Annotated in this window: 38 protein-coding genes and 2 tRNA genes (1 of these 40 running past the window's edge); 14 read left to right on the top strand and 26 right to left on the bottom strand. The window is 31.0% G+C overall.

The window, feature by feature from the left end; translation table 11 throughout:
- Both CLAVI_RS04410 and CLAVI_RS04405 read right to left on the bottom strand, forming a co-directional pair.
- Window positions 1–437, bottom strand: partial view of a DUF1186 domain-containing protein gene (locus CLAVI_RS04410; RefSeq protein ID WP_194844386.1) — the 5' portion only. Its footprint begins 310 nt before the window's first position; 437 of the gene's 747 nt are visible here — the first part of the coding sequence; the start codon lies at window positions 435–437; its stop codon lies off the left edge, out of view.
- Between the two features lie 150 nt (window positions 438–587).
- Window positions 588–2,207 (bottom strand): peptide ABC transporter substrate-binding protein, encoded by a 1,620-nt coding sequence (locus CLAVI_RS04405; RefSeq protein WP_194844385.1) that lies wholly within the window; start codon window positions 2,205–2,207, stop codon window positions 588–590.
- 435 nt (window positions 2,208–2,642) lie between these two features.
- Between CLAVI_RS04405 and CLAVI_RS04400 the strand changes: the two genes are divergently transcribed.
- A complete protein-coding gene (locus CLAVI_RS04400) occupies window positions 2,643–3,017 on the top strand; it encodes a hypothetical protein (protein ID WP_194844384.1) in 375 nt (124 codons plus the stop codon).
- 32 nt (window positions 3,018–3,049) lie between these two features.
- On the opposite strand, the gene CLAVI_RS04395 is transcribed toward CLAVI_RS04400, so the two are convergent.
- From CLAVI_RS04395 to CLAVI_RS04360, 8 genes are all read right to left on the bottom strand, one after another.
- Complete coding sequence (locus tag CLAVI_RS04395; RefSeq protein WP_194844383.1) at window positions 3,050–4,711, bottom strand: peptide ABC transporter substrate-binding protein; 1,662 nt, start codon at window positions 4,709–4,711, stop codon at window positions 3,050–3,052.
- A gap of 179 nt (window positions 4,712–4,890) precedes the next feature.
- Complete coding sequence (locus tag CLAVI_RS04390; RefSeq protein WP_194844382.1) at window positions 4,891–5,046, bottom strand: hypothetical protein; 156 nt, start codon at window positions 5,044–5,046, stop codon at window positions 4,891–4,893.
- 188 nt (window positions 5,047–5,234) lie between these two features.
- Window positions 5,235–5,555, bottom strand: a complete 321-nt coding sequence (locus CLAVI_RS04385) for a hypothetical protein (RefSeq protein ID WP_194844381.1) — start codon at window positions 5,553–5,555, stop codon at window positions 5,235–5,237.
- Window positions 5,556–5,560: 5 nt separating this feature from the next.
- Entirely contained in the window at window positions 5,561–5,854 is a 294-nt protein-coding gene (locus tag CLAVI_RS04380; RefSeq protein WP_194844444.1) for an ABC transporter substrate-binding protein, read from the bottom strand.
- Between the two features lie 446 nt (window positions 5,855–6,300).
- Window positions 6,301–7,335, bottom strand: a complete 1,035-nt coding sequence (gene tsaD, locus CLAVI_RS04375; RefSeq protein WP_194844380.1) for a tRNA (adenosine(37)-N6)-threonylcarbamoyltransferase complex transferase subunit TsaD — start codon at window positions 7,333–7,335, stop codon at window positions 6,301–6,303.
- A gap of 62 nt (window positions 7,336–7,397) precedes the next feature.
- Window positions 7,398–9,044 (bottom strand): ABC transporter ATP-binding protein, encoded by a 1,647-nt coding sequence (locus CLAVI_RS04370; protein WP_194844379.1) that lies wholly within the window; start codon window positions 9,042–9,044, stop codon window positions 7,398–7,400.
- Between the two features lie 2 nt (window positions 9,045–9,046).
- Complete coding sequence (locus CLAVI_RS04365; protein WP_194844378.1) at window positions 9,047–9,889, bottom strand: ABC transporter permease; 843 nt, start codon at window positions 9,887–9,889, stop codon at window positions 9,047–9,049.
- Window positions 9,886–10,806: an ABC transporter permease gene (locus CLAVI_RS04360; RefSeq protein ID WP_228547642.1), complete on the bottom strand. Its 921-nt coding sequence runs from the start codon at window positions 10,804–10,806 to the stop codon at window positions 9,886–9,888. The genes CLAVI_RS04365 and CLAVI_RS04360 overlap by 4 nt, the downstream gene beginning before the upstream one ends.
- 176 nt (window positions 10,807–10,982) lie before the next feature.
- Here CLAVI_RS04360 and CLAVI_RS04355 point away from each other — a divergent pair, with 176 nt between their 5' ends.
- Window positions 10,983–11,753 (top strand): transporter substrate-binding domain-containing protein, encoded by a 771-nt coding sequence (locus CLAVI_RS04355; RefSeq protein WP_194844376.1) that lies wholly within the window; start codon window positions 10,983–10,985, stop codon window positions 11,751–11,753.
- Window positions 11,726–12,388, top strand: a complete 663-nt coding sequence (locus tag CLAVI_RS04350) for an amino acid ABC transporter permease (RefSeq protein ID WP_194844375.1) — start codon at window positions 11,726–11,728, stop codon at window positions 12,386–12,388. The genes CLAVI_RS04355 and CLAVI_RS04350 overlap by 28 nt, the downstream gene beginning before the upstream one ends.
- A gap of 63 nt (window positions 12,389–12,451) precedes the next feature.
- Here CLAVI_RS04350 and CLAVI_RS04345 read toward each other — a convergent pair whose 3' ends face one another.
- Together CLAVI_RS04345 and CLAVI_RS04340 are read right to left on the bottom strand one after the other, a co-directional pair.
- Window positions 12,452–24,898 carry a hypothetical protein gene (locus tag CLAVI_RS04345; protein WP_194844374.1) on the bottom strand — a complete coding sequence of 4,149 codons (12,447 nt, stop codon included), beginning with the start codon at window positions 24,896–24,898 and terminating at the stop codon, window positions 12,452–12,454.
- A 321-nt stretch (window positions 24,899–25,219) separates the two neighbouring features.
- Entirely contained in the window at window positions 25,220–28,660 is a 3,441-nt protein-coding gene (locus CLAVI_RS04340; protein WP_194844373.1) for a hypothetical protein, read from the bottom strand.
- 328 nt (window positions 28,661–28,988) lie between these two features.
- On the opposite strand from CLAVI_RS04340, the gene rpe reads away from it, so the two are divergent.
- Genes rpe through accC form a run of 4 tightly spaced genes read left to right on the top strand, consistent with a single transcriptional unit; the run spans window position 28,989 to window position 32,100 of the window.
- Window positions 28,989–29,699 (top strand): ribulose-phosphate 3-epimerase, encoded by a 711-nt coding sequence (gene rpe / locus CLAVI_RS04335; RefSeq protein WP_194844372.1) that lies wholly within the window; start codon window positions 28,989–28,991, stop codon window positions 29,697–29,699.
- Window positions 29,689–30,246, top strand: coding sequence for an elongation factor P (locus CLAVI_RS04330; RefSeq protein ID WP_194844371.1), 558 nt, complete (start codon window positions 29,689–29,691; stop codon window positions 30,244–30,246). Before rpe ends, CLAVI_RS04330 begins: the two co-directional genes overlap by 11 nt.
- 22 nt (window positions 30,247–30,268) lie before the next feature.
- On the top strand, window positions 30,269–30,745 hold the full coding sequence (gene accB, locus CLAVI_RS04325; RefSeq protein ID WP_194844370.1) for an acetyl-CoA carboxylase biotin carboxyl carrier protein: 477 nt from the start codon (window positions 30,269–30,271) through the stop codon (window positions 30,743–30,745).
- Window positions 30,745–32,100: an acetyl-CoA carboxylase biotin carboxylase subunit gene (accC, locus tag CLAVI_RS04320; RefSeq protein WP_194844369.1), complete on the top strand. Its 1,356-nt coding sequence runs from the start codon at window positions 30,745–30,747 to the stop codon at window positions 32,098–32,100. Before accB ends, accC begins: the two co-directional genes overlap by 1 nt.
- A 24-nt stretch (window positions 32,101–32,124) precedes the next feature.
- Here the strand turns inward: accC and CLAVI_RS04315 are convergent, their stop codons facing one another.
- The 13 genes from CLAVI_RS04315 to CLAVI_RS04255 form a co-directional block, all read right to left on the bottom strand.
- Window positions 32,125–33,030 carry a YitT family protein gene (locus CLAVI_RS04315; RefSeq protein ID WP_194844368.1) on the bottom strand — a complete coding sequence of 302 codons (906 nt, stop codon included), beginning with the start codon at window positions 33,028–33,030 and terminating at the stop codon, window positions 32,125–32,127.
- Between the two features lie 47 nt (window positions 33,031–33,077).
- Window positions 33,078–33,151: transfer RNA gene (locus tag CLAVI_RS04310), tRNA-Asp, on the bottom strand.
- 18 nt (window positions 33,152–33,169) lie between these two features.
- Window positions 33,170–33,242 (bottom strand) — tRNA-Val (locus CLAVI_RS04305).
- Between the two features lie 56 nt (window positions 33,243–33,298).
- On the bottom strand, window positions 33,299–34,141 hold the full coding sequence (gene surE, locus CLAVI_RS04300) for a 5'/3'-nucleotidase SurE (RefSeq protein ID WP_194844367.1): 843 nt from the start codon (window positions 34,139–34,141) through the stop codon (window positions 33,299–33,301).
- A 297-nt stretch (window positions 34,142–34,438) separates the two neighbouring features.
- Window positions 34,439–38,248 (bottom strand): hypothetical protein, encoded by a 3,810-nt coding sequence (locus CLAVI_RS04295; protein WP_194844366.1) that lies wholly within the window; start codon window positions 38,246–38,248, stop codon window positions 34,439–34,441.
- A 108-nt stretch (window positions 38,249–38,356) separates the two neighbouring features.
- The gene (locus CLAVI_RS04290; RefSeq protein ID WP_194844365.1) at window positions 38,357–41,407 is read right to left on the bottom strand and encodes a hypothetical protein; all 3,051 of its coding nucleotides are present in this window, start codon (window positions 41,405–41,407) and stop codon (window positions 38,357–38,359) included.
- Window positions 41,408–41,978: 571 nt separating this feature from the next.
- Window positions 41,979–42,437, bottom strand: a complete 459-nt coding sequence (locus tag CLAVI_RS04285; protein WP_194844364.1) for a hypothetical protein — start codon at window positions 42,435–42,437, stop codon at window positions 41,979–41,981.
- Between the two features lie 185 nt (window positions 42,438–42,622).
- Window positions 42,623–43,006, bottom strand: coding sequence for a hypothetical protein (locus CLAVI_RS04280; protein WP_194844363.1), 384 nt, complete (start codon window positions 43,004–43,006; stop codon window positions 42,623–42,625).
- 82 nt (window positions 43,007–43,088) lie between these two features.
- Window positions 43,089–43,511 carry a hypothetical protein gene (locus CLAVI_RS04275; protein ID WP_194844362.1) on the bottom strand — a complete coding sequence of 141 codons (423 nt, stop codon included), beginning with the start codon at window positions 43,509–43,511 and terminating at the stop codon, window positions 43,089–43,091.
- A gap of 184 nt (window positions 43,512–43,695) precedes the next feature.
- Window positions 43,696–44,085, bottom strand: coding sequence for a hypothetical protein (locus tag CLAVI_RS04270; RefSeq protein ID WP_194844361.1), 390 nt, complete (start codon window positions 44,083–44,085; stop codon window positions 43,696–43,698).
- A gap of 15 nt (window positions 44,086–44,100) precedes the next feature.
- Window positions 44,101–44,520, bottom strand: coding sequence for a hypothetical protein (locus CLAVI_RS04265; RefSeq protein ID WP_194844360.1), 420 nt, complete (start codon window positions 44,518–44,520; stop codon window positions 44,101–44,103).
- A gap of 96 nt (window positions 44,521–44,616) precedes the next feature.
- Window positions 44,617–45,303, bottom strand: coding sequence for a hypothetical protein (locus tag CLAVI_RS04260; RefSeq protein ID WP_194844359.1), 687 nt, complete (start codon window positions 45,301–45,303; stop codon window positions 44,617–44,619).
- Complete coding sequence (locus CLAVI_RS04255) at window positions 45,300–45,692, bottom strand: hypothetical protein (protein WP_194844358.1); 393 nt, start codon at window positions 45,690–45,692, stop codon at window positions 45,300–45,302. Before CLAVI_RS04255 ends, CLAVI_RS04260 begins: the two co-directional genes overlap by 4 nt.
- Before the next feature lie 481 nt (window positions 45,693–46,173).
- Between CLAVI_RS04255 and CLAVI_RS04250 the strand changes: the two genes are divergently transcribed.
- Together CLAVI_RS04250 and CLAVI_RS04245 are read left to right on the top strand one after the other, a co-directional pair.
- Window positions 46,174–47,823: a diphosphate--fructose-6-phosphate 1-phosphotransferase gene (locus tag CLAVI_RS04250; protein WP_194844357.1), complete on the top strand. Its 1,650-nt coding sequence runs from the start codon at window positions 46,174–46,176 to the stop codon at window positions 47,821–47,823.
- Window positions 47,820–49,409 (top strand): diphosphate--fructose-6-phosphate 1-phosphotransferase, encoded by a 1,590-nt coding sequence (locus tag CLAVI_RS04245; RefSeq protein ID WP_194844356.1) that lies wholly within the window; start codon window positions 47,820–47,822, stop codon window positions 49,407–49,409. The genes CLAVI_RS04250 and CLAVI_RS04245 overlap by 4 nt, the downstream gene beginning before the upstream one ends.
- A 22-nt stretch (window positions 49,410–49,431) precedes the next feature.
- On the opposite strand, the gene CLAVI_RS04240 is transcribed toward CLAVI_RS04245, so the two are convergent.
- Window positions 49,432–52,323, bottom strand: coding sequence for a hypothetical protein (locus CLAVI_RS04240; protein WP_194844355.1), 2,892 nt, complete (start codon window positions 52,321–52,323; stop codon window positions 49,432–49,434).
- Between the two features lie 270 nt (window positions 52,324–52,593).
- On the opposite strand from CLAVI_RS04240, the gene CLAVI_RS04235 reads away from it, so the two are divergent.
- The 5 genes from CLAVI_RS04235 to CLAVI_RS04215 form a co-directional block, all read left to right on the top strand.
- Window positions 52,594–52,842, top strand: a complete 249-nt coding sequence (locus tag CLAVI_RS04235) for a hypothetical protein (RefSeq protein WP_194844354.1) — start codon at window positions 52,594–52,596, stop codon at window positions 52,840–52,842.
- A 5-nt stretch (window positions 52,843–52,847) separates the two neighbouring features.
- Window positions 52,848–53,087 (top strand): hypothetical protein, encoded by a 240-nt coding sequence (locus CLAVI_RS04230; protein ID WP_194844353.1) that lies wholly within the window; start codon window positions 52,848–52,850, stop codon window positions 53,085–53,087.
- Between the two features lie 515 nt (window positions 53,088–53,602).
- A complete protein-coding gene (locus CLAVI_RS04225; protein ID WP_194844352.1) occupies window positions 53,603–53,977 on the top strand; it encodes a hypothetical protein in 375 nt (124 codons plus the stop codon).
- A 349-nt stretch (window positions 53,978–54,326) separates the two neighbouring features.
- Window positions 54,327–56,267, top strand: coding sequence for a hypothetical protein (locus tag CLAVI_RS04220; RefSeq protein ID WP_194844351.1), 1,941 nt, complete (start codon window positions 54,327–54,329; stop codon window positions 56,265–56,267).
- Window positions 56,268–56,347: 80 nt separating this feature from the next.
- Window positions 56,348–57,671 (top strand): hypothetical protein (locus CLAVI_RS04215; RefSeq protein WP_194844350.1); only part of this gene is annotated, 1,324 nt, incomplete at its 3' end.

The following is a 57,671-nucleotide window of genomic DNA, read 5'->3' as shown; positions in this document are numbered from 1 at the left end:
TTATAGCCAGCACCAACTAAAACAACAAGGCTGGCTTGAGCTGCAGCACGAACATATTCATTGAGGCCATGATTTTCTATAAGATCATGAGTCATGTGTATATCAGAAGGGCTTACAGCAGCTATAATACGAGAAAGATCTTCAGTTAATACATCTCCCGCTACTGCATATGGAATTTCTCCAGGGAAAGACATCATCTTTAAAACTAAAGGATAAGCAGCAATTTCGCGAAATTGAGCTAATAAATACATGGCATAGAGGTGACCTTGGTAATTATCATCTTCTATAATCTCATCTATTCGTTCCACTGCATCAGCTAAAATTTGAAGAAGACAAGGTGTGATTCTTTCTTTTTTAACTACAGCAGCTTCAATAGCTTCTCGAGGAATAGACCCATTATCGTAAGCTAAATCTTCTAAAATATGCGCAATGTCCATAACAGCAAAAATATTACCAGTTTTGATTTTTGCAAAGAAATCCTTTTTTTTTTACAATAGAGACTACTCCTCTTTATAAAAAGAGTGTAATTCTTTGTTTATGAAAAAACTTTGCAATAAACTGTATTAGTAATTTAATTATTTTCATCCTTAGTTAGATTTAATAGTAACGCCAGTAAAATCTACTAATCCATTAGAAGATACAACAATATTTTCGACAGCTTTGTTAGAAGCATATTCAACAGCAGCATTATAAAGAGGGATGACAGGCATATCATTTAAAAGGCATTCTTCAGCTTTTATTAATAGCTGAGAACGTGTTGTTGAGGTTGTTGTCAAAGTTGCTTGATCTAGTAAAGAATTAAATAAAGGATTTTTCCAGCGTGAGTAATGTGTTGATTCTAAATTTCCAGGTAAATTTTGTGATTTAAAAATTTCTAAAAATGGTAACCCATCTTGGAAATCAGCGCACCAATTTCCTAATAACATATCATAGTTACCTTTTTCTCTTTTGGATAAAAAATATCGATATTCGCAAGGATCTAACTTAATATGAATGCCTAAATGTGTTTTCCAGTGAGCGTATATTAATTCAGCAATTTTAGAAGATGATGCACTAGATCCAATATAAGAAAGAGAAATATTCGAAAAGTTTTCTGCTTGTAAATGATTCTCTACAAGCGCTTCTGAAAATAAAGTAACAGCTAAACAAGGATTTGTAGTAGCTGGATTTGAAATTGGGCCAGTTGCTAAAGAAGGTGGTAAAATACGGAATGTTATTTGTTGGCCACCTTTCATTATTTGATCTATAAGCTCATTACGATTAACTGCCATAGATAAAGCTTTGCGTATTTTTACAGAAGATAAAGAAGGAGATTTTGTATTACAAGATATCCATGTTGTTCCAGGAATAGGTGACTGATGTAATTCACCTTGTATGATTAATTTATTTATAGCTTCAGGAGAAATACTTTCATTCCAAGGAGCTCCAATCCAATCAAGTTGCCCTTTTTGGAAAAGTAAGTGAGCAGTCACTGAATTTTTTATAATAGGCATTTGGATTTGATGGAGAGAAACAGCCTTATTATTATAATAATAAGGGTTTTTTTCTAACAATAAACTGGTTTCTGGTTTCCATTTTTTTAATACAAAAGCACCATTACAAATAAGATTTTTACAACTAATAATACCATTTATTCTTTGATTTTTATGAATAGGAAAGGCTACAGGAAAGGCTAAAAGCTCTAATAAATATGGAACAGGGGAATTTAAATGAATTACTAAAGATTGATCAGAAATAGCTTGAATGCCTAATTCAGATATAGGTAGAGAGCCTTGATGAACTGCTTGAGCATTTTTTATTATATAGAATAACGAAGAGTAAATAGAAGGAAAATCTGGAGATAATATTTGTTTCCATGAATCTATAAAATCATGCGCAGTTAATGGCGTAGAGTCACTCCAAAAGCTATCTTTTAAGTGAAAAGTATACGTTAATTTATCCTCAGAGATATCTATTTTATCAGCAATACTTGGAACAAAATTTCCTAAAGAATCTCTTCTATAAAGTCCTTCAAAAAGATGTTGCATGAGGGAAAGATCTCGTAAATATGAGACTCTTCTAGGATCAAAAGAAGCAGGGTCTTGAGATAGGGGTATTCTAAGAATAGGATGAGCAGAAAAAGAAGACTTTTGTTTTTTTTCATGAACTTGGCATCCAGATAGGAATAAAGATATCAATACAAAAAAAAATAATAAGACTTTGGTCATGATTTGTCCTTTCTGTAACATAAAAAAAAAGATAATCTTACTCATAAGGTTCTTTAAGTAAGACTCATTTTTTAAAATGCGATTTTTTCCCATTCATGATTTATTGAAATATACAATAATAATGTTTAGGAAAACAGAGCTTTCACTATTTTATAAAACCTTTTTGTAGGTTCTATAATCTCATGAAATTAGGAAAATATAATATTAAGGGGGTTAAAAATTAGATGAAAGCAGTAGTAGATCAAGCTATTGATAATGCTTAGTTGAGCGTTCACAATCTATTAAAACATTTATTAACGTACAGCAATAGTATAATACTTTTATTGCTAAATATGATTTAAATTTATAAAAAAACATTGTATTTCACAAAAAAAAAGAAAAACGTATAAATCATAATTATGATGCAATAATTTTTAATAAAAGTATTTTTTGAATATGGTTTATTTTACAATAGCTTTGATGGCAAATGGTATGTACTTTAAAGTCCAAGCTCAAGAAATAATACAAACACCAGCAGTAATATTAGAAACAGTATCTTATATTGATGAAATCATTAAAACACATACTCCTTGTGGATATGTATCAAGTGCTTTTTATGAAAAACACGGATCTTTTAGTAATACATTAACTTATTTGCAACATGTATTAAAAAATATAATGACATCTGTTCATCCACATTCTTTTAGCGTGGAAGAACAAGAAAAAATTAAAGAAATAGCAAATAAATTAATAAAAACTTTAAAAAATAAAGAAAAGGCTAAAGAGTATCATCAAGCTATAGCTATAAGGCTTCCATCTCCAGGCACATAAAACAATATTATGTTTTATATAGTACTTATTTACTAATTTTCATTATATGTTGCATGCGTTAAATCAACTCCACCAGCAACAGATAGGTTAAAATTTTGTAATTTAGGACTAACTGCATACTCCATGATATGATAATAAATGGGTAAAACAGGTAATTCTTTCATAAGAATATTTTCTGCTTCTAAAAGGAATCCTTTTTTTAAGCTACTTTTACTAGCAAAGATAGCTTGGTTAAGAAGGGCATCATAGGCTTTATTTTTAAATTTAGTATAATGAATAGCACTGTAACTTTTACCACTACCTTGTCCTTGAAAAATTTCTAAAAAAGGTAAGGCATCATCAAAGTCAGCAACCCATTTACATATCATGAGATCATAAGCTTGAGAACTTCTTTTTTCTAAAAATAATTTAGCTTCACAAGGCTCTATGTTGATATGAATGCCAAGGATTTCCTTCCATTGTTTTTGAATAAGTTCTGAAATTTTACTATCAGTAATGTATGAAGAAATATAATTAAGCGTGATGGAGGAAAAATCTTCAACAGACAAGCCATGATTAATTAGAGCTTTTTTAAATAATTTTAAGGCTTCATCTTTGTTTGTTAAAGAAGGAGTAGAAATATCTCCATGAGCTAAAGAAGGAGGCAATATGCGATGGGCAGGTAATTGGGAACTTCTTAATGCTTGTTTGATAATCTCTTTTCTATCTATCGCCATAGATAGGGCATGTCGAATATCAGGATACTTAAGATATTTATGATCTAAGTTAACTGCAAGCCAGCTAGTGCCAAGTAAAGGAGCATGATTGAGTTTTCCATTTTTTCTTAATTGATCCATTGCTTCAGGAAGTACTGCTTCATACCATGGTGGGCCAATCCAATCTAATTGACCACGTTGAAACATTAAAGCAGCTGTAGAAGAGTTTTTAATAATTTTAATTTTTATTTGGTTAATACTGACATTTTCATGATCCCAGTAAAGAGGATGCTTGTTTAGGCTTATGCCTTCCTGGGGTTCCCATTGTTGTAATGAGAATGGACCATTAGATATAATTTGTTTAAGTGGAAGCATTCCAGCTGCTCTTTGCTTATGATGTACTGGAAACGTTGTTGGAAATGCCATTAATTCCTCAAAATATGAAACAGGATATTCTAAATGAATTACTAACTGATCATGTGAGGGAGTTTCAACACCTAATTGTGATGCATCCATTCCCTCTTCTTTAATTTTTTTAGCATTTTTTATTGGATAAAAAATGGAAGAATAAACAGATGAAAAATTGGGAGATAATACTTGTGCCCAAGATTCTTTAAAATCATAAGAGGTAACAGGTGTGTTATCAGACCAAAAATTTTCTTTTAATGAAATGATGTAAGTCTGTCTATCTTTAGAAATTTCTACAGTTTTTACCATGCTAGGAACGATGTTTTTACCATCTTCTACACGCCATAATCCCGTAAAAAGATGTCGCAGAACAGAGAAATCTCTAATGTAAGTAATGCGTCTAGGATCAAAAGAAATAGGATCTTCAAGAGAAGGAATCGTTAATATTTTTTGTGAAGAAGGGGTTATAGTTTTTTTTTCTTTTCCACAGCCAGATAATATAGATCCTAACAAAGCAAAGATGGCAAATAATAAAGATGCCTTAGTATTAACGTATTTTAATAACATATTGAACTCACAATCTAAATCCATCCATCTTATTTGCATAAAACAGGCTTAATATGGATTAGTTAAAAATGCCTTTTTATCATTGGACCAAAAGCATAAATAAAGATGTCGTTAAAATCTATTTATAAGAATAGCTAAAAGATGTAACAAAAGAGATTTTTTTTGAAATTATCAAGAGTTCTGAGAGAGAAATGGCTAAATTATTAAGATGAAAATAAATGATTAATAATTTTTTTTTCAAAAGTTGCGTAGGTAAAATTACATCCTCCAGTAATAGCTAGGTATATATTATGCAAGGATGGATTAACTAGATATTCAAGAATTGGATGATAAAGAGGTATAACTGGCAGTTCCTTCATTAAAATATGTTCAGCTTTGAAGAGAAGTTTTTTTTTAAAGTTTCATTTTTATTAATGGTTACTTGTTGTGATAAAGAACTAAACAATGAGTTATTAAATCCTGAATAATGTGAGGATATGCATGTATGAGAGTTTCCTTGGCTTTGAAAATGTTCAAGAAATAATAAAGGATCATTAAAATCAGCAGTTCAACTGCTAATTAATAAATCATAATTCATAGAAGCTCTTTTATCTAAAAATAGTTTAGCCTCGCAAGCCTCTATTTGGATTTCAATTCCTAAAACATTTCTCCATTGTTCTTGAAGTAAGAGAGCAATTATATGGTATATAGCATTAGAAGCTACATAACAAAGCTTAATGGAAGAAAAATTTCCATAGCTTTTTCTTTGTTTGTTAAGGCGTGTTTTTTTGATAAATTCAGATGATAGCGAAGGAGGTAATATAGAGATAGCAGGAGTGTGGTCATTTTTAAAAATTTGTTTAATTAATTCTTGACGATCTATATCCAATCTAATTAACCGCGTTGAAACATTAATGCTGCAGTAGCTGAGTTTTTAATGATTTTTATTTCAATTTCATTATAAGTTATGAATTTATAATTCCAATATAAAGGATTTTTTTCTAAAACAACGCATTGCTGTGGTTCCCATTTTTTTAGTAGAAAAGGTCCATTAAAAATAAGTTTTTTTAATATTAATGCTTGGGTTTTACGCTGTGTATGATGAATTGGAAATGCCATTAATTTTTTAAAACAAGGGAATGGATGTTCTAAATGAATTATTAGTACATCCTCACATGGAGTTTCAATACCTAATTCTCATAAAAACATGCCTTCTTCTTTTATTTTTTTGTGCATTTTTATCGGGTAAAGTGTATAGGCTAATGGGCATGCAAATTTTGGAAAGAGTACTTGTTGCTATGATTCCTTAAAATCATAGGATGTTACAAGGGTATTATCTGACCAATAACTTTTTTTATCGTTTAGATACTTTTCTTGTAGAAGCTAAATTTTCAACAATTTTATCATATTGACCAATATGTATAATCCAGAGAAAACATGCCTGGCAAATTGAAAATCTAATACAAAAGCGACTCTTCTAGGATCAAAAGATGTTGGATCTTCTAAAATAGGAAGAGTTATTTTTTCTTTTTTAATTGATAGTTTTTTTTAAGCAGTACATCCAGATACAGAAATACTAAACATAAGAAAAAACAAAAAATACATGTTTTTTTGATAAGCATATAATAGTCTATTTATAAAAAATCATACTTTTTCCATGCAGATTGTGATGAAATAGTAATATTTTTACTAATAATACCCTGTGCTAAATAAGAGCTATAACCATAACCAGCAATCATAACTGCGTTATCTGTGCATAGATTTTTAGGAGGCAAGAAAGAGGGGATATTGATTTTTTTTTCAATCAACGATCTAAAATAAGAATTAGAAGCAACGCCGCCTCCAATAATTAAAGCCTTACAAGAAAAATGGTTAATTGCAAGTAAACATTTATCAATAATTTTAGAAAAAGCAGCATGTTGAAATGAAGCTGCCACATTTTGGCGATCTTGATCTGTGTGAAGAATTGATATTGCTGAAGATTTATTGCCTTGTCCTTTTACTGCATAAAGAATTGCTGTTTTTAGCCCACTAAACGAAAAATCATAAGGGCGACCTTTTATTTCACCAGCTTTAAAAGAAAAAGCTAAAACATCTCCATGAGTAGCTAATTTTTCAATAGAAGGACCTCCTGGATAGGGAAGGTCTAATATTCTAGCAGCTTTATCAAAAGCTTCTCCAATAGCATCATCTACAGTCATGCCAATAACTTCATAATCTATATGCGATTTCATCAAAAACATCACAGTATGGCCTCCAGAAAGAACTATTCCTAAAGAAGGAAACATTGGTAAGGTTTCTGCTGACATAATGGCTGCATATAGATGAGCTTCTACATGATTTACACCTATTAATTTTTTTTTTGTTCCAATTGAAAGACCTCTAGCAAAGTTAACACCCGTACTTAGAGCACCAATTAATCCTGGGGATGATGCAACTGTTATTAAGTCTATATCTGCTAAAGAGACATTAGCAATTTTTAATGCTTTTTGTAATAAATCAGGAAAAACACGAGCATGTTCCCGAGCTGCAATTTCAGGAACAACTCCTCCATAAGGAGCATGTAAAGATTCTTGAGATGCTATACAATTTGATAAAATCTCTTTTCCATCTTTAATTACTGCACATGCTGTTTCATCACAAGTGCTTTCCAAGCCTAGTATTAACATTTGATTATCTATCCTTAAAAATAGAAAAAAAAGATTATATTAAAAATTTGATAAATTTTTCTTTAGCTATATTTTTTATAAAAAGAAGGAATAGTCGCTAATAATGATTGTGTATAGGCATCTTTTGCTTCTTCAAAAAATCGATAACTAGGAAGATTTTCAACAATTTTTCCCTGATTCATTACCATAATTTTATCTGTGAAGAATTTAACAGTAGGAAGATCATGACTAATAAATAATAATGTAGTACCTAGAGATTTTTTAATATTTAAAAAAAGATCTAACATTATTTTTTGATTAAATGAGTCTAAAGAGGAAAGAGGTTCATCACAAATAACACACTCTGGTTGAGAAACAAGAGCTCTAGCTATGCATATACGTTGCTGTTGTCCACCACTAAGTTCTGATGGAAATCGTATTAAAAATTGAGGGCTGAGTCCAACAGAATCTAATGCTTTATGTACTTTTTCTTTTTGATCGTTCAAAGAAAATTGTTTAAGTAAAGCCAATGGTTCTCGAATGATTTCCATAACAGTCATTTTAGGATTTAAGGCACCTTCACTATCTTGAAAAATTAGTCGAATTTTTCCAGAGCGTAGTAAAGATCGTGAAGAAGACCAAGGCTGGTTGTTTAATAAAATAGACCCAGAAGAAGGTGTAGCTAATCCAGATAAGATACTGGCTAAGGTAGACTTCCCAGAGCCACTTGCACCCACTAATCCAATACATTCTCCTTTGAAGATATCTAAAGATAAATTTTTTAAAATAAAATCTTGAGTACTTGTTGGCCTATAAAACAAGTTTCGAATGCTAATTAAAGGAGTGTTTATTTTTTTAACAAAAACAGGAGAATGTAAAGAAGTTGTCACGCGTTGATCAGATTTTTGAATTTTTTGATTCAAGTGATGATCAAGAAGCTGGATACCAGGAACATTTTTAATTAAAGAGATAGTTTTTTCATGTTTAGGATTATTTAAGACTGTGGAAATTTTTCCTTCTTCAACAATTTTTCCTTTATTAAAGACTAGCATTCTATCACAAAAGTCTTCTAGCAATGCCATATTATGGGTAATTAATAGCAAGCCAGACCCAAGGTCTACTGTTAAGTCTCTTAATAAAGTTAATAAATGAAATTGCGAAATACAATCCAAAGCAGTAGTGGGCTCATCAGCAATGATTAAATCAGGAGAACAGGCTAATGCCATGACAACAGCAGCGCGTTGTTTCATTCCACCACTAATTTCAAAGGGAAATAATTTTATAAAATGATGAGGATTTTTGATTTTTACTTTTTCTAATAAAAACAATATTTTTTCAATACGCTCTTTTTTTGTCAGGAGGGTATGTTTACGCAATCCTTCTGTTAGTTGAATGCCCATTCTTATTAAAGGATGTAAAGCAGAAGCTGGATTTTGAAAAACCATACCAATTTTATTGCCACGTAAAGTTTTCATATGGGCGTCAGTCATAGTGCCTAAATTTTTACTATTAAAAGAAATATTGCCTGAATGCAGGATAATATTTTTAGGAAGTAAACCAATTAAAGCTTTGCCTATTAAACTTTTTCCTGCTCCAGATGGCCCTACTATAGCCAAAGATTCTTTAGCATGAAGTTGGAATGAAATATCACTAAGAAGGTTAGTATCTTCACCAGGCTTAATAAGGCGTAGGTAAAGATTTTTTACATTTAAAATTTCTTGATTATGCATGGTTAAAAATTTTCGAATGATTTTTTAAGCCCTTCGGCTAAAAAGATAAATATTAAAAAAATGAAAAAAAGTATTAAAGCAGGAAAAAAAAATTGCCAAGGATAGTAATTTAATGAGTTACCTCCTTCGCGTACTAAATATCCTAAACTTACATGAGGGGGTTGTAATCCAACTCCCATAAAGCTTAAAACAGATTCTGCAAGTAAAGATTGTTGAAACGCTAAAGAAACAACAGGAATGATTGGGGAACGAATATTTGGCAGTAAATGTTTAAAAAAAATATGAAATGGAGAGGCTCCTAAAGATTGTGCAGCTATTACAAAACCAGTGAGTTGTAATCTTTGGAAGTGCCCTCTAATGATCTTTCCTAACACAATCCAACCAGTCATTACCATTCCTAAAATTAATGCAAAAGGATTATTTCCAAGAACAACAACAATAAGTATAATCACTAGTATATTGGGTAGAGAAAGAAGAATATCAGCAAAATTAACTAAAATAATATCCCATTTTTTCCCACCTAAAGCAGCAGTAGCTCCCCAAATAAAGCCTATTATCACTTTAAAGATAGTTGCTAAACCAGCTATAGCTAAAGATAAATGAGCAGATAAAGCTATACGAACCGCCATATCTCGCCCAAACATATCTGTACCAAAAAAATGAGAAGTAGATGGTGCTAGATTAGCTTCTTCAAAGACCATTTTTTGATGAAAATAAACTGAACAAAATGGATAAACAAACAGATAAAAAAGAACAGGGATAGATATAACAAAAGAAACAAAAAGAAAAGTTGATGAACTTTTCTTTTTGTTCAAAAAAGTAAACAGAGATTGTATTTTTTTCATATAGACCGCCTTAATCGAGGATCAATTAGACAATAAATTACATCAGCAAGTAAAGATAAAGACACCAGTAAAGTACCATAAAAAATTGTTAAGCCCATAATTAAAGGGTAATCTCTATTGCCAACAGCATTGACAAACCAACACCCAATTCCAGGAATGCCAAACATTGTTTCTACTATAAAACTACCAGTTAGTAGTCCAGTAAATAAGACACTTGAATAACTTATAACAGGTAGTATGGCGAAAGGAAAAATATGACGATGCATAATTGTGAAGGAAGATAATCCTTTTGCGTAAGCAGCAGATATAAAAGTTTCTTGCATAACATCTTTGGTTGCTACTTGAGTAAATCTTGCTATTAGTGTGCATGGGAAAAAGGCTAATGTGATTACTGGAAGAATCATATGAGATAAATTACCCCATCCAGATAAGGGTAGGAATGAGTATTTAAAGGCAAAAATATATTGTAAAATTGCTGCTAAAGTAAAATATGGAACAGCGCTAGCTATGCAAAAACCTATTAAAAAATAGAGAATTTTTTTTCTTGATGTTTGCATTCCACTATAAATGCCAATTGGTAGGCCAATAAAAAGAGCTAATGTTAAAGCAGCTAATCCTAATTTCATAGAAACTGGAAATGCGCTAAAGATAATTTGTCCTGTAGTACGATTAGGGTATGTTAAGGAGGAGCCATAATTCCAAGTAAAAAAATTTTTCAAACATTGTCCATATTGAAACATCATTGAGCGGTCTAAATGATAATGTTTTTTTAATATGAGAATTGCTTGAGGTGATATATGCATTTCATCAGAAAAAGGATCACCAGGAACAATTTTTGTCAAAATAAACGTTAAGGTTAAAATTATCCAAAGATTAAAAAAATTAGCCAAGAATCTTTTAAGAAGAAATTTTTTCATTATATTTATAATTTGTTTTATATAACGTGAGTTTAAAAATAATTTATAGAAAAATCATTCTATCTTATTACTTTTAATTTTTCTTATAAAATTTTCATTTTTTAGAGAGAAAATAAATTTATTCCACTATATGATATAATTTCAATTAGGCAATTTATAAAAAAAATCCTTTAAACATGAAAATATTTATCATTGTTCTCTTGGTTAGTTTAACAATAGGGTGTACTGCTTGTTCTCAGAATAATAAAAAGGACAAAAGCGCTTTTTTGCTAGTTGGTACAGATCCTACATTCCCTCCTTTTGAATCAATCAATTCTAAAGGACATACGATAGGATTTGATATTGATATAGCAGAAAAAATTGCAACGAAGCTTAATAAAAAACTTGTTGTACGACACCTCGATTTTGATGCATTATTTTTTAGTTTAATGCAATCAAAGATAGATTTGGTGATCAGCGCGATATCTATAACTGAAGAAAGAGCTAAACAAGTTAATTTTATTCCTTATCAAGGTGAAGGTATTGATCATTTATCATTAGTATTTTGGAAGCAACAGCCTGAAAGATTTGAAGAATTTAAAGGTATCGTAGCGGTGCAAACAGGGACATTTCATGAAAAATTTCTTCGAGCAGTTGCTACGAAAGATATGCGTATTAAATCTTTTTCAAGTGTCCAGGAGCTTATTTTAGAGTTAAAATTTGGTAAATCTAATGCAGCTATTTTAGAGCCTTCAGTGTTAAAATTAATGATGTTAAGATTTCCTGAATTAACTGCATCGCCTATACTTTTAGGTGATGAGTATCGAGTTCATGGTTATGGAATTGCTATCAATAAAAATAATCAAAAACTGTCCCATGAAATTGAAGAGGTCATTAATGATCTAAAAGCAGATGGCAGCATACAAATTCTTGAAAAAAAATGGCTATATTCTCCTTGCGTGGGCTAGATAATATTTATTGTCTTTTACAAGGCGCTGCACTAACCATCATGATTAGTGCCACCTCTATTATTATAGGACTAATTTTGGGTTGTTTAATAGGCATTATTCGTTGTAATCAAGTAAAAAAAAAATGGATAGATCTTGTTTTTGCTTCTTATGTAACTCTTATCAGAGGAACTCCTTTGTTCATTCAAATATTAATCATTTATTTTGGGTTACCAGTGCTTATTGGATATGATATTTCTCCATTAATAGCTGGAATTGGCGCATTAAGCATTAATTCTTCTGCATATTTAGCTGAGATTATCCGTGGAGGCATTGATGATATTTCTTTAGGCCAATGGGAAGCAGCTCAATTATTAGGGTATTCTTTAAAAGAATCTCTTATGTTTATTATTCTTCCCCAAACGTTTAAGAAAATACTTCCTTCTTTAGGAAATGAGTTAATTGCTTTGATTAAAGAAAGCAGTATTCTTATGGTGCTTGGAGTGCCTGAATTAACGAAAACAAGTAAAGATATTGTTGCTCGTGAATTTCGTCCTTTTGAAATTTATACGATGACAGCTTTTCTTTATTTATTTATTACATCCATATTAGCGAAAGGGACTTCTTTTTTTGAAAAAAGAAAACCAAGTAGATAAAAAAATGCCATCAATATTTTCATATTGATGGCATTTTTTATGTATATTTTTTCAATTTATTTATTAAGAAAATGGCATCCATAAAACGCTTACGTTCATATCTAATACATTTAGTGTAGATCCTTCAGTATGCTTAGTGTAGGTGTTTTGTAAAGAAAAGCTAATAGAAGAATAATTTGGAGGTAGCATAAAGGTATTTCTACTGCCAGCAGCAGTACTTGTACCCATGAATACTTCATAACTAATTGAACCAATTCGTTTAGCTCCAACATCAGCTAATTTTAAAGGTATAGTAATAGGTCTCATCAATGTAGCAACAGAATTACTCCATGATGCAGATGATAAGCGTACTGTAAGAGTTAATGATTGATCACCACGATTACGATCATCGTCACTTAAACCAAGAACCATACAAGAGAAGGTGTAAATACCTGGTTTTGTACCTATAATATGGGGTTTTGCGCCACTGGGGATAATAAATGACTCAGTATTTGGATTTGTTTGTTGAAAAGAAAAATTATCCCAAGGTGCATGACCTGCATTTCTACCTGCTTCCAACGGCCATAACCATCCTGTATAACCAGCGTTAGATACATCATGGGATAAATTACGTCCTTTAGGAATGCTTATAAAGCTAGAGTAAAGTAGGTTATTAATTTTTCTATGGCTCAGCTCTGTGTTTAAATATTCTAGATTAACAACATCAGATATATTAACAGGACTAGCAACACCAGTAACAGAATGATTACCCATATTTAAAGAACCAGTCATATTGCCTCCAAAAATAGGCATATAATTGTTCTGTAAATAATTTAAATTTACAGCATCGTGTGATTGCACTGGATTTTGTAAATTAATAATAGTGTTACCATTCATATTTAAATCAGCATTCATGGCAGTGTCACCATTAAGGCTTAATACACCCAAAACTTTGGCATCTAATGCATTTAAACGTGCATTAAGAGTAGCTAAATTTACTGCATCTTGATCATGTTGGGGGTTAGCTAATCCTTGGATAATATACATGCCACCCATATTAATATTGCCTGTCATAGTTCCACCTGTAAAAGGTAGGTATGAAGACATAATAAAGGTCACATTTTTTTGTAAAATACTAATCATTCCTTCTGCATTAGTAAGTCCAGAAGTTAAATGTGTAATAGTTTTTTCATCTTCTATTAACTGTTTTTTTACAATATTTAAGGCTGCTTGTAATTGCTCAGAACTTTCATGTAATGCTTTAAGATCTTGCTTCATTTCAATAATATTTTTATTAATAGCAAGGTCGCTGATGTTTAAAGAATTTGTGTTTATGGTTAATTCATCAATAGCATTGGATAATTGATGATCACTATGTTGTAGTGCTGTAATGTCAATTCTTTCTTGATTAGTTAGTTCATGTAAAGCAATTGTTGTTTTTTCTAAAAGAGCAGATGTTTTCGTTGTTTCTTTTGCTGTACTGGCAACAATCACCTCTATTTCAGATACAGTTGATTGTAGGGTGCTTAATGAATTTGCTGTAGTAATATTTTGGCTTTGAAGGGAAGAAAAATTTTGCTGTTCAGTCGCATTAAGATTTTGTAGAAAACTCCAGAATAGATTCTTATCCATTTGTGTAGTTTGCTGTAGTTGGTTCAGAGTTGTACTATTAGTAGAAACTACATTACTTAAAGATTCCACAGATACTGTTAAAGCATTCTGATGATTAGTCAAAGCTATAATCTCACTATTATAATGAGAAACGTCAGTATTTATCTGCGTCATAGATTTTTCTAATGTATTTAAAGAGATACTGGTCTTTTCATGATCTTTTTGAAGAGATAAGAAATCTATATTCTCTTTATTACTTAAGGCATTTAATGCATTGGTTAAATCGATGCTTTTTTGTGATAAATCTCCAATAATTAACCCTTGGTCAGCAACAGTATTTTTTACTTCAAAAAGAGTCTGACATGTAAATACTATTGATGTGGAAAGATTTTCATCAGCAGATTTAAGATCCTCTAATGCAATTAATTGAGAGACGGAAAATTCTTGAAAGTTACTTGCTAGTTTATTTGCACTTATTTTTTCTTCTGCTAATAACGCATCTAAAGAGGTTGTTTTGCTTGTAAGTGTATCGATGCTAGCTATCATATTCATAGATAAAGAAGTATATTTTTCTAATATATTTGCAGCATCTTGATCCTCTTTGTTCTTTAAGGCCTCTATATCTGCTTTTAAACTGGATATATCTACAGATTCTTGATTAGTTAAATACTCAATATTTTGAAAAATTTCTGTAATTTGATTATTGATAGTAACAAAAGTATCACCTGTGTGAGTTGCAGATAATTTTAAAAGATCTACTTCAGCAGACAGGTCCCGTAAATTTTTTGTTAAAATCATATCGTTAGCTTTGATGCTATTCAAAGCTATTTGGAAGTTATCAATTTTTGTATTAGTAACATTTTGGTTAACTGTAATTTGAGCAGAGATATTCTTTATAAGGTATTTAAGTTCTCCTTGCTCATTGAATAATGTGGTGATTTGTCCCTTGATATGATCAATAGAAGCAGCATCTGCAGCTTCTGCAGCAGTTAAGGTGGCAATATTGGTTGTATTCATGGAAATTTCATTATGTAATACAGATATAGAGGTAGTGTAGTTATTAAGAGCACTACTCCAATCAGCAGTATTTTCTAAAGAATTAGCAACCAAAGCCGTAATGATTTCGTAATGGCTTTTACACTCTAATACATTACTTTCCATACTAGAAATACTAGTATTAAGAGTTTCAAATTGAGAGCTTACTCCTTTTTTTAAACTAATAATTTCAATGGTGTGTTCATCAACTTGCTGGGTAAGTTGAATGATTTCACGAGTATGGTCTTGACTTATTGTTGACAGGTTTTCTTCTAAGGTATGTATGTTGACTACATCTGCTAAGATAGTATTCACGGTAACAGTCAATGAGTCTGTTTCATCATTTAAAGCATCGATTTCTGTGCTTGTTTTTAGATTTAAATTATTTAAATCTTGTTTTTGTTGAGTAGTTAAAATTTGTAATGCTAAAGATTCTTTTTCTAAAATAACAACTCGTCCTGTTAAATCATTAACAGAAGAGTTTATTTTAGCTGCTCCTTGTTGAATAAGGCCTATATCACTAGCTTCTTTTTGTATTAAAGCATTTATAGAACTATCTAAAGCTTGAACAGTTGTAACAGTTTGAGAAAGTTCTTCAGCAAGATTAGCTGCTTCTGAATTCAAGTCATTAATCTGTTGCGTATTATTGTTAACTGTACTGGTTACAATAGATAAATCTTCGCCTAATACAGCAACATTAATTTTTATATGATCAGTTACAGATGTTAGGGTAGCTAAACCATTAGTAGTGCTTTGAACAAGCTTATTAAGGGTGTCTTTTTCTTCTACGAATTCTTTTTGAAGAACGGCGACATTATGATCTGATTCATCTTGTCTTATTTTGAATTGAGATACAGTTGCTTCAACAATATTAAAGGTGGTGCTTAATACACTTATATTATCTTCAGCTTTAGCAAGAGAAGAATTAACCTGAGTGTTTGCTACTTGTAGTTCTAAAATATTATTTTCTTCTTTCTTAACAGATATAGTAAGAGCAGCAATTTCATTAGAAACTTGTTCTTGTAAATTTCCATAAGTTATTTGAAGTGCATTTGTTGTATTAACTAATGAAGACACTGATTGGGAAAGTGTGTACTCACTTGTTTGTAAATTATCAATGATAGATGTGTGTTGAGCAAGTGTTTGGGTGTGTATTTCTGAATTAGTGGATAAATTAGAAACATCTTTTTTTAAACTATTAAGATCTTCTGATATACCTAAAACTGTAATGTCTAAGTTGCTTACAGTTGTATTTAATGTAATATGAGCTTTTTCTAAACTATCTACATCTTGTTGTTCCTTAATAATTAAGTCGTTTAAAGTTACTGTGTTATTATTTGTAATAGTAGAAATTGCTACCAAGTTGTTGCTAAAAGTCGTTAACTCATTGGAAAAATCATAAACTTGACTGGATAAGCTATCCTCTACTGCAGCTATACCAGCCATTTGATCTAACACATTAGACATGCTCAAAGTCAGTAAATTTTCTGATTCTTTAAGAGCGTCTACACTAGAATTAATGGATTGTACTGAAGCACTAAGTTCTGTAGTAATAGTATTTAAGCTATTAACTTCATGATTTAAAGCTTTTGCAGCTGATTTTATAGTAAGTATATCAAAAGAATTTTCAGCGATAGTTTCTGTGGATTTATCTACTATATCTGTTAAAGCGTGTAATGAAGAAGTGTTTAAGATGTTATCTGTCATAACTATGGCAATTTGAGAAGCTAGCTGTGTGACATTATTTTGTAATGTATTTTCTAAGCTTGTTAATGCGCTAATTTCTCGAACAGCTGTGCTGAGCAATTTGGTATTTTCTGTTGTATATTTTTTAGTTATTTTTAGATCTTGAGCAAAAGTAGTTAATTCATTTTCTAAATTACTTACACCAACGTTAAGGGTATTAACAGAATCTGTTAATTGCTGATCTTTCTGAGATAATAAATGCATATGAGCAGATTCAACTGCAGATAGATCTTCTATAGATTGCATTGTTGCTTCAGTTTTATGAGCTATACTAGTAATACTTTGCTGTGCATCTGCAATTGCAGATGAAACTGTAGATACTTTTGCTTTTAGTAGGGAAATATCATGATTTTGTTCATTGTCAGAAGCAGATAAGCTAGCTATTGATGTTGTAAAGGTGCTTATTGCTGTTGAGTTAGATCCTACCTGAAGTTCTAAATCAATAACAGATTGAGATGTAGCAGCAGTATCCCCAATAACTTGATTTAAACTTAAAGATATTTGAGAAAGAGATTGAGCAGTACTACTAGTTAATGCTTCTACAGCGATCATATTTTGAGAAATATCTGTAATATGAGTTTCAGCACTAATCATTCTATCAGATAAATCTTCAACACCTTGCTGTAGAGCAGTAATATCATGAGCATTAGATGCTAGAGTTTCTTCTAACACTGCCTCATTTTGTGATAAGATTTGTTGAGCTTCATTTAAGGATTGAATTTGTCCTGATTGAGTAAGTAATTTATTGTTATTAGCATGAACATTATCATTTAATATAGAGTAATCTTGAAGAACATTTTCTACACTCATACTTATATTATTATAGCCATTTTTTAAAATAGCTATATTAGCTTCATCAGTACTTATGCTAGTAACGAGGCCAGATACTGTTTGTAATGTATGATCTAATGAAGCATTCATGCCTGTTACTTGGCTAATAAGATCACTAACAGCTTGTTGATTTGATACATCATATTTTTGTAATTCTGAAATCTCATTGGAAATAACACCTATAGTTTGGAACATGCTAGATGTATTGCTTTGGAGAGTTGTTGCGATAGAAGTAAGAGAAGTAACATTTTGAATAGTAGCTTCTGATGATGCTTCTAAAAGACTTACAGCATCACTAAGATCAGCTGTTTTTATATTCAATGTAGTAATGGCAGTTGTTGCTGTTGCAATATTACCAGTAATAATAGATTCACGAGAAACAATGTGAGTTATTTCTGCTTCAATATTTTCAATATGATCACTATGAAGACTAGTGGTAACAATTACTTCAGCTAATTTTTGTGTTGTTGAAGAAGTTGCTGCTTCTAATTGAGTAATCTCTTCTGATATTGAGGCTACCCTATCTGTAATATACATATCATAATTTTTCAGCCCTTGAATATCTTGTTCAACATAATTTACTGTACTAGATAATAGAGCATCTTTTTCTGATAATTTATTTAATGTTGCTGCAGTTAAATTTTCAAATTTTTGAGAGTTAATTACATCGTTTTGTAATTGTGCTACATTGCCTTGAGTAAGTGCATAATCTGTTTGCAAAGCTTCAATGCTTTGCCCTTGAGAGCTAATACTCTGTGTTTGTTGCCCTAGAGAGTCAGATAGACTATGTATATCTTGATTATGATCGCTAATTACACTTTGCATACGATCTATATTGTCATGAACATCTTTTAATGAATTATTAATACTTAAACCATTATTAGTTAGTGCGACTATGGATGCTCTTAGATTATTAAAGTTTCCTTGGCATGTAGAAGATGAATCTTTTAAGGCTTGGATATCATCAGCTTGTGATGTATTTCCTTGTTGCAGGCCAATAATTTGATCTGAAATAGCTGAAATAGAACTAACTAATGTATCACTGGATTGTTGTAAAATACTTACGCTTTGATTTAAGTTTTTTACATTTTTTATATTTACTGTGAGAGAGGTATTCATGTTAATGATATTTTGCTTCGCTGTAGATACATCTGTTTGAACAGAAGTCAAAGCTGTTGTCAATGAAGCTAAATTAATAGCGTTAGAATGGACTGTTTGTGAAAGAGAATCAGAATTACTTTGAAGAGCTGCAAGAGTTCCAGTAACAATAGACATATCATTTGTTAATTGTGTCATTCCTTGAGTAAAGGTAGCAATTTGATGAGCATCTGGACCACTGTATAATCCTGAAACAGACATTAATAAATCATAATCTGTTTTGCAGGTATTAATGGTATTTGTTATGTGAGAAATATCATTATTAATGCCACTAATCGAAGAACTAATTGTAGAAGTTGTTGAATATAAGGATAAAATATCGCTGGTGTTAGTAGATACTTGTTGTCCTACATTAGCAAGGCTTTGGATAGTATTATTTAAATTGCTTTCTAAGTTAGCTGTATGGTGTGAAATATCTGTAAATATTTGTTGGGTGCTTGTTTCAAAGGCATTGAAATGAGTGATATCCTTCTCTATTTGTTGTATTTGGTACGCATTGTTATTATTTTCTGATTGTAAATTGATAAGATCAGTATGAACTACTTGTAAAGATGATGAAATTCCCAATAAAGATGTTTGCGCTTGACTATCAGATGTTTTTAGTAATTCAATTTCACTTGAATAATTATTAAGAGTTTTTTCTACTATAGTATTTTTTTCATGAATATCATTTATATTTGATGAAAGAATAGTTGATTTATTTTTTATCTCTATAATTTCATTTGTATGCTCTTTAGTTAAGCTATTTAATTCAATAGTATTTGTTTGTATATCTGTGATATTTGATTGCATATGCTGAATTGTTTGGCTTTGAGCTCCAGTTTGATTATTTAAATCACCAATATTTATAGTTACAGCATCTAATACAGTATTAATAAGTGTTACTTCTTGAGTCAATTTAACTGTGATACCAGCAGCGATGCTTTGATCATGAGCCACTTGTTCTAAAAGTATGCTTTGGGATTGAAGTCTTTCGATATTTCCCCCAGTAATTACCTGTAAATTAGCAATATGTGCTGCATCATCTACTTCAGCTTGACCAATATGTGCTATTTGCAATGAAAGATCTTTACTAAAGGTATTAATAGTAGATACATCTGAGATTATGGTTGCTACAGTAGATTCAGTTTGAGCTACTGCTTGTTCCATAGAATCAGATTTTATTTCTAAGCTAGTGATACGTCTTTCATGGTCTTGTACTGTATGAGAAACATTTTTTAGAGAAAATGTTAATCCAACAATGCTGCTTGAAAGTCCTGATTCTACAAATTTCATTTGAGTAATATCTAATTGGGAAGCGTTGATTTGATCTATATTTGCTCCTGTTTGAGCAGTTAAAAGATCAATTTGATGAGATTGAGCAGTAGAATTTTGGCCAAGGAGCGTGACTGTATCAGAAAGAGAGTTGAAAGAATTATGAAGAGATGCATCAGCATCTTGTAAAGTGGCGACATTTGTGGCTAGTTGAAGAGATAATTGTGTTGTAGCTTGAATATTGCTTAAGACTTTATTTTCAGTATTAGTGAGATTATTTTGTACTGTTTTTATAGAAGCTGATAATCCTTTTACTGATGAAGAAATAACTTGAACATTTTGTGAAATAGTTTGATCTACAACACTTAAAGCAGCAATATCTTGGGTGGCAACATCTAAGTGATTATTATTATTTTGTACTTGTGAATACAAATCATTAATTGAATTCATATTGCCAGCTGTCGTTCCAGCTAATGTGGAGACTTCTCCTGCAAGAACACTTAATGAATTAGAAAATCCAGCTTGTGATACTTGCACAGCAGATAACTTACTCATAGTTTGATTTACATTGCTGGTATTCGTTGTTGTTTGAGTAGCTAAGGTTTTTAAATTAGCTTCTTCTGCTGCTACATGAGCTGATAGGCTGTTTATGTTTGTTGTTATATTTGATAAAGAATTTGTTAATGCTGCATCTGAAGATTCTAATGCACTTAATCTAACATTTGCTCCACTTAGTCCATTTGTAACAGTGTTCATACTCGACTGTAAATTATTAACAGTCTGACTAGTTTGTTGTACTGTTGTTCCCATTACTCCAATAGTGTTAGATAACTGAGTTACATTTTCTGTAATGATTTGGGAAGTGGTATTTAAATAAGATATATCAAGTTTTTCTTTTTCAGCTAAAGCTGCTAAATCTATTTTAATATGAGTATTTGCTTCATTGATCGTGTAAATATTATGATTTAATTGAGCTGTTTTTGTAGTAACAGCATCAACTTTTTCTGTTAAATCTTGAGTAGTGGTATTTAATGTATTAGTTAATGTTGATAATGAAGCTAAGTATTGATGAGCTGTCATTATATCTTGAGAGTTAGTTTGGACTGTTTGAGTAAGTGTTGATACAGAGTTAGATGTTGACAGCGTAAGAGCAGACAAGGCTGTAACAGTTGAGTTTAGGGTGTTTAAGGATCCATTGAATGTAGTAATTGTATTTTGAGCTGTTTTTAAGATGTTATTTGTATGATCTAAGTTTTTTTCATCAATAGTTAAACGAGTACCTAAATCAGAAATCGTATCTTTATAAGTGCTAGATTGAGCAACAAGATCATTAACTTTAGTTGTTAAATTTTGAAAATTTACAATTAATTGATTTTCAGAATTAGTCAAACCAGCAAAATTTTTCACACAACGAGTATCTAAATCATTTAACATGATTAAAGTAGATTGTAAGTTATTGCTTAGATTAGAAAGAGTACTATTTGTGGTATTAAGATCTTTTTTTACAGCATCTGTAGCTTTTGATAAACTATCTGTATCAGCAGCTTCTTTTTTTTCTAAATTAGCAATTAAATCTGAAAGTAAAATAACATCAGAGGTTTCCTTATTTGTAATAGATGTAATTGCAGCAGCATTATTTTGAGTGGCAATCTGTAGTTGATGAATAAGGTTAGATAAATCAGCATCTGCATTTTGTAAATTCAATATTGTTTGATTTATTCCAAACAGATTATTTCCTTCTAGTGTTGTAATAGCTTTTGTATTAGCTGCTACTGTAGCATTGATGTTTATAAGATCTGTAGATAAATGGGTGAGTGTTTGAGATAATTGATTATCAGATGCTAATAGCCCTGAAATATTATTGTGAACATCTGTCATATCAGACTTTATAACACTGACAGAAGAACTAAGGGCTTTAAAAGCTTTTTCTAATTCACCTAAAGATACACCAATTTGTAAACAATCTTTTTTATCACTAGTTTGGTGTGTTTGTAAATCACCTATATTTGTAATACATTGATCTAATTTTGCTCTTAACAAGTCTTCTTTTGAAATAATTTCAGTTACTTGTATGGATACATGCTGGCTAAGATCTGTAAATGAGTTATTAATAGTTGAAAGATCTTGGTAAATGATTTGAATATCAGAGCTCTGTTGTTGAATATCATCTTTTTGATTGAGTACTTGAGCACTTAGAGAGCTAATAGAACCACTAACAACATCTACTTCATTGGATAGATCATTTACAGATTGTTCAATTTTTAAAATTTCATTCCCAAGCCCTGTCTCTGAAACTTGTTGCAATGTTTGTAAATCTATAGCAAAAGCATCGAACTCACTTTGTAAATGAATAATATCAGAAGTAGATTGATTCATATGCTGCTTCACTAAAAATAAGTCACTTTGTATTTCATTGATATTATTAGCTTGTGATTGAGCGTTTGTGTTTAAAAAATTTGTTAAAGATTGGAGAGTAGTAACATTTTGGGTAGTTTGTTGTAATTTGCTAAGAATATCACCCATGCCTTGAGTGTATTGGATAATACCTTGACTCCAACCACTAGTATCGACTTGTTGCCCAAGTAAATTCATTAAAAGATCACAAGTACTTTGACAAGTATTTACATTCTTAGATAACGCAAAGACTGTTTGGTCTAATGCTGTTAATGAAGATGTTGTATGTGTGTCTGAGGTTTGTAATTCTGTAATGGCTGCATTAATTTTATTTAATGTTCCTTCACCAATTGTAAATTGTTGTCCTAATTGGTTAATTTGAGCATTAATTTGAGATGAAGTTATAGTAAAATTTTTGGTTAATATGGCTTGAGTTATTTCTAAAGCTTGAATAGAGGAGGCACTATTACTAATAGTGGTGTTGATATTTGTGATATTTGTTTGAAGTTTTTTAAGTGAAATATCCAAAGTCGCGTTACTGTTCATAATAGATACGAACTGTATGGAGAAGTTGTTTGTTGTAGTAGTTAATTTTGTTATTGAAGATTCAGCTGAAGTAATTTTGTTATTACATTCATTAAGAATATTGCTTTGTTGAGTAATTGTTTTTTCTAATTTTGCAAAAGATATAGTGGTATTTGTGGTTATGTCTTTTAAAGACGATATACTGTAGGCCTGTTCATTGACCAATCCTTGGAGGTTTTTTAAAATTTCTTGTAAAGATCCTAAAGGAAAAACAGCGACTAATTTTCTTAACTCTTCTATATCTTGAGTATTAGTGCTTGTTTGAGATGAAAGAGTAGCTGTAAGTTGAAAATTTTTTTCTAATAATGCAGAAAGAGCGTCTATTTCTTTTTGTAGTTGTATATCTTTGTTTTGTAAATTCGTAATAGCTACTGTGTTATTATATGTATTAGTTGTCAGATTATTTAAGCTGATAGTCATTCTTGAAAAGCCAGAAGTTAAATTTAACACGTTCTTTTTTAGAGAATTTGTATCTGATTGAATGTTAGAAATAGTTGTTCCTTGTTGAATAACTTGACTGGATAATGATGTAATTTGTTTTGGTAATTTTTCTAATTCTTCATTGATAGCAATAATTTTGGTATCAATAGTATCAACTCGTATTTTTAGATCTTTTAGGGCAGTAGTATTTTTTTCAGTTTTAAGATTGATTTGACAAACAAATTTTTTGGTTGTTTCAAGATTTTCCTGAAAAGATATAAATTCGATATTACTTGTGTGATTGACTGAAGAAATAATTTCTACATTTTTTTGAATTTGTACCATTTTCTGAGAAAGTTCTATCAACACTTGGTTTTGTGAGTTAAATGAATCAGAAAAATTATCAACAATTGTAATACTAGCGGTTAATGAGATGTCTAAGCTACTGAGCGCTGTTTCTAAAACTGAAACGCGGTGTGTTACAGCTGTAATATCATGAGTGTTTTGTTGTGCTATAGAGCTAAGGGAATATAACTTTTGTAATAAAGCTTCTTCATGAATAAAAAGTTTTTTTACGCGATGCCTAAGACGATTTATGATATCTTGTACTTCATTAAGATCATGACGTTGATTATTTACAGTTGTGCTTAATCCTTCTACAATACTTTGTAGGTCAGATAAGCTGGTTGTAGTTATAGAAACATTTTCTGTTATTGATATGGTGCTTTGGATATTAGCAACTAATTTTGCTTGTATGACATTGATTAATTGACCTGTGCCTATAATAGCAGTATTCATGCTAGTAATTTGCTGAGAAATTTGTGAAGAATCATTATTCATATGAGTAATGGTTGTGGTTGCTTCAGTAATAGAGTTAGTAATTTCTTGGACTTGTTGCAAGCAGTTAAGTTGATTATTTTCAACAAGAGCTAACTGTTCTCGTATATTATCATCTTCGTCTTGTAATGTAAGAATAGCTAATTCATTAGCTGCTTCTTTTTGCGCTACAATTGATATATGGTTTAATGCTTCATCAATATTTACATGTATTTGAGATAATTCAATGCTAGTAGAATTAATCTTTTCAGAAAGAGGCTGGATAAATGAAGTAACGAATAAAACATTTGTTGCGCTATCAAACTGATCTACTTCAGGGGTTGCTACTCCTAAAAGAGCGTTGCCTCCAAGATCTAATGATCCTTTGAGAGAACCTCCTACTAAAGAAAGATAATTTTGTTGAAGATAGCCTAAGGTTACTGCATCTTGTATAGCAGTGGGATCTTTAATCCCAGTTATAGAACTGTCTCCATTAAAAATTAAGTTTCCAGTTATTGGAAAAGAAACAGATGTTCCATTCATAGGAACGTAAGATATGGTTGAATTGCTGGTTGATCCAGCAGAAGTCACATTCGCAAAAATATTATTATGGAATGTTTTCTTCAAAGCACGTTCAGTAAATTCATTACTGTCAGCTTCGTTGATTTCATTAATAGGCATAAACATGAACCTTTTATAAAAGAAATTAAATTTGTAAAAAAAATTAATATCAATTAGTTAAGATTGTTAAAAAAAAATAACAAACTTTTTATAAAAAACATTAAAATTAAGTTAATATTGTGTTGTTTTTAACAAATGAAGAAGACACATCTTGAAATAAGATATAAAAGCCACAGAAAAAAGATCTTTTTGGATTTTTTCAAAAATTCGGGCTATATTAATTATAAGTAAAAAGTAAAAGCGAAATATGGTTATTAAAATACAAACTCTTAATATGTTATAATTAAAAAAAAATCTACTATTAATTTTTAATATTAAAATTTATGGAGATTCTATTGATTTATCCCAGGGAAGAACTGGTACAGTTTGAGAAGGAGCATTATCTCCTAAGACAGAAAAAAGTTGATCAGCTAAGCTGCCCACTACATAACCAAGATGGCCCCCAGAAGATCGAGCCATTAAAATTCCTATACGGGCATATGCAGATGTCCAATCTAATTCAGGATGATTAAAAGATCCTCGCATTTTTACTTGGAAGAAATCTTTTTTGGCTAAATCAGTTAAATTAAATCGTTGTTGTAAAACACTAGGTGCAATCCCTAATGTAAGCTTTAATTTATCATTTAAAATATCTGTTTTCCCCCATACAGCAATATGAATTTTGTGATCCAAAAGAACATCAAATCTTCTTTGGTAAAGAACGCCGTTTTGTAAACTAAAAAATAAAGGAGAAAACCAAGCTTCCACTTTTTCTCCTCCATCTTCTGTTTTTAAAAATTCAAATAATTTATGCACTTGGCCTTGGTTATCTAAATAAATTTTTCCTAAATCAAGGGTGGCATGGTTAATTTTAATATTTTTAAATTCAAAATCTTTAAAGGGAAAAGAGAAATCTTCAGCATCAATTTGAAAAAATATAAAACGATCAGAATAAGTGCCAGATACAATTAAAGGATTTAGGGTTTTTAAAAAAGCTTTTGCTATTTGATCATTGAGATGAAAAGAAAATTTAAGATCATCACATAGACGAATTATATCAGATTGGACATCTAATGGAAGAATGGCATGTAAATTAGGTGATTTGAGATCAAGTGTTACAGGGCCTTTAAGTTGCATTAAATCCCAAGAAGCTTTGACGTCTATAGAATTTCCTAATAGTGCTTTCATTTTTTCTGCATGAGCATAAGGAGCTTCTAATAGGCCAGTTAAAAATGAATAAGGAAGATTTTCTGTAGCAGCAGCCCCTTGAATGCTCATGCCAGGGTTTAAGGCATGTTTATCTCGTTCCATTAAATTATAAACAGTACCATTTAAAAAAAAGGGAGAACTTTTTTCTGAAGCATTATCTTTTTGTTTATGATTGCCAGTTAAAGAATAACAACTTTCTCTACACATGGTTTGTCCTGAAAAAGAAGCTTTTAAGTCTGTAATAACTACTTTGTCTTGTGTTCTTTTTTCAATAAAATTTAAAGGAGAAGATGTTAATTCTAAGTGTAAGCCACCCTTTAATAATCTAGATAAGAAGGATTTATCAGTTTTTTTAGGTAAAGAAAAGTCTGAAAAATGTGCTTCTATTACACTGTCATTCATTAAAGATAAGTGAGAATATTGAGAGTTGTCTGAAGGGTGCTTTCTAAATAAGGCATATTTTTCAGGTGTTAATTTAAAAATGCACATGCCTTTAGAATTTGGCAAAATATTTTCATTATTATCTAATCCTAAATCTAAGGAAAGTTCACAATCAGGACTTCTTAAAGCAGATTTAATCTGAAAAGCTTTCTTTTTTTGGGGGGCTCGTTTTATCTCAAAAATATTTTTCATACTAGTTCCTAAATATTCATTAAAAGGAAAATTAATATTTAAGAGTTGATTGAAGATATCAGGATTAAAATTTTGTATAAATCCCTTAGTAACAATGGAAGCATTAGGAAAAACTGGAAATCCATCTGTGTAGGTATAATCAGTAATATGTAGTAATGGAATGGAAATATGAGCTGAAGAATGATTTAATAAATGATAATGACCTTCTAATTTACCCCTAATAATGCCTTCTTTTCCTTGAAAATTAAAGGAACAGGTTCCATGAGTTAACTCCATGTTTTTTAATACAGGAGAAATTTTTTCTAAATTTAAATAATCACATCCAATATGAGATACTAAATTTATATTTTTTAATGAAAATGGATTGTCTGTAATTTCAATAGTTTTTCCATAACCAGCCCAATGATTTTTTCCAGCATTTACATCAAAAGAAAAGGACAATGGTCCCATTCGTGTTCCCATGCCACTTTGCCCATTAAAAGCAATATGAGCTTCTGGATAACCAATTAAAGACGAGTAATAAGGAGATAAGGCTATTTTTGAAACAAGAGTTACTTCTGTTTTTTTAGGAGTGCTTTCTCCTGAAATTTCTGTTGTAAAAAATGGATGTGAACATTGGCATTTCATGCGCATATTTTTATGATCAAATTCTCCTGACAATTGTACGCAAAGGGGAAGGTCTGCATAATGATTAATCCAGGAAGAGTCTTTAGTAAAAGGTAAAAAAGCTCCTATTTTGGCTTCTTTTTGAAGTAACTCAATATGCCAAGGGTCTTTATTTTTTTTGGTTACAACTAATGCAGAAGGGATTTTATAGCCATTATTTTCAAATGTAAAATTAGAAATTAAATGTGCTTTTTGACGAGATATTACACCTGTAAAAATCAAATCATTAAGAACAAAATCTGCATGACCTTTTTCTATGGCTGTACAAGATATTGCATCAGATTCGCCTCTAAAGCTAATAAATTTCTTTTTAACAGAATTTTCAAAAGGATAAAAAGACCAAAATCCTTTTGTAATGTGTAGGCGAATAGCTTTAGAGTTTTTAACAACAAATTGCTTTAATGTATCTGGCAAAAAAAATGGGGTGATTTTTGAACCAGCTCCTAAGGCTATATAAGAAGGATGTTTAGAAGAAAAAATAAAGGAATGTTGATCAATTTTAGCTTTAATCCGAGCCTTTAAGGAGCCTGCTAAAATATTAAGATCTATAAAAGAATCTTTATTTTTTTTAATCGTTTTAAGATCGCCTTCAATGAAAGCAGTATTTGATACAAGTTCTAATAAAGGAGTAATAGCCATATGTTTAAGCCATACAGATGGAAAGTCTCTTACTTGGCCAAAAAAAGATGGTGCGTCTCCATAAGACCACTGTAATGTTACAGCTCCTTGTACTCGATCATATGAACTAATAGCTTTGATATCGCCATACTCCTTCATCCAATTAGCTTGAATCTCAGAAAGCATACAAGATGTACCATCTTCTAAGGAGTTAATATTGAAAGAACCATTGGATATTTCAAATCGAGAATGTTTTAAAAAATCATAAATCAGTGGTTTATTAGAAAAAACCTCATCTTTGCTAACCTTAAGAGTATAATTACAATTTTTTATAGAAATTTTTTGAGGAAAGGAATGAGAAATGAGTCCTATTAATGAGACATGTAAATCTAGTAGCTCTGCTTTAAATTGGGCAGTGCCATCTAAGCTACAGCAAGTAATATTAGAAAAACTTTGTTTACCAAACCAAGACAAATTAAGAGATGACATCGATATTGACATTCCAAAACTTTTGGAAGCAATTTTCATGACTATTTCTTTGCCTTTTTTAGAGTTATCAATCAATAAAGGAAACAAAACAATAGAAGAGCAAAGGATGCCACTAAAAAAAACAAAGCTATACTGAATTAACAACTTTTTTTTAGCTTTTTTTTTCATGAATGATCCTATAGCTTAGATACATTTTAATAATTGTTCTAAAAGTACTTAAGCTTCAAAATATGCCCAAAAAAATGCTTTTTCCATAAATGTAACACATTGCCAACAACTTAAAATAAGAAAGCTAAGAAAAACTACTGGGATTCTTTTAGAATATTTATTCTGGAATTATAAAGGTAGTTTTGAAAGAGAAAAATAATTTTTTTTTCTTTCTCTATTTTCTATTTTAAAATAGATGCGAGAACAGAATTTGTGTAAAAAGAGTATACATATATATCATGGTCTTTTTACAATACGTTCTTTTTAGAAAAAATTTTACTTTGATCACGTGAATTCAAAAAAAGTAATAATAGCCCCTTCTCTGATAGCTGGTGATTTTGGTAAATTAGCAGAACAAGCAGTGAAAGTTTTTGAAGCTGGTGCTGATATACTACATCTTGATATCATGGATGGACATTTTGTTCCTAATTTAACATTGGGGCCAGATGCTGTAAATGCCATTAATAAAACAGTAGATGGCTTCTTAGAAGTTCATCTTATGCTTTATAATCCTTTTAACTTTATTGAACCTTTTGTCAAAGCTGGGGCTGATAGGATAATTTTTCATTTTGAATCGACTGAAAATCCTAAAGAGCTTATCTCGTATATTAAGTCTTGTAGTATAGAATGTGGTATTGCCTTTTCTCCAGAAACTTGTATGGAATTTATGCTCCCATTTGTTTTTCTGGTTGATTTGATACTTATAATGTCTGTTAATCCTGGATTTTGTGGACAAAAATTTATTAGAGAAACTTGTGACCGTATTGCTTTTATTAGACATTTTTGTCGAAAAAATATGATCACATCTCAAAGTAAAAAAGCTATGACAACAGAGTATCCCATAGAAGTAGATGGTGGTATCGATGGGGATACAGCTGTTTTATGCGCTAAATCAGGAGCAAATGTTTTTGTTTCTGGTTCATATTTATTTAAAGAGAATTTAATGAAAGAAAAAATAGCACATTTACGCACGACAACGGAGTCTACCTATGGTCAATAGTAGTCAACTTAACCCTGGAATGATAGTTTCTATTGATGATGCGCTCTACAAGGTTGTTTCTATAACAAAAGTTTCAGTGGCTAAGGGAGATCCTTTTTTAAAGGCTATTCTTAAAGAAATTTCTTCTGAACAGGTTATTGAGAAGAATTTCAAATTAGGACAAGATCTAAAAGAAGTAGCTTTTGAAAGTCATTCGATAGAATTTCTTTATCAAGAAAATGGTGATTACCTATTTTTAGATGTTGGAAACTATGAAAAAGTTTTAGTAGAAGCTAGTGTTATAGGAGATAAGGTATTGTTTTTAAAAGCTGGCATACGTCTTACTGCTATGGTTTATGGCAATAAAGTTTTCTCTGTAGAACTTCCTTATTTTTTAGAGCTTATGGTTTCAAAAATGGATCTTTCTGGTGAAGAAATTGCTTTAGCTGGGGGAACGAAGAGGGCCTTATTAGAAACAGGCGCTACAATACAAGTTCCACCGTTTATAGAAGTTGGTGATGTCATAAAAATTGATACAAGAATTTGTGAGTATATTCAAAGAGTTTAACCTTCAATCTAAAAGGGAATATATGGACCTCAAGCAAATTGAAAAAATTATGATGGCAATGGAACGTAATCGAATCCGTAAATTTGCTATTAAAAGAGATGGGTTTGAGATGGAATTGGAAAAAGAAGGATCTTATGATTCTCAACAAGCTTACATGTCTAAGTTAGAGCAACCCATCTTTACTGAGTTTTCTCAAGAAAAACCTTTACCCACATCTTTAGAGCCCCCAGCTTCCTTGAAAGCATCTGAAGAAGATCAAGGTATTTTTATCACAAGCCCAATGGTCGGAACTTTTTACTCAACTCCTGGGCCTGATCATCCAGCATTTGTGAAAATTGGAGATCATATAAATGAAGATTCTTTGGTTTGTATTATTGAAGCTATGAAGGTGATGAATGAAGTAAAAGCAGGAGTCAAAGGCATTATTACAAAAATTTTATTAGCTAATGGAGATCCTGTTCAATTTGGAACTAAAATGTTTTTAGTTGAGCCTATTTAATGAAAAAAGTTTTAATTGCCAATAGAGGCGAAATAGCTGTTAGAATAATTCGAGCTTGTCATGAGTTAGGATTAGCTACAGTTGCAGTGTATTCAACAGCTGATAAAGATGCTTTACATGTTTTGCTTGCAGATGAAGCTGTTTGTATTGGTGAACCAGCTGCATTAAAATCTTATCTTAAAATTTCTAATATTTTAGCAGCTTGTGAAATTACTGGGGCTGATGCAATTCACCCTGGCTATGGTTTTTTAAGTGAAAATACAAATTTTGCAGCTATTTGCGAAAGTTGTGGTATTACATTTATTGGACCTTCAGCAAAAACCATTGGTATGATGGGAGATAAGATTCAAGCAAAATTAATTGCTAAAAAAGCTAAATGCCCAGTAATTCAAGGCTCAGAAGGTATCATTAAAGATGAGCAAGAAGGGTTAGAGATATCTAGAAAAATTGGTTTCCCTGTTATCATTAAAGCTGTAGCAGGTGGTGGTGGCCGTGGTATCCGGATTGTTTTAGAAGAAAGTGAATTTTTACGTGCTTTTTCTTCAGCAACAGCAGAGGCTACTGCAGGATTTAATAATCCAGCTGTCTATATTGAAAAATTTATCCAACATCCTCGGCATATAGAAGTCCAATTACTTGGAGATAAACATGGTAATTGTGTTCATCTTGGAGAAAGAGACTGTACAATGCAACGAAGAAGACAAAAGCTTATAGAAGAAGCTCCAAGTCCTGTTCTTACCCCTGAATTAAGAGAAAAAATTGGTAAAACAGCAGTTGATTTAGCAAAAGCTGCAGGTTATTATTCTGCTGGAACTGTTGAGTTTCTGTTAGATAGCAGTAAACGCTTTTATTTTATGGAGATGAATACACGTATTCAAGTAGAACATACTGTTACAGAAGAATTAACAGGCATTGATATTTTGAAAATGCAAATCTTGATTGCGCAAGGTCAAAAGCTTCCATGGAAACAACGTAATATTCAATTTTCTGGTCATGTAATCCAATGTCGCATTAATGCAGAAGATCCATTTAATAATTTTATGCCTTCTCCAGGAAGGCTAGAATATTATCTTCCTGCTGCTGGTCCACATGTACGAGTTGATGGAGCTTGTTACAGTGGTTATCATATCCCTCCTTATTATGATTCCATGATTGCTAAATTAATAGTAAAAGGATCAGATAGAACTGAGGCTATAGCTATTATGAAACGTGCAATTAAAGAATTTCAAATAGGTGGTGTCCATTCTACTCTTCCTTTTCATCAATATATGATGAGCTTGGATGACTTTATCAATAATGAGTATGATATTGGTTATGTTGATCAAATGTTAGAATCAGGAACGACTTTTCAATAATATGAAAAGAAGAAGATAAATAATTTATTTTCTTGTCTGTCTACCATTAATGACTTCATGAAGGTTGCCTATAGCAATAAAAGCTCTTGGATCTTCTTTATGGACTAATTCTTTAAGTTGAGATAATTGCAATCTTTCTACCACAACGTAAAGCATTTCTTTATTTTCTCCTGTAAATCCTCCACGTCCTTGTAGATATGTTAGGCCAACACCTAAAACTTCTACTATAACTTTACCAAGACGTTTAGGAGTAGATGAAATGATAAACACAGATTTTGTATCATCGAATCCAACAATGACAGTATCCATAACACGGATGGCTACAACAAATGTCATTAAAGAAATAAATGCAGAGTGCCAATTTTTATAAACAAGACCCGCTAAAAGAAAGATAAAAACATCAATGAATAAAATTACTTGACCAACAGTAAAACCCATTTTTCTATTAATAATAATGCCAAGAATTTCAATGCCATCTGTAGATCCACCATGCCTAATAATTAAGCCAATGCCACATCCAATAGTACACCCACCTAGTACAAGAATTTCTAATTCTGAACCATGAAATTCTAAAAGAGGAAAGCCAAATTTACCAGTAAGTGCTTTTAGTACCCCTAAAGATAAAGAAAAAATAACAATAGAAGCAAACATTTGAATAACAAACTGTCTTCCAATTTGCTTATAAGCTAAAAATACAAATGGCAAGTTAAAAAGAACTAAGAAAAGAGAAAGATAACTATCACCAACAAAGTGGGAGGCCATAATTGCTAACCCTAGAACACCACCATCAATAAGTTGATTAGGTAGTAAAAAAGCATGTACACCTAGTGCAGCTAAGAAACTTCCTGCAATAAACCAACTAAATGTTCGTAGATAATAAGAAAAAGAACTAAACCCTGAGAAATGTTTTTTATAAGGCTTAAAAGACATGGAATCCCCCTCAAAAACAACCTCAAAAATTAAAGCAAAGAGAGAAACGCGAGAGACGGGACTCGAACCCGCAACTTCCGCCTTGACAGGGCGGTGCTCTAACCAATTGAACTACTCCCGCAAATGCTCTCCAAAAGTTTGGGCACGACAGGATTTGAACCTATGACCCCCTGTGTGTAAGACAGGTGCTCTAACCGCTGAGCTACGCACCCTCTGAAGAAGCTGAAAGGAAAGAATATCCTAAGAAAAGGTTTTCTTACAATAACTTTCAACACATATGATCAAGTATCAGAGTTTTTTCTTTATATTCAGCAAATGCCATCTCTTGAATGATTCTTTCTCGTTCAGACATATCAGGTAAAGTTATGCCAGAAAAAGTATCTATAGGTACTACTGTCACAAAATTACGTTTTAAAAAATTTGTATCGCAGGGGATGAAAGCATCCTCTTCTTCTATCATTTCTGAAACTCTATTAAATAAAAGGTCTGCACCATCTTTTCCAATGCACTGCATTTCTTCTGCAGCTATGCTAGTGCCTTGTTTTGTGAATTTTACACCTGCTACTTCTTTACATAAAACAGGCGGAAAATTGACATTTAATGAGACGCCTTTAGGTAATCTATGATTATTCAAATAATTTAATATCAAAGGGACGTATTTTTTTAACATGTCATTATCCACAGATGGGACTGGGCCAACTTGAGAAAAAGCAATACCAGGAATTTGTTTAATAGCTCCTTCTAAAACAGCTCCTACTGTTCCAGAATATAATATATTTCTGCCAGCGTTAGATCCAATATTAACTCCAGAAATAAGAAAATCAAAATGAACATCTTTTAGTAAGGCGCTTAATGCAATTTTTATACAATCAACAGGAGTTCCATCAATTGACCACGCTGGTATTCCTTGAGGCCATGCATAAGGACGTGCTTTTATAATAGCTTTATCAGAAAAAGATATGCCAGAGCCTGATCGATGGAGGGAAGGAGCCACAATGTAAAGTTCTATATCTACAATGTTTCGTAAAACTTCTGCAAGTTGTATTAAAGCTGGAGCCTGAATACCATCACCGTTTGTAAGTAAAATTTTTAATTTTTTTGTGTGTTTCATGCTCAATGCTCAATGGTTAAAAGTGATAATTCTGACAAAATCAATATGAAAAAAATGCCTTACTTAAAAAAAACAACCAAATGTTCAGGGATTACAAATTGTAAATGATGATTATTTTTTATCGTATTTTTTTATAAAAATTAGCCTGTAATTATACTGACAGTAATAAAAGTTTGAAAATCAAAAAAATAGCGATCAATGAATATAAATCATTGTTTTTTAGGCTTTTGAGATACTCAGGCAAAGCCTTTTATATCAAGTTTCCTTAATTTTCAAATTCTTTTTCAAAAATATTTGTCATTCGATAGAATCATACACCATAATATTCCAGCCAATTAATCCATTAATTAGTTTTGATGCCATTGTGATATAAAAAAAATTATAATCTTCATCAAACACATTATTAGAAACAATATCCCATAGACCTGAAATATTAGAACTAGATTGTTGGTGTAAATTTCCCATGCTTAATTTTATAGGACCATTTTGATCAAGAAGCATTAGATTTATTAAATTATTTGAAGAACTTGAACTAGTAGAAAATAAAGATGCAGATAAAGAATACAAACCAGGCTTGCAAATATATAAACTTGTCCTTCCAATGCCATCTATATTAAAGTAAGAATCTGCAAGCTTAGATTTACGCAAAGAAGTTTGATAACCAACCCATCCCATTCTTATTTCTTCTGAAATTTCATTCAGAAGAAATGGCTCCATACTATTGATCATAAAAGCTGCAACTGTTCTATTGGTGCTAATATAATTTTGAGCGTTGGGGGATTGATGCATTATGTTAGAAGAATTGATATTATGACTCTTAAATAATTCATTAACATATTGCATATTTACAGCATCTGAGTCAGATGCTGGTGCAGCTAAGCCTGTTAACGCAGCTCCATTCATATTAAGAGAGCCACTTGAAGAAAAAGTTACTGTTTCTAAAATTGAAGATTGGGAGATAGAAGTTTTGATATCTTCAATAAAAGAGCAAAGTGTGCCCAAATTAACAGCATCTGTAGGCTCAGAAGGATTGGCTAATCCAGTGATTAAATAGCCTTCAACATCTTGAGAAGCTCCCATGTGAATATTACCATGAAGAATGCCTCCAGTAGAAGATAAAGCACCAATTGTAGATGGGGTAATATAAGAAAGATAATTTAATAAAACACTTAAAGATATTGCATCATGAGGATCAATAGGATTTGACAATCCTTTTATGGAATAATTATTCATTTGAATAGGGCCTTGCATATCTCCACCAGTTACTGATAGAGCATCTAATGAAGAACATGTAATCAATGCCAAACTATCATTCAATGATTGTAGATTAACAGGGTCCATAGGATTAACAGGAGTTGAAGTAATGTTAAGATTACTACATTGTTGAGCAACTCGTGTTAACCTCATATCTAAAGTTTGTAAATTAACAGCGTCTGTAGGCCCCATAGGATTATTTAACCCTGTAATGATTCCTTGATTTTTTAAATCAAGACTACCATTTATAACTCCTCCTGACAGAGGCAAAAAATTATTTTTAAGGTAACGTAAGTTGACTGCATCACCACCAATAAATGGATCATGAATATTTGTGACAAAATTACCATTCATATAAAGAGGCGCAGAGATATTAACTGTGGCAGTGAAATTAACTATTCCTGAAATAGTACCTCCTTTATTAGATAATACACCTAAAGAAGATGAATTAATATTGCTCACAGAAGCTAACAATGTCTGTAAATTAACTGCATCTCCTGGATTAATTGGGTCAGCTAAATCTGATATAGTATAAATTCCAGCCATATTTAAATTTCCCTGTAAATCAGGATTAACAGAGCTGGTATTAACATGAATACCTTGTTGACATGCTGCAATTTTTTTTTCTAATGTTTGTAAATTAACTGCATCTGTTGGGTTCTTAGGATTTATTAACCCAGTTATTATACCTTGAGATTGAAGATCAATATCACCAAAAAGTTTTCCTCCAGTTAAGGGAAGTACTTCTAAGGTTTTTGAAGATATTTGACGTATTTTATCTTTAAAATATTCTAGAGTTACTGCATCTGTTGGGTTTACTGGATGAGCTAATCCTGTAATTGTGTAACCATCAAGATTAAGATCTCCTGATAAGGTTCCACCACTTACTGGAATAGCTCTTAGGCTTTTTGTTGATATTTGCCCTAAAGCATTTTTTACAAAAGCTACATTTACTGCATCTGTTGGATGTACTGGATTTGACAAACCTGTAATGATATTACCATCTAGATCAATACTTCCAGATAGTTTGCCTCCACTTAGTGATAAGACATTAAGATTTTTAGCTGAAATCATCGCAATACTACTTTGCAAATAAGTAAGATTAACAGCATCTGTTGGATGATGAGGTGTTGCAAGACCTGTAATACTATTTCCTCCAACATCAATATCTCCAGCTAGCTTTCCGCCTAAAAGAGATAAGACATTGAGACTATTAGCAGATATACTATTTAGTTGGCTTTCCAAATAAGAAAGAGTAACAGCATCTGTTGGATTAATTGGCTTAGGTAATCCAGTTAGTGGATTTCCTACAAGATCAAGTCCTTGCGTGCAATGTAAATCTAAGCTCGTTTTTAAAACAATTTGATCTAACTTTTCTAAGATATAAGAAAGGTTAACAGCGTCTGTTGGATTAGTAGGTCTAGCTAAACCTGTAATAATCTTTCCTCCCATATCGATGTTATCAGAAGATTTGCCATTTTTAAATGGAGAAGAAGTCGCGTTACTAGAGCTAATTTGTTCTATTTTTTTTAAAAAATAAGAAAGGTTAACAGCATCTGTTGGAAGAAAAGGATCAGATAATCCTGTAATACTGTTTCCCCCAAGATCAAGATGACCTCTTAAAATACCACCTCTTAAAGGTAGTAAAGAAGAGAATTCCATAGAAATATCATTTAAAGCATCTAAGATATAAGCAAGATTAACTGCATCTAAAGGTTCTAGTGGTGCTGGTACTCCAGTAATACTATGTCCTTGTAGGTTAAGAGGACCAGATAATGATCCACCACTTAATGCTAATGCGGAATGCGTATCTGTAATATTACTAAGAGCATCTAAGATATAAGCAAGATTAACTGCATCTAAAGGATCCAGAGGATCAGATAATCCTGTAATACGATTGCCATCTAGATTAAGAGTACCTGAAAATAAGACTTCTTTTGATTTTACTGATTCTATAGATGATGAGGATGATTGCTGCAGCATTTTTTTTAAATAAGAAAGATTAACAGCATCCTTATCATATATAGGATCAGCAATATCTTGAATGCTATAACCTTTCATTTTCAAATTTTGATACATTTCTCCCATAATATTAACAGGGCTCCAATCTTGTAGATTTTTCAAGGCAATACGAATTTTTTCATCTAATGATTGAAGATTAACGGCATCTGTTGGATTAAAAGGATTTTGTAGACCTGTTATAGATCCAGAAGAAGAAAAATGGATATTACCAGTCATGATACCACCTGAAAGAGGAAGTACTTGAAGAGATCGAGCAGATATGGAAGATATTTCTTTATTTAATGTTTCTAAATTAACAGCATCTGTGGGATTTTTAGGATTTTTTAATCCTGTAAGAACAGTATGATTTCCAAAACTAATAACTCCATCTTCTAAGAAAGAATTTTGAGATTTAAATAATTGAAAATGTCTATTTAGATATTTTAAATTAATGGCATCTTGATCATTAATAGGATCCGCTAAACCTGTAATTGTAGCAGTTCCACGCATATTTAAAGATCCCATAACATCTCCACCCCATGTAGGAATAGCCCCTAATATTTCAGGTGTAATACTTGCTAATCTTTCTATGATCGTGTCTGTTGTTGTCTCCATTATCTGGAATAAATTCATTTCAACTAGATCTACTTTGGAATTAACAGTCTTTAATGTTGCAGCGTCATTAAGATCTACAGGATCAGCAATATCTGTAAGCCGTTGGTTGTGAAATGTAATAGTGCCTTCATAAAGAGATAATGGGGGAATAATTGGAATATTTGCTAAAATTATGATTTCAGCCAGTATTTCAGGTTTTTGAATCTGATGTTGGAGGGAAAAAAATTTGTTTTTCATAATTTCCTTAGAGTTTTTGTTAGAAGCTAAAAGCCATTTTCACCTATTGGCTATAAGAAAATTCTTTTAACTTACATGGTTTGTGGCTAATAACAGCCATTAAGTTCATTAAAATGGAATGCCATAGGCAAAAATGCTCCAGAAAAATCCTTCTGTCATTAAAGGAAAATTACCTGAATAAACTAGAAAAAAGTGATCACTACCCTTTTGAGTACGTTCATTTATAGGCCAAGAAGAATTAATATTGAAAGAAGTGCCACTTTCTGGATTATTAGCGCCTATTTTATATGAAGATAGACCTCTATTAATATATAAAGAAAGCTTACATCCTGGAGATAAAGAGGTTTCTGTTAACACTGATATATTGATGGAATAGAGTTTTTCTCTATAAAGAAGAAGCGCGCTGCCATTGACACCACCTACTTGAAAATAACGAAAAGCGTTAGGGGAAGATTCCATATCATCTCCAAAACGATTCCAACTAATTTTTGTAGAATTATTCCATAATAAAGAAGTAATCTCTGTCATTGGCTTGATTAAAAATGCCTCTAAAATACCACAAGTGTTGAGGTAAGCTTTAGAAACAGCATCTGTATCATTAACAGCCAGAGGAAGACCTGTTAATAAATTATTGGCCATGTCTAATGGACCTACTGGAGCTGGACACTTTGGTTCAATATTAGCTACTAATATATTGGTAGTATTCAATAGATCTTTTAATAAATTTTTTATTGTTCGAAAGTTAACTGCATCAAGATCATTAGCAGGATCTGATAATCCAGTAAGAATATGTGCATTCATATTCAATGAACCATTCATTTGTCCTCCATTAATAGAGAGCATGTTAGCTAAAGATTTATTCAAAGTTTGAAGATTTACAGCATCATAATCATCAACAGGATCTTTTATGCTTGAGATAAGATTTTTATTAAGATTTAAGGGGCCTTGTACATTTCCTCCTTCTACAGGAAGGTAATTAATTAAATTTCTTTTCAAGGTTTGTTGGTTAACAGCGTCTGCATCATTTATAGGATCTGCTAAGCGAGTAATCCTATTACTAGACATATCTAAAATACCTAGTAAAGACCCCCCATTTTTAGATAAAGCATTCCTTGGAATAGCAAATGCTTCAAGTTCTCTTTGCAAAGTTTGTTTATTGACAGCATCTCTATCATCAACAGGATCAGCTAACCCTTTTACAGAATAACCAGCATAAAATTTAGGCCCACTCATATTGAGGTCTCCAGAAAGAGAACCTCCTTTTAAGGATAGAAAAGTTTCTTGCAATTTTTCAAAAAATGAAGCTAATTGTGCATCTAAGAGATCCAGATGAACAATAGAACCATTTTCAATAGCAGCTTTAATGACTGTATGCAGATGTCTATTTTCATTATATAAATTCTCTTCATACAAAGCAGTGTAAGCAGTTGTAAGCGTCCTCAAATTAACAGCGTCTGTGTCATTTACAGGATCAGTTAATCCTGTGATTGTAGCTGTATTTTTTAAATCAATATTTTCATTTAAAAATGTTCCCTTTAATGGAAGATAGTGATGGAGAAGTTCTACCACACTTCTTAAATTGATTGCTTGAGTACCTTCAATAGGATCAGGAAGATCTGTAAAATAATGGGTATTATTCATGCTAATAGATCCCTGCATTGTACCCCCATTTATGTTAAGTGAAGAATCTAAACTTGTTACAATACCTGTAATTTTTTTTAAATTTATACTGGTGCTCTCTATTTGAGTAAGCATTGGAGTAGTGGCTTCTTCTATTTTTTTTGTAATAGTGTTTTCAAGCGTCTGCAAGTTAACGGCATCATTTTTTTTCTTAGGAGAAGGGATACCTGTTAATGAATTACCCATAAGATCTAGATTGCCCATTAAAGAACCACCTTTTAAGGGGAAATAATTAAGGTTTGCATATTCAAGAGAAATAGCATCTTTTGGATTTACTGGAGAGGGCAGGCCTGTGATCGTGCTAGTGCCTTTCATTAGAAGGCTACCCATTAAATAACCTCCATGAATCGATATATAGCTTTTTTGTAAAAATTCTAATGATACGGCGTCTGTAGGATTAGAAGGGGGCATAAGACCAGTTAGAAGATATTTTTTATTCATATCTAAAGATCCTTCCATAATGCCACCTGTTATTCTCAAAAAATTAACAGCTTCCGATTGAGAAACAGGATTAATCATGTGGATATGCTGCAACAGGGTATTGAGATTGACAGCATCAAAAGGATCTTCAGGATTTGATAAATTTTTAATTTTCCATTTATTTTCTAAACTTAAGTCTCCTTGTAACAGGCCACCGCGCCTAGATATATAATTAAGTTCAGCAAACCCAAGATTAATAGCATCATTTTGCTCTATAGGATCTCCTACCAAAGAAAGGGGATTAAAATTTAAAGATAATTTACCAGTTACATGTAAGTCACCTGTGATGATCCCTCCTTTAGTTGAAAGAAAGATGCCATCAAAAGCATCTTTGGAAATATAAAGATTTTTTACAGTTTTAAAATTGACTGCATCATCATCGCAAAGAGGGTCAGCTAATCCTCGAATTCTATTTTTGTTTAAATATAAGGTTCCCATTACATTACCGCCCCAAATAGAAAGGGCATATTTTTTTAAATAAGACAAAGGAACAGCATCAGACTCATTAACAGGAATAGCAATTCCCGTGCATAGATAGCCTTGCATATTAAGCGCACCTTGCATCAAACCACCTTGCAGAGGAAGTGCTTTTACGCTCTCAGCAGTAATCAACTCTAACTTAGCATTCAATGTTTGTAAATTTACAGCATCAGAGGGATCAGCTGGATTAGGAAGACCTGTAACAGTGGCTAAGTAGCCCATAGATAAGTTTTTAGTAACCAATCCACCCCATATACCTACGCAATTTTCTCTTAAAAATCTTAAATTAACTGCATCTGTTGCATTAGTAGGATCAGTCAAGCCATTTATAGCGAATCCTTTGTTTTCTTTTGTTTCACCCATGTTTATAGGACCTTTCATCACGCCACCAGATAAGGGCAAATAACCTAAGGAAGTCTTTTCAATAATAAGATATGGACTGGTTCTAGCAACTTTAAGTTCTTCTAAATAAGTTTTATGTAAATTATTAAATGTTATTTTAACAAATGGTTTATTCATATTATTCCTAATGTTCTAAGGTATAAGCACATGGTTTATTTTGGCTTTATAAAATAGATTAAAAATCCATGGCTATTTTTATGACTAAAAATTCTTTTTCTTCATCATCGTGCATAATTAACAAATTAAAAATCTGAGCATAACGATAAATAAATGATCTCAAGATATTATGTAGGGGGGGATTTGAAAAGGAAAACATCTAAAACAGAAGATGATGGACGCTGTCAAAATATGGTAAGAAGAGAGAATGAAGTTTAAGAGTGCTATCAATTGAATATGAATACAATAAACGATACATTTCATTCTTAATCACTATATCTTCTTTTTATTATAAAAACTTTTTTATGTAAATGTATTTAATTTTAATAATTTAACTTAGTAATATTTTTGATAAATTTAAAATATTTAATAACTTTTACAGTAGAAGAGCATCTAAGAAACAGGGTTGAACATAATTGAAACAACAAGGTCTGATAATGTATATTATGTTGCGTTTGTGATTAGATTAAAGAGCTGGATTGGAGATGTTAATAAAAATTGGGAGAAAAATAAATATGAAAAAAACTTCCTTCTAGGAATCATCACCTTCATCTTCAAATTGATAATAGAAGACTGGAATTTGGGTATTTATGAATAAATCTGGTATTGGCGATTTTTGACGTGCAGCCTCTGCAATCACAACAATCTTAAAAATAGTAAAAATTCCAGGAACTACAAACAACCATTTTGCTGGATTATGAGTTAATATTTCAATAACATGCCATTTATTCAATATCACTCCCTTGCAACCAGAATCTTTATAACCAGGATAGTCCAGACATAAACTGCATTTTGGATTCGTTATTAAATGAATTAAGACTTTAAAAACATTAATAACCAGTAAAAAAATGTTAGTTACTAGTGTAACAATAAGCATTACTGGAACAGAAATGGGAGAAAAAATTAGATCAATGAACACTAAAGTTGTTTTAGCTTTATTTGATAATTTTGGAGGTTCTTTAACACCTCCATATAAAATAGAAGAAATCATTATTTATAATATGTTTTTAGAAACTAATAGAACCATTGGCTAGCATATTACTATAACTAAGCCCTTTTTTTTCTCTCATTAGATATAGTATATATACATGCCTGAAAAAATGCCAGGAATTAACCCTAATACAAATTCAAGTTTTTGATCATATTGGGTGCTGTCCCCTATTAAACTTTTTGTTTTCAATTTCTTTTAGCATTTTTATTTATTTTTATTCTTTTCTCTAACATTTGAACCCCATAAAATCCAGGAATGATTCGTAATAACCATTTTAAAAAATGAGTTTGTGTTTTTTCTATTTGATCAATTTGGCCCATTATATGAGGATGTTCTTGTAAAGGTGGTGGAGCTTTAATATTTTGAGATTTTTTTAAAAATGAAAGAGAAATTGAATGGCATAACGCCTTTATCAACAAGGTGATGAGCGCAACAAAAGCTATAAGTGGACCAAATAATAATCCAACGACTATTGAGCCAATAGATGGCTTAAAAGGAAGAGTTGCTCTAAATTCTAGCAACGCTTTATTAAACTTAGCAGCAATTTTATTTGATTTTTTATGCGCCATGATTAATCCTTTAGATAAAATTATAATCTTTTTCTATAACATTGAATGAGTGCTTTGTAAAATATAAATTTTATTAAAGAAATTATCTAAACTCTCTCTTTTTTTTAATTTTAAACTGATTTTTAAGCATAACTGTAGCAGCAACTCCAGGTATCATATAAGCTGTCCATTTAGCTAATTTTTGTGCAGCAGCCCTAAGTTCTTTAATCGATGCTAATCTATTTTTTTTATGCTTTTTTCTTACTAGAAATTTTTCTGTAAAAGACATTTCATCAAATTTTTTTTTTGATTGTCTGTGTCCTATTATTTCTAAATGCATAAAGCCTTTCATGCAAATTTTGCCTAAGTACCACAAAGATGCTACCAAAGAAAATATAGGTATAGTAACCAAACTAATTAGCGTAAATATACTTAAAAGAGCTGCCTGTGACATTTTATTTCCTATAGAAACAGGTGCAGGTGTTGGAGAAGCAGATGTAAAAGAATGTATAGAGGTATTACTCATAGAAATTAAGATCGAGTATTTATTTTTAATATTGCTTCTAATTCTACTATCATAAATGTAACAGTTTCAACTAATTTTTTGATAATTCTATAACTTGTAAGCAAGAATTTAGTTTATCTTATCTTTTATTAAAATTTTTTAATTTTTATAATAAAAATAGATTGGTGTTTTCAGAAAAAAAAAATTATTTTTTAAAATGTTTTTTTAGAATAACTACAGCAGCATATCCAGGAATGATACTGGCAGCCCATTTACCTAAATTTTTCGCAGCAACATTCAGCTCATCAAGAGAATGTTCTTTACTTATGTTATAATTATTTCTTAATGCATATATTTCTTCAGGTGAAGACTGTGATATCGCCTTCTTTGAAGGCCTATGAGATGCCATTTTGAGATGATGGAATCCTTTTACACAAGTTTTTCCTAGATACCACAAAGACGCTCCCAAAGCAAATATAGGCATAGCAATCATAGAAATAACCGCAGAAATCACTACACCAACTGATTCAGCTTTATTGCTTTTATCATTAAATTCTGGAGAAGACCTAAAAGGATTAATAGAATTATCACCCATAATGCTCATTATTTATTATTTTTTGGTTAATTTGTAGCTTAAATTTGTTTTTAATATTGCTATACTAGCAACCCCAGGGATCATGAATAGAATAGCTTTACCCAATTCTTTTGCAGATGATATTAGCTTTTCGCGAGATTGTATAACTTTTTCTTTATGCTTTTCTTGGGCTTGACGACTTTGATGAGGTTCCATTGCATCTAATTTGCTTTTTGATGGTGTTGTAGCTATTGCATGAAGATATTGAACTCCATTTGTACAAGTCCTGCCTAAATACCACATAGCCCATCCTGAAGCTCTTATAGGTCCTGTTACTAAAGTTAGCAAACTCGTTACTGTTATCAGTGTTCCCATCGCTACTTTTTTCGATATTGAAAGCGAATTTGAAGGAGTTTCTGGAATATCTCTATGACTTCTAATAGGGCCCATGCTCATAAAATAAACGCTCATTTTTTTAAAAAATATAATATTATTTTATAATAATTAAAATTAATTTAAATAACACTTTTTAATTAATAGATAAAAAAACAACTATTGTTTTGTTAAAGTTCTATCATTAATAGCTTTTAATAAAAGAGATATTGGAGCTACTCCAGGGATAACCCAAGCAAACCATTTACCCAATTGATGTATATTATAATTTACCTTTTTTGATTCAAAAAAACTTTTAGTTGCCTTTTCCTTAGATTTTTTGGAATTTTCTTTAGAATGATCTATCTTAAAATGTTTAGCTATACTTGCTCCTGTCTTTCCTAGGTACCAAGTTGAAGCAAGTAATCCCCAGGCTGGTCCTAATATAGCGCTTACAGTGACAGAAGCAGTTAATGCGGCTCCTCGTTTAGCAACAGTTATTAAACGATTTTCTTTTACAGAGACCATTGAATTACTATGTTTTAAAATTTGCTGTTTTAAATATGATAGAGATGCTATTCCAGGAATTAACCAAACTAACCATATAACCACTTGCTTAGCGCTTAATTTTATGGAGCGCAGAAAATCTTGATTTTCTGTTTTCAACAACTTAAATCCATTTAGACACATATTACCCAAAGTCCATAAAGAAGCTCCAAACGCCATAATAGGACCAGCAAAAAACAACGCTATCATTGCAAATGTTGTGGTTAAGCATTCTCCAAAGGTTTGAAAGAATATGTTTTTTTCAACTGGCTTAATTTCTGATGAGGAATTTTTATAAGGATCTAAATAACAATCACTCATGTAATTTCTTTGTTGTTAAATTTAATAATACGTTGATATGAATCTAATAAAAACCCAACAGCCGCTAAACCAGGTATTATCAATGGCATCCATCGACTCATTTCTTGAAAATTTTTTTTCATAATAGAAAAATTTTCAATGTTTCTTTCTACCAAGTACTTACACATGCTTATCCATGTTTTTCCTACACACCATAAACACATACCTACTGCTGCTATAGGACCTAATATAAGAGTTGATATAGTGCCCCCTATCAACCTAAGTGCTTGCATACCAAAATTCAATGATGCAAATGGTTTTTTCAGCATGCCTGAACGATAATTGTAGCTGTGTTTTGATTGTAGAGATGGGGTTTTAGATGCAGAAGGCCCTATATGACTATTACTCATATTAACTCATTTTTATATACAATTTCAATTATATTAAAATACTAATTAATATTAATAGGCATTTAAAATTTACTATTTGTTTTTATTTATTAATAAATAATTAATTTATTTATTAATTTGTGTATGTTAATAAATAGATTGAAGCAAGATAATGAACGAGATAATGCTTATTATTTAATAAGAAAAGACTATTTCTTAAACAAAATCAATTATCTTGTTAAAAGACATGAAAAAATTAAAACAAAAAAAATATAGATAAATATACGCTGATTTAAAATGCATAATTTACACTATCATTTCAAAAAAAGGCTCTTTATTAGACAATTAGTGCAATGATTATGAAGATTATTCATTGACAATGTGGTGTAATAAGCTGTAAAAAACACCATCTATTGCTCATCCAACAGTCATTATGAAATTGCTGTGCAATAGAACTATCAATTATTTTTCTGTATTTCCATAACTAAAAGGTTACATAGGAATGCCTGCTTTTCCGCAACTTTCTCCATTAGAAAGCTTCCTAACAACTTACAAACCTATATACCCAACAATTTTTGAAAAATTTTCTCGATTAGATATAAAATATATAGACAAAGTAGAGCACAGATCCCAACATAATGAACTATTAAAAAATGTTTTTCCATACACAATTTCACAAAAAGTAGCTCAATTTTATCAATCTAATCATGAAAAAACCTCTACAAAACCTCTGCGTATTGGTGTATTATTTTCAGGCGGCCCTGCCCCTGGAGGCCATAATGTGTTAGCTGGTCTTTTTGATGGAATGAAACAATATTCATCTGAGAGTCGTTTGTTTGGATTTTTAGAAGGTGGAATTGGTCTTATTAATCAGTCTTTTTTAGAAATTCAAAAAGAAATGTTAAATTATTACCGAAATCTTGGTGGTTTTGATTTTCTAGGATCAGCACGAAAGCAACTTGGTACCCCTGAAACTTGCGCTCTCATTTTAAAAAATGCTATGAAGATAAAATTAGATGGCTTAGTAATAGTTGGAGGAGAGGGCTCTAACACAGGAACAGCTATTTTAGCTGAATATTTTGCTGCCAATCATTCCCCTATTACAGTTGTTGGAATTCCTAAAACTATTGATGGCGATCTTAGACATGAATTACTAGAAGCTTCTTTTGGATTTGACTCAGCATCTTCATTTTATGCTACTGCTATTGGAAATATTGCTCATGATATTGTTTCCACTAAAAAAAATTATCATTTTGTAAAATTAATGGGCCGAGCAGCTTCTCATATTATTTTAGAATGCGCATTAAAGACCTCTCCTAATATTGCTCTCATAGGAGAGGAAGCTTTTCAGAAAAACCTTTCTTTGCAAGATCTTATTAAATCTATCACTCAAATGATTCTAAAAAGAGATAAGCAAGGAAAACACTATGGCTTAATTTTAATCCCTGAAGGAATTATAGAATTTATTCCTGAAGTAGATTGTTTAGTTAAAGAGATCATGAATTTATCAATGATTGGTAAAATTGGATTTAAAGAATACTTATCAGAAAATTCTCGTAAATTATTAGATCTGTTTCCTAAAAAAATAGAACATCAACTGTTGTACGATCGTGATAGCTATGGTCAGGTATGGTTATCAAAAATTGCAGTAGAAAAATTATTTATTCATTTAGTTCAACAAGAATTACAGCAACATTCTATGAAAGAGATATTTGAACCAGTATCTCATTTTTTAGGCTACGAAGGACGTTGTTGTACACCAACACCTTTTGATAATACTTATTGTTATGCCTTAGGTTTGACAGGCGTAGGCCTCATTATTCATCAATTAAATGGTTATTTAGGCTCTTTAACCCACTTACATGAATCTCCAGAAAAGTGGCAACCAACAGGGATTCCATTAACAGCTATGATTGATATGGTTAATGATAAAGATGGCGAACCAAAGCCATTTATTAGCAAATATTTAACAGATACGCAAGGAGCTCCTTTTAAACTCTTTAAAGACAAAGAAAGACTTTGTAAAGAACAAGATCTTTATAATTTTCCTGGCCCTTTGCAATTATTTAAGCAGGATGGATCTTATGAAAAGCCTACGCTATCAGAATCTTTAAAAGCTGAAAAATCAGCAAAGAGAAACTCAGCTTTATGACTTATGAATCTTATAATCATTCGTATGGTTCTTTTTTTTTTAATAACATAGGCAGTTTTTTTAACGCTTTACTTCGCCCTATTCATAAATTAAACCATGAATCAGAAAATCTTTCTCACAATCAACCTTTCTTCTCTATTGAAGACGAAAACAACATACTTTATGCAGATATAAACAAAAAATCTTCCCTTCCCCCTAAAGCCTTATCTGTTGGCATTTTACTCGCAGGTCGAGAAGCTCCTGGGGTTAATAATGTTATTATTGGCCTATTTCAAATGTTAAAATCTATTCATCCAGATAGTGTTTTAATATGCTTTTCAGGCGGATTTAATGGATTAATTGATGGATATTATGAAGAACTTCAAGATAAGGATATAAAAGATTATTATGCTGGGAAAAAAAGTGATTTAATTATTGCTGGTCGCAAAAAACAATGTTCTTTAAATGAATATGACCAAATAGAAAAAACCATTTTAAGATTAAAATTAAATGGTTTAGTAGTTCTAGGAGGGAAATATTCATTAATTCACATGGCATCATTAAATAAAATGTTTTTGGATAATAAGATTAAAATCACTGTTGTAGGAGTTCCTAAAACAATTGATGGAGATCTTAAAAATAATATTATGACCTTGCCCTTAGGCTTTGATACTGCTTGTAAAACATGTTCTGAAATTATTGGGAATATTGCTAGAGATGCTGTTTCTTCTGGAAAATACTGGCATTTTATTCGCTTAATGGGCCAAGATGCATCTCATATAGTATTAGAATGTGCCCTTCAAACCTATCCTGATGTTGTTGTAATAGCTGAAGAAGTTGCTTCTCAAAATCTTAACATTTACGATCTAGCAGGGTTAATTTCTGAAAAAATTATACATAAAGCTAAACAGGGAAAGCACTATGGTGTTATTCTAATTCCGGATGGACTAATCGAGCATTTAAGTGATTTAAAACCATTAATTACAGCGCTTAACAAATCTCCAGATGCATTATCTCCCCCACTGATGAGAGCTATTAAAGCATTGCCTGAAGAGATTCATATCCCCTTATTAACAAACAAAGATTCCTGTGGTAATGTTGATCTTTCGGCTATTCCTATAGAAGAGTGGCTTTCTTTAATCATTGAAGATATTTTATCTAAAAAACAAATTTCTTTAGATGATTATAAACCTTTTGTGCATTCACTTGGCTATCAAGCTAGAGCAGCAGCTCCCTCTGTCTTTGATGCGGAATATGGATCTGCTTTAGGTATTATGGCAGCTTTATTAATCCAAAATGAAAAAACAGGCTATCTTGCTAACGTTACACAACTACATAAACCTGTAGCTGATTGGATTTTACAAGGAATTTCCTTGAAAGATATTATTACATTGAAAAAAAATGAGGATAACACCTTTATTCCTACTATAGAAACCTTTTCTATTGATCTCAAAGGACCTGCATTTATTGCGATGAAAAATAACCTAGTAGCAAATAACTCCAATGAAACATTATATCGCTATCCTGGTCCTATTCAATTTTATGGACCTGAAACTATTTCTTCGGCAAAGCTAATCTCTTTACAAATAGAATATGATCGTTCTTAAAATATAATGAAAAATAGATCTTTTAAAAAATAGATAAGCTCCACTGTAGTCTAGCTAATCGAAAATTATGGATTAATGCAGCATCATTACATAAATTAAACATAGGCGCTTGTAAGGAAAAACATGATGAAGAAAAACTAAAATATCCTTCATTGCTAAAAGAAGATGCCCCCACTATGTAAGACTGATCTTCTTCTATCATATTTAAAGATACAGATCCTTTTATGCCTTCCATATCAGGAATTACAAATCCAAAAATTTGAAATTGGGTACATCCTGTAAGAATAAGATGTAAATCCATACCGAGATTACCAATAAGATATAGATCAGCTCCTTGATACTTCATAACCTCAGGAGCTATAAAACTCCGAAAAATAGCATTAATTGGATAAGGGTTCCATGATGAACATGCCTTACCTGACCAAGGATAATTATATTTTTCAGCGACTACAAGCTGCATTCTTGAAAGAAAAAATCTTATTTTAGATTGAGCTTCCATATAAGATAAATTAACAGCATCTGATGAATGTATCGGATTTTGTAACCCTGTAATAATACCCTTTCCTTCCATATCAATAGATCCTTTCATTATTCCTCCATTCAGAGAAAGAAAACCTCCATCTAAATGATTAGCAATCCCTAAGAATCTTTTTAATGTTTGTAAATTCACAACATCATTTTCTAGAGAAGGATTCGCAACTCCTGTAATTTTTGCATAATTACCCATATCTATATCTCCACTCATAGTCCCACCAGAAAGACTAAGAACTCCTAAAGAAACAGGTGTAATAGCATCTAATCGCTCATTCAATGTTTTAAGATTCACAGCATCTAAAAGAGATACTGGTTGAGATAAACCTGTAATAGATCCATTTCCATCCATATCAATAGACCCTTTCATTACTCCTCCTGTAATTGATAAAGCCCCTAATGATTGAACTGTAATAACCGCTAACCGTGCATCTAAAGTCCTTAAATTCACAGCATCGCTAAAATTTTTAGGATCTATTAATCCAGTAATCGTATTACTGAAGCCCATATCAATAGATCCTTCCATAATTCCACCTGTAAGGCGTAAATTATCATTAGAAAATGTAATCATTTCAGTGATTTTTCTATTAAGAGTATTAAGATTTACAGCATCTTGTGGTTGGATAGCATCTGGTAGTCCTGTAATCATATAAATTCCTGACATATTTATAGGACTTGTCATTATTTTTTCATTAATAGAAAATCTATCTAAAAAACGAGCTTCAACAGCTGCAATAATTTTATTGAGATAAGATAGATTGACTGCATCTGTAGCAGTATTAGGATCTTTTAAACCTGAAACAGTATAATTATTTTTCATATTAATAGAGCCACTCATAACTCCCCCAAAAGAAGATAAAGCGCCTATGGATTGAGCAGTAATGGAGTCCATCAAACGCCTTAAAGAACGCAAATTAACCGCATCCTCATCTTTTTGAGGATCAGCAAGATCTTGAATTCTCTGGCTATGCCCCATTGAAAGTGGCCCTGAAAGAAGACCTCCTGATAGAGATAAAACCCCTAATGACAAGGGATTTAAGTCTTTGATGTATTTAATGAGAGTTTCTAGATTAACAGCGTCTTGAGGCATGATAGGATTTGCCAATCCTTGTATAGTTGTAGAGCCATTAAATAACAATGAACCACTCATTACTCCCCCACTTAAAGGGAGAAAATACTCTTTTATAAAAGCAAGGTTAACACTGTCTAAAGGATTTTTTGGATAACATATTCCTGTAACTGTGTATTTACCATTAAAATCTAAATTTCCTTGTAATGAGCCTCCTGAACAATTAATAGCACCTACAGAATCTGCTGAAATCATAGCTATATGTTTTTTAAGAACCATGAAATTAACTGCATCACATTCTTCTGCTGGTTCTCTTAATCCCGAAATTCTCTCAGCGTTCATATCAATAGGCCCTGCCATTTTACCACCTTTAAGAGATAATGCAGCTAGCCCTTGAGATGAAATATTAGAGATGATTTTATTAAAATATTGAAGATTAACGGCATCTCTTCGTTCTACTGGGTCTGCAAGATCATAAAGAATATTACCTCCCATACCCAAGGACCCTTCTAGTACTCCTCCTTTAATAGAAAGGCCTCTTAATGAAGTTATTGTTACTCCTGCTATCATCATCTTAACTGTCTTGAGAGAAGCAGCATCTGTATCAATAATTGGATCTACCAGACCTTGAATTCTTCCTATGTTACCCATATCAATATGGCCTTTCATTAATCCTCCATTAACTGAAAGAAAACCTTTAGGTGAATTGATAAAATTTTGTAATAGAAGATTACAGGTTTTTAAATTAACTGCATCAGTAGGCATTACAGGATCTGACAATCCTGTGATTGTTTTATTACCACCCATATCTAAGTTTCCCTGGACTCTACTGCCTAAAATAGAGATGTAATTAGCTTGAGCAAAACCTAATGTTATGGCATCACTGGCAGATAATGGATTTTTTAGGCCTGTAATAGTACCTTTTTGACTCATATTAATAGAACCTTGCATGGTTCCCCCAGATAATGGCAAAACTCCTAAAGAAAAAGGTGTAATATTTGATAATGTTGATTGTAAAAATGCAAGATTTACTGCGTCAGTAAGATTATAAGGAGGTAATAAGCCTGTTATGATGCCTTTTTTTCCCATATCAATATTACCCAGCATAAGGCCTCCTGACAGAGATAAAAAAGCAGTCTTATAAAATTTTAAACTTTCTTCAGAAAAGCGATCTAATAAATTACGTAATAATCCAAAACTTACTGCATCATCATCAGTATTTGATGAAATGGCTTTTATTCTGACTTCTTTTTTGTTCTGCCATTTAAGAACAATACCATTCAAAAATAATTTTATTTTATGCTTTAATTTCATAAAATTTTCCTTAATTTACAATGAGATAGGTGTTTATTTTGATTACTTATATTAAATCAATAAAAATATAAACTTTATTTTTTCAAAATAAAGTAAATCAATGAATCATTGAAAATTATTAAGTACTAAAAAGATTCGAATACTGTTGTTTTAATAAAATGAATGTAAAAATTTTTAATTTTTAGCCCTTTCATAAAATATTTTTTTGATATATGAAGGCATATTTTTATTTTTTGAATATTAGAAATAATTATAAAACTAAGAGGTTACATGACCCGCGGTATTATTAATCGTTACTCAAGACAAGAGATCATTCCAAGAAAAAGAACACAGGTTAACCTTCAGATTCATTATCAAAAAACCTTAGTGATTATGACTTTTGTAATCAGCATTTTATTAATCGTTCCAAGCTCCTTACTTTTATCCCTCTTTCCTTTTACACTTTCTCATATTACCTACAGTGCTTTAATAACTATCTCAGGTATCATGATAGCGGTAGTGGGAATAAGCATTTATTAAAAAAAATGGCTAGCATAACTATGGGTCAAATCATTGATAATCAGAACACTTCATCTGACATAGAGTTATCTTTAGAACAACAATTAGAAATTAAAAAGGAGCAAAAATTTTTATTACAAGAAGAATTAAATAAGCTGAAAGAATCTGTACAACAACAAAAAAATCTTCCTTACAACTTTCTTGAATCCAAAAAAATAAAATTCCTAAATCAGGAACAATTATCTAAGTTACACAAGTATAGGTAAAGAAAATCATATCATTCAGAAAATTATCAAAGAAGCAAGTATCCCTCACAGTAGATCTAGAAATATCTCAGATTAATAACATGTATGCTCCAATACTACAAGAATGGAAAGACAAAGAATTAAAGCTAAGTCTGTTGGTGGAATAAGTAGTTTAGCAAATTTATTATCTAACAAATATCTTACATTTCATACATTTTTTTTTACTCACATTAGACAACCTTATGAATCATCTTGAATTTACTGAGAGCCTATATTTTTATTACTCACCTTTAACAAACAAATCTATTCAAGGCCTGAGCGTAAGATCATCCTTATAAAAAACATCATCATTTTTTCACATGTTTATGAAGTCCTATCTCCTCCTTTTTTCAAGGGTAACTTTCATTATTTTTTTTGGTTTTTTAATAGAATTGATGATAAATTTTTTTTTGACTTTTAGTTTCTTTATCTGGTCTAGATCAATAATTAGATAGCTATTTTCACATTATTAAAAAATTATAAAATTAGGAGTTTATATGACTTGCAGTATCATTAATGATGGTTTTCAACCACCCATATCTCAACTAAAAGATAGACCTAGTGATACCCCCTCGCAATATAAAAAAAGGGTTGCCATTACTTCTGTTATCATAGGTATGTTGTTAATAGTAACAGGTATTCTTTTATTATTATTGTTACCATTAAATATCCTATCAATAACCTATAGTTCAATGGCTATAGCAGTAGGAGTGGCTATCAGCGCCTTAAGTATAGCTTTGTTATGTAAATGGATGCATGATCAAAAACAGCATAAATTAGATAAGATCCTAAATAATTCACTACATCTAGCAATATTTCCACGTAGACAATCACAATATTCTCTTGAAAATATAAAATTTCGTATGACCTAAACCATGGATTTTAAAAAACTTAGAGAGTCTTATATATAAAGATGATATCTAGACAAATTTAAAAAAAAGGATTTATCATCCCTTTTAACCATGGATATTATGCTAAGAAAAATGCTTTTATTTTTTTTCTAATCACTTTTTATGTAATTTTCTCCATATGCAGCAAATAATAAGTGCATTGAGTTTTTTTATATTAAAAAAATAAATCTTGACAAGAGCTTATGGTCATTGTTCTTTTTGTTTTTTAATAGAATCAGTGTTAAATTTTTTTTTCTTTAGCTTCTTAACCAATTTTAATTAGTCTTTCCTAATTTACCAGAAGCAAATTTATTATAATCCTGGAGTATGTGTGAATTGCGATATCATAAGAAGTTGTGTTCAAACCAAAAAGACCCAAACACATGAAGAATTAAGTAAATCTCAAAAACAAACACAAAGAACACTGGCAGTTACAACCATCGTTATTGGTCTTTTACTAATAATTACAGGAGCCCTTTTATTATCATTATTTCCACCTGTTTTAACACATACAATTCTTAGCGCAGTAACAATAACTTCAGGCATAGGCGTGATAGCTTTAGGAATATCTATGTTATGCCGATGTTTTTTACCAAAAATTATGGATGATCTATCTTCTCATCAGCAAGAAGCTATGTTATACACAACAAAACAAGAAGGTATTGATTTTGAAAAAACAATACAATCTTTAACCTGTGAGTTCAATGCTGCGAATGCTCTAGAAGTTCAACTGAAAAATGAATTAAAAGATCTTCATATGAATACATCGCATAAGCAAGATGCATTAGAAGAAGATATAAAAAATAATGAAAAAATGATTGTAGAGTTAAAAGAAAAGCTAAGTCTCGCTGAAAAGACAATCATGCAACTGAATGAAGAAAATATTTTATTTAAAAAATTACTTCAAGAAAGTGAATTAGAATTAATAACAAGCTCTCTAGAAGCTGAAGTGTTTCTTAATAAACAAATAATGATTTTAGAAAAAAAAATAGAAGATCAGGATCAAGAAATAGTAAATTTAACAAATCAATTATATGATGCTGAAAAAACTTTAAAAGAATACATGTCTTCATTAGAGAATTTACAAATAACAGCACAAACAAAAATTCAAGAATTAGAAAATACTATTTTTTTGGCAGAAAAAGAACAAGAGACGCTTGCTACAAAGCTATCTGAACAACAACAACTACATCTCAATTTAAAAAAAGAAGAAGACCTTTTATCAGGTCAACTCAGTAAAGCGCTTGATCGACTCACATTAACAGAACAACTAAACACTTTAGTTAAAAGAAGAAAACATAATTTCCAAATACAAAAAAAAATAGATGATCTTACAAAGCAATTTTCTAATTTTTACCCAGAAGTGCATATGGAAAATATGCAAAAAAAAGAAGCTATAACGTCAAAGCTCCAAAAATTGAAACAAAATTTTAATGATGATGATTTTAAACAAATTACTTTAAGCATTGAACTTAATAAAATTTTAGAAGACAAAACAAAATTACACATAGAGGCAAAAGATAATTATGTCTCCATGACTCTGGAAGCATTACCTGTATTAAAAAAATTAGAAAATCAAATTGAATGCCTAAAATTACAATCTTATAATCAAGAAATTGAAAAAGCAATGACTACAATGATATTTTTAGAGGAACTTTTAGATACTAATAGTACTATGATAAACGAAAGTCTTATGGAAGTTGTACTAAATACTTTTATACAAGATGAAGAACAGCTTAATCAAGAACTACTAATTTCTACTGATTCACTTTCTCAATGCCATAAACTATTAACAATAGGTAAAAAAGGTTCATCTGGTACTATTATATTAACAGAAGAACAAATAGAAAATATTTTTGCAGCAAAAAAATCTATGGATGGTCTTCTTGATACAGAAAATTTTATTCAAAAAAAATATTTATCATTAAAACAATTAACCACTTTAATACAGACTCTTATAGAAAAAAAAGAAGCTACAATAAGAGCTGAGGCTGCTTATAAGATGGCGTCTAAAGAATTAAATGATGTATTAATTCAGTTAACTTCTGATCAAAAATTAACTTATACATTAGAACTCGAGTTGATGAGTCTACTAAAAGATATAACTACGTTACAAACCCAATATTTAGTTGCAGAAGAGCAACTTCTAGAACTAAACAATAGTTTAGTTCCAGAACCTAAAGAATGGGTTAAATTAGAACAGCGTTTAGAAAAATTAGAGCAAGAAGTAAAGAAACAGCGACCCTTGGATGATGATCTTGTCACCTTTTAAAACAATGAACTGATTTATATAAATAATATAAATTGATTCTTTTTTTTTAATTCAAAAATACTTAATTTTAAATAAATCTCATGACTTTTTTTATTAATTGTTGTCACATAAATAATAATGAACGACAACCACCATCATTGTTTTTATCTCAATTTTTTTTAGAGAAATGTATGGCAATTACAATATTTGTTATGAGCATTTTGATAATTATCACTGGCCTTCTTCTTTTATTATCACTTCCTTTTACAGCAGTTCATGTAGCCCTGAGTTCTTTAACAATTACGCTAGGGGTTATTATGCTGGTTTCTAGCATTTATATGTTATTAATGCGTTTATTCTCATTAATCAAGACAGTCGCCCATTTAACTTATGGGGGGCACTCAAAAAAAGATTATGTTTCCCCCACAGAGCAACTAGCATTGATAACATCTAAGATTAAAAATGCTAAAGAATTAGGGCTGAGATGGAAAAATCAATTACAAACAATATCTATTCACACATCTAAAGCAGAAGAAGATCTACATCAAAACTTAGCTCTTATTATTACAGAGAGAGATACCTTAAGCATACAAATAGAGCAGTCTAATGAAATAATAAATACTTTACAAATAAAACTTATTCAACTTAATGATTTATTAAATCAAAATAAAAATCAGATAAAAAAGCTCTCTGAGCTGGATAAAAGCAATCCTTCAGCAAAAACGCAAGAAATGCAGATAGCATTAGCGCTTAAAAACAACACAATTATAACATTAACAAAATCTTTAAAAGAAATTAATGATAAAAATCATTCACTACACTTGCAATTATCAGAAGAAAAAGAACTTAATGAAAAAAAAGCCAAAGATTTAGAAGATAATTTATCTAAAATTCAAAAAAAAACACTTTTAATAACAAATTCGTTAAAGAAAAAAATACTTTCGAGAAAAAAAATTGATACATTGTCAAAGCAAGTAAACGATGTTCACAAAAAAATTCAACTTCTTGAAGAACTACCAACTTTATCAAAGAGAAAAAAATATAATTTTTGTATTCAAGAACAAATTAAATCAAATAAGACAAAAAAGAAAAAAATCCAAAAAGAAAAGACAATGCAAAACTTAAGTTTAGTGCAATTAAACAAATATTTAAAAATTTTACACAAAAATGTAGAAGAAAAAAATATTGTAGCTGTACGGTTAGATACAACTGCTGAAACTTTTACTAAAGAATATTATGAAGGAAAAGAAGAGGCTATCTTTAAATATGATCAAATTATAAAAAAAACAACAACCTCTCTGCGTATCATCGAAAATACTCTTATAGAAATGAAAAATAATACCCTAAAAACTGCTCCTCAATTTACTTTAGAAAAATTTTTATCTGAAATTACTTTATTAAAAAAGATAACCACTCAAAATTTTT

The organism is Candidatus Clavichlamydia salmonicola, from assembly GCF_015356765.1.
GTDB lineage: Bacteria > Chlamydiota > Chlamydiia > Chlamydiales > Chlamydiaceae > Clavichlamydia > Clavichlamydia salmonicola.
Note: the sequence above shows the minus strand (reverse complement) of the source record. Positions and strands in the feature narration are given on the sequence as shown.

What these genes read in the sequence shown, in the direction of transcription:
- CLAVI_RS04405 (WP_194844385.1), bottom strand. Translation starts at nt 2,207, where the DNA reads ATGACCAAAGTCTTATTATTTTTTTTTGTATTGATATCTTTATTCCTA.
- CLAVI_RS04400 (WP_194844384.1), top strand. Translation starts at nt 2,643, where the DNA reads ATGGTTTATTTTACAATAGCTTTGATGGCAAATGGTATGTACTTTAAA.
- CLAVI_RS04395 (WP_194844383.1), bottom strand. Translation starts at nt 4,711, where the DNA reads ATGGATTTAGATTGTGAGTTCAATATGTTATTAAAATACGTTAATACT.
- CLAVI_RS04390 (WP_194844382.1), bottom strand. Translation starts at nt 5,046, where the DNA reads ATGAAGGAACTGCCAGTTATACCTCTTTATCATCCAATTCTTGAATAT.
- tsaD (WP_194844380.1), bottom strand. Translation starts at nt 7,335, where the DNA reads ATGTTAATACTAGGCTTGGAAAGCACTTGTGATGAAACAGCATGTGCA.
- CLAVI_RS04370 (WP_194844379.1), bottom strand. Translation starts at nt 9,044, where the DNA reads ATGCATAATCAAGAAATTTTAAATGTAAAAAATCTTTACCTACGCCTT.
- CLAVI_RS04365 (WP_194844378.1), bottom strand. Translation starts at nt 9,889, where the DNA reads ATGAAAAAAATACAATCTCTGTTTACTTTTTTGAACAAAAAGAAAAGT.
- CLAVI_RS04360 (WP_228547642.1), bottom strand. Translation starts at nt 10,806, where the DNA reads ATGAAAAAATTTCTTCTTAAAAGATTCTTGGCTAATTTTTTTAATCTT.
- CLAVI_RS04355 (WP_194844376.1), top strand. Translation starts at nt 10,983, where the DNA reads ATGAAAATATTTATCATTGTTCTCTTGGTTAGTTTAACAATAGGGTGT.
- CLAVI_RS04350 (WP_194844375.1), top strand. Translation starts at nt 11,726, where the DNA reads ATGGCTATATTCTCCTTGCGTGGGCTAGATAATATTTATTGTCTTTTA.
- CLAVI_RS04345 (WP_194844374.1), bottom strand. Translation starts at nt 24,898, where the DNA reads ATGCCTATTAATGAAATCAACGAAGCTGACAGTAATGAATTTACTGAA.
- CLAVI_RS04340 (WP_194844373.1), bottom strand. Translation starts at nt 28,660, where the DNA reads ATGAAAAAAAAAGCTAAAAAAAAGTTGTTAATTCAGTATAGCTTTGTT.
- CLAVI_RS04330 (WP_194844371.1), top strand. Translation starts at nt 29,689, where the DNA reads ATGGTCAATAGTAGTCAACTTAACCCTGGAATGATAGTTTCTATTGAT.
- accB (WP_194844370.1), top strand. Translation starts at nt 30,269, where the DNA reads ATGGACCTCAAGCAAATTGAAAAAATTATGATGGCAATGGAACGTAAT.
- accC (WP_194844369.1), top strand. Translation starts at nt 30,745, where the DNA reads ATGAAAAAAGTTTTAATTGCCAATAGAGGCGAAATAGCTGTTAGAATA.
- CLAVI_RS04315 (WP_194844368.1), bottom strand. Translation starts at nt 33,030, where the DNA reads ATGTCTTTTAAGCCTTATAAAAAACATTTCTCAGGGTTTAGTTCTTTT.
- surE (WP_194844367.1), bottom strand. Translation starts at nt 34,141, where the DNA reads ATGAAACACACAAAAAAATTAAAAATTTTACTTACAAACGGTGATGGT.
- CLAVI_RS04295 (WP_194844366.1), bottom strand. Translation starts at nt 38,248, where the DNA reads ATGAAAAACAAATTTTTTTCCCTCCAACATCAGATTCAAAAACCTGAA.
- CLAVI_RS04290 (WP_194844365.1), bottom strand. Translation starts at nt 41,407, where the DNA reads ATGAATAAACCATTTGTTAAAATAACATTTAATAATTTACATAAAACT.
- CLAVI_RS04285 (WP_194844364.1), bottom strand. Translation starts at nt 42,437, where the DNA reads ATGATTTCTTCTATTTTATATGGAGGTGTTAAAGAACCTCCAAAATTA.
- CLAVI_RS04280 (WP_194844363.1), bottom strand. Translation starts at nt 43,006, where the DNA reads ATGGCGCATAAAAAATCAAATAAAATTGCTGCTAAGTTTAATAAAGCG.
- CLAVI_RS04275 (WP_194844362.1), bottom strand. Translation starts at nt 43,511, where the DNA reads ATGAGTAATACCTCTATACATTCTTTTACATCTGCTTCTCCAACACCT.
- CLAVI_RS04270 (WP_194844361.1), bottom strand. Translation starts at nt 44,085, where the DNA reads ATGGGTGATAATTCTATTAATCCTTTTAGGTCTTCTCCAGAATTTAAT.
- CLAVI_RS04265 (WP_194844360.1), bottom strand. Translation starts at nt 44,520, where the DNA reads ATGAGCATGGGCCCTATTAGAAGTCATAGAGATATTCCAGAAACTCCT.
- CLAVI_RS04260 (WP_194844359.1), bottom strand. Translation starts at nt 45,303, where the DNA reads ATGAGTGATTGTTATTTAGATCCTTATAAAAATTCCTCATCAGAAATT.
- CLAVI_RS04255 (WP_194844358.1), bottom strand. Translation starts at nt 45,692, where the DNA reads ATGAGTAATAGTCATATAGGGCCTTCTGCATCTAAAACCCCATCTCTA.
- CLAVI_RS04250 (WP_194844357.1), top strand. Translation starts at nt 46,174, where the DNA reads ATGCCTGCTTTTCCGCAACTTTCTCCATTAGAAAGCTTCCTAACAACT.
- CLAVI_RS04245 (WP_194844356.1), top strand. Translation starts at nt 47,820, where the DNA reads ATGACTTATGAATCTTATAATCATTCGTATGGTTCTTTTTTTTTTAAT.
- CLAVI_RS04240 (WP_194844355.1), bottom strand. Translation starts at nt 52,323, where the DNA reads ATGAAATTAAAGCATAAAATAAAATTATTTTTGAATGGTATTGTTCTT.
- CLAVI_RS04235 (WP_194844354.1), top strand. Translation starts at nt 52,594, where the DNA reads ATGACCCGCGGTATTATTAATCGTTACTCAAGACAAGAGATCATTCCA.
- CLAVI_RS04230 (WP_194844353.1), top strand. Translation starts at nt 52,848, where the DNA reads ATGGCTAGCATAACTATGGGTCAAATCATTGATAATCAGAACACTTCA.
- CLAVI_RS04225 (WP_194844352.1), top strand. Translation starts at nt 53,603, where the DNA reads ATGACTTGCAGTATCATTAATGATGGTTTTCAACCACCCATATCTCAA.